General features: G+C 71.5%; 50 protein-coding genes, 3 tRNA genes and 1 pseudogene. 32 read left to right on the top strand and 22 right to left on the bottom strand.

Features of this window, described 5'->3' with window-relative positions:
- Nucleotides 1-179 precede the first annotated feature (179 nt).
- The 3 genes from CITRI_RS0110735 (at nt 180) to CITRI_RS0110725 (ending at nt 4,626) form a co-directional block, all read left to right on the top strand.
- Nucleotides 180-2,684, top strand: a complete 2,505-nt coding sequence (locus tag CITRI_RS0110735; RefSeq protein WP_010144803.1) for an FAD-dependent oxidoreductase — start codon at nt 180-182, stop codon at nt 2,682-2,684.
- Between the two features lie 98 nt (nt 2,685-2,782).
- Nucleotides 2,783-3,691 (top strand): bifunctional methylenetetrahydrofolate dehydrogenase/methenyltetrahydrofolate cyclohydrolase, encoded by a 909-nt coding sequence (locus tag CITRI_RS0110730; RefSeq protein ID WP_010144801.1) that lies wholly within the window; start codon nt 2,783-2,785, stop codon nt 3,689-3,691.
- 188 nt (nt 3,692-3,879) lie between these two features.
- Nucleotides 3,880-4,626 (top strand): GAF and ANTAR domain-containing protein, encoded by a 747-nt coding sequence (locus tag CITRI_RS0110725; protein ID WP_157998926.1) that lies wholly within the window; start codon nt 3,880-3,882, stop codon nt 4,624-4,626.
- 55 nt (nt 4,627-4,681) lie between these two features.
- On the opposite strand, the gene CITRI_RS0110720 is transcribed toward CITRI_RS0110725, so the two are convergent.
- The 3 genes from CITRI_RS0110720 to CITRI_RS0110710 all read right to left on the bottom strand — a co-directional run bounded on the left by CITRI_RS0110720 (nt 4,682) and on the right by CITRI_RS0110710 (nt 7,172).
- A complete protein-coding gene (locus CITRI_RS0110720; RefSeq protein WP_141566074.1) occupies nt 4,682-5,287 on the bottom strand; it encodes a flavodoxin domain-containing protein in 606 nt (201 codons plus the stop codon).
- Nucleotides 5,288-5,411: 124 nt separating this feature from the next.
- Nucleotides 5,412-7,049, bottom strand: coding sequence for a DUF2079 domain-containing protein (locus tag CITRI_RS0110715; protein WP_010144798.1), 1,638 nt, complete (start codon nt 7,047-7,049; stop codon nt 5,412-5,414).
- A gap of 50 nt (nt 7,050-7,099) precedes the next feature.
- Nucleotides 7,100-7,172: transfer RNA gene (locus tag CITRI_RS0110710), tRNA-Arg, on the bottom strand.
- A 210-nt stretch (nt 7,173-7,382) separates the two neighbouring features.
- Here CITRI_RS0110710 and ssb point away from each other — a divergent pair.
- Both ssb and ettA read left to right on the top strand, forming a co-directional pair.
- Nucleotides 7,383-7,928, top strand: a complete 546-nt coding sequence (ssb, locus tag CITRI_RS18470) for a single-stranded DNA-binding protein (protein WP_010144797.1) — start codon at nt 7,383-7,385, stop codon at nt 7,926-7,928.
- A 75-nt stretch (nt 7,929-8,003) separates the two neighbouring features.
- On the top strand, nt 8,004-9,686 hold the full coding sequence (gene ettA, locus CITRI_RS0110700; protein WP_010144796.1) for an energy-dependent translational throttle protein EttA: 1,683 nt from the start codon (nt 8,004-8,006) through the stop codon (nt 9,684-9,686).
- 78 nt (nt 9,687-9,764) lie between these two features.
- Here the strand turns inward: ettA and CITRI_RS0110695 are convergent, their stop codons facing one another.
- From CITRI_RS0110695 to CITRI_RS17405, 4 genes are all read right to left on the bottom strand, one after another.
- Nucleotides 9,765-10,808 carry a glutathione synthetase gene (locus tag CITRI_RS0110695; RefSeq protein WP_010144795.1) on the bottom strand — a complete coding sequence of 348 codons (1,044 nt, stop codon included), beginning with the start codon at nt 10,806-10,808 and terminating at the stop codon, nt 9,765-9,767.
- Nucleotides 10,809-10,869: 61 nt separating this feature from the next.
- The gene (locus tag CITRI_RS0110690; RefSeq protein ID WP_010144794.1) at nt 10,870-12,288 is read right to left on the bottom strand and encodes a flavohemoglobin expression-modulating QEGLA motif protein; all 1,419 of its coding nucleotides are present in this window, start codon (nt 12,286-12,288) and stop codon (nt 10,870-10,872) included.
- Nucleotides 12,285-13,124, bottom strand: coding sequence for an N-formylglutamate amidohydrolase (locus CITRI_RS0110685; RefSeq protein ID WP_010144793.1), 840 nt, complete (start codon nt 13,122-13,124; stop codon nt 12,285-12,287). The genes CITRI_RS0110690 and CITRI_RS0110685 overlap by 4 nt, the downstream gene beginning before the upstream one ends.
- Nucleotides 13,125-13,171: 47 nt before the next feature.
- Complete coding sequence (locus tag CITRI_RS17405; RefSeq protein WP_050813660.1) at nt 13,172-14,149, bottom strand: acyl-CoA thioesterase II; 978 nt, start codon at nt 14,147-14,149, stop codon at nt 13,172-13,174.
- Nucleotides 14,150-14,264: 115 nt separating this feature from the next.
- On the opposite strand from CITRI_RS17405, the gene CITRI_RS0110675 reads away from it, so the two are divergent.
- Complete coding sequence (locus CITRI_RS0110675) at nt 14,265-14,981, top strand: hypothetical protein (protein ID WP_010144791.1); 717 nt, start codon at nt 14,265-14,267, stop codon at nt 14,979-14,981.
- Between the two features lie 12 nt (nt 14,982-14,993).
- Here the strand turns inward: CITRI_RS0110675 and CITRI_RS19925 are convergent, their stop codons facing one another.
- On the bottom strand, nt 14,994-15,467 hold the full coding sequence (locus CITRI_RS19925; RefSeq protein WP_202798443.1) for a globin: 474 nt from the start codon (nt 15,465-15,467) through the stop codon (nt 14,994-14,996).
- Between the two features lie 195 nt (nt 15,468-15,662).
- Nucleotides 15,663-16,040 (bottom strand): annotated as a pseudogene (locus tag CITRI_RS19920) (OsmC family protein); the annotation flags it as partial.
- A 96-nt stretch (nt 16,041-16,136) separates the two neighbouring features.
- On the opposite strand from CITRI_RS19920, the gene CITRI_RS0110665 reads away from it, so the two are divergent.
- The 4 genes from CITRI_RS0110665 (at nt 16,137) to CITRI_RS0110650 (ending at nt 19,275) form a co-directional block, all read left to right on the top strand.
- Entirely contained in the window at nt 16,137-16,646 is a 510-nt protein-coding gene (locus CITRI_RS0110665; protein ID WP_010144789.1) for a molybdenum cofactor biosynthesis protein B, read from the top strand.
- Nucleotides 16,633-17,103: a molybdenum cofactor biosynthesis protein MoaE gene (locus CITRI_RS0110660; protein WP_010144787.1), complete on the top strand. Its 471-nt coding sequence runs from the start codon at nt 16,633-16,635 to the stop codon at nt 17,101-17,103. Before CITRI_RS0110665 ends, CITRI_RS0110660 begins: the two co-directional genes overlap by 14 nt.
- Complete coding sequence (gene moaA, locus CITRI_RS0110655; RefSeq protein ID WP_010144786.1) at nt 17,100-18,278, top strand: GTP 3',8-cyclase MoaA; 1,179 nt, start codon at nt 17,100-17,102, stop codon at nt 18,276-18,278. The genes CITRI_RS0110660 and moaA overlap by 4 nt, the downstream gene beginning before the upstream one ends.
- A gap of 115 nt (nt 18,279-18,393) precedes the next feature.
- Nucleotides 18,394-19,275, top strand: a complete 882-nt coding sequence (locus CITRI_RS0110650) for an SDR family oxidoreductase (protein ID WP_010144785.1) — start codon at nt 18,394-18,396, stop codon at nt 19,273-19,275.
- 1 nt (nt 19,276) lies between these two features.
- Here CITRI_RS0110650 and CITRI_RS0110645 read toward each other — a convergent pair whose 3' ends face one another.
- The 7 genes from CITRI_RS0110645 to CITRI_RS0110620 form a co-directional block, all read right to left on the bottom strand.
- Nucleotides 19,277-19,516, bottom strand: coding sequence for a MoaD/ThiS family protein (locus tag CITRI_RS0110645; RefSeq protein WP_010144784.1), 240 nt, complete (start codon nt 19,514-19,516; stop codon nt 19,277-19,279).
- On the bottom strand, nt 19,516-20,454 hold the full coding sequence (locus CITRI_RS17400) for an NTP transferase domain-containing protein (RefSeq protein ID WP_141566072.1): 939 nt from the start codon (nt 20,452-20,454) through the stop codon (nt 19,516-19,518). Before CITRI_RS17400 ends, CITRI_RS0110645 begins: the two co-directional genes overlap by 1 nt.
- Before the next feature lies 1 nt (nt 20,455).
- Nucleotides 20,456-21,001 (bottom strand): cyclic pyranopterin monophosphate synthase MoaC, encoded by a 546-nt coding sequence (gene moaC, locus CITRI_RS0110635; RefSeq protein ID WP_010144782.1) that lies wholly within the window; start codon nt 20,999-21,001, stop codon nt 20,456-20,458.
- The gene (locus CITRI_RS17395; RefSeq protein ID WP_010144781.1) at nt 21,001-21,309 is read right to left on the bottom strand and encodes a hypothetical protein; all 309 of its coding nucleotides are present in this window, start codon (nt 21,307-21,309) and stop codon (nt 21,001-21,003) included. The genes moaC and CITRI_RS17395 overlap by 1 nt, the downstream gene beginning before the upstream one ends.
- Nucleotides 21,306-22,406: a gephyrin-like molybdotransferase Glp gene (glp, locus tag CITRI_RS17390; protein ID WP_010144779.1), complete on the bottom strand. Its 1,101-nt coding sequence runs from the start codon at nt 22,404-22,406 to the stop codon at nt 21,306-21,308. The genes CITRI_RS17395 and glp overlap by 4 nt, the downstream gene beginning before the upstream one ends.
- Nucleotides 22,399-23,517, bottom strand: coding sequence for a HesA/MoeB/ThiF family protein (locus tag CITRI_RS17385; protein ID WP_010144778.1), 1,119 nt, complete (start codon nt 23,515-23,517; stop codon nt 22,399-22,401). The genes glp and CITRI_RS17385 overlap by 8 nt, the downstream gene beginning before the upstream one ends.
- A 221-nt stretch (nt 23,518-23,738) precedes the next feature.
- The gene (locus CITRI_RS0110620) at nt 23,739-24,092 is read right to left on the bottom strand and encodes a hypothetical protein (protein ID WP_010144777.1); all 354 of its coding nucleotides are present in this window, start codon (nt 24,090-24,092) and stop codon (nt 23,739-23,741) included.
- Between the two features lie 108 nt (nt 24,093-24,200).
- Here CITRI_RS0110620 and CITRI_RS0110615 point away from each other — a divergent pair, with 108 nt between their 5' ends.
- The 6 genes from CITRI_RS0110615 to CITRI_RS0110590 all read left to right on the top strand — a co-directional run bounded on the left by CITRI_RS0110615 (nt 24,201) and on the right by CITRI_RS0110590 (nt 29,951).
- Entirely contained in the window at nt 24,201-24,797 is a 597-nt protein-coding gene (locus CITRI_RS0110615) for a TetR/AcrR family transcriptional regulator (protein WP_010144776.1), read from the top strand.
- A gap of 135 nt (nt 24,798-24,932) precedes the next feature.
- On the top strand, nt 24,933-26,096 hold the full coding sequence (locus CITRI_RS0110610) for an ABC transporter permease (RefSeq protein WP_010144775.1): 1,164 nt from the start codon (nt 24,933-24,935) through the stop codon (nt 26,094-26,096).
- Complete coding sequence (locus tag CITRI_RS0110605) at nt 26,093-26,857, top strand: ABC transporter ATP-binding protein (RefSeq protein ID WP_010144774.1); 765 nt, start codon at nt 26,093-26,095, stop codon at nt 26,855-26,857. The genes CITRI_RS0110610 and CITRI_RS0110605 overlap by 4 nt, the downstream gene beginning before the upstream one ends.
- Nucleotides 26,854-27,687: a spermidine synthase gene (locus CITRI_RS0110600; protein ID WP_010144773.1), complete on the top strand. Its 834-nt coding sequence runs from the start codon at nt 26,854-26,856 to the stop codon at nt 27,685-27,687. The genes CITRI_RS0110605 and CITRI_RS0110600 overlap by 4 nt, the downstream gene beginning before the upstream one ends.
- Before the next feature lie 111 nt (nt 27,688-27,798).
- Nucleotides 27,799-28,680: a formate dehydrogenase accessory sulfurtransferase FdhD gene (fdhD, locus tag CITRI_RS0110595; protein ID WP_040386286.1), complete on the top strand. Its 882-nt coding sequence runs from the start codon at nt 27,799-27,801 to the stop codon at nt 28,678-28,680.
- A 38-nt stretch (nt 28,681-28,718) separates the two neighbouring features.
- The gene (locus CITRI_RS0110590; protein ID WP_029139236.1) at nt 28,719-29,951 is read left to right on the top strand and encodes a VCBS repeat-containing protein; all 1,233 of its coding nucleotides are present in this window, start codon (nt 28,719-28,721) and stop codon (nt 29,949-29,951) included.
- A 94-nt stretch (nt 29,952-30,045) separates the two neighbouring features.
- On the opposite strand, the gene pepN is transcribed toward CITRI_RS0110590, so the two are convergent.
- Nucleotides 30,046-32,625 (bottom strand): aminopeptidase N, encoded by a 2,580-nt coding sequence (gene pepN / locus CITRI_RS0110585; protein WP_010144770.1) that lies wholly within the window; start codon nt 32,623-32,625, stop codon nt 30,046-30,048.
- A gap of 135 nt (nt 32,626-32,760) precedes the next feature.
- On the opposite strand from pepN, the gene CITRI_RS0110580 reads away from it, so the two are divergent.
- Nucleotides 32,761-33,234 (top strand): ribose-5-phosphate isomerase, encoded by a 474-nt coding sequence (locus tag CITRI_RS0110580; protein ID WP_010144769.1) that lies wholly within the window; start codon nt 32,761-32,763, stop codon nt 33,232-33,234.
- 15 nt (nt 33,235-33,249) lie between these two features.
- Complete coding sequence (locus CITRI_RS0110575) at nt 33,250-34,152, top strand: Fpg/Nei family DNA glycosylase (RefSeq protein ID WP_010144768.1); 903 nt, start codon at nt 33,250-33,252, stop codon at nt 34,150-34,152.
- Nucleotides 34,153-34,173: 21 nt separating this feature from the next.
- Here CITRI_RS0110575 and CITRI_RS0110570 read toward each other — a convergent pair whose 3' ends face one another.
- The 3 genes from CITRI_RS0110570 to CITRI_RS0110560 all read right to left on the bottom strand — a co-directional run bounded on the left by CITRI_RS0110570 (nt 34,174) and on the right by CITRI_RS0110560 (nt 35,459).
- Complete coding sequence (locus tag CITRI_RS0110570) at nt 34,174-34,830, bottom strand: SRPBCC domain-containing protein (RefSeq protein ID WP_010144767.1); 657 nt, start codon at nt 34,828-34,830, stop codon at nt 34,174-34,176.
- Between the two features lies 1 nt (nt 34,831).
- Nucleotides 34,832-35,218, bottom strand: coding sequence for a helix-turn-helix transcriptional regulator (locus tag CITRI_RS17380; RefSeq protein WP_010144766.1), 387 nt, complete (start codon nt 35,216-35,218; stop codon nt 34,832-34,834).
- Nucleotides 35,219-35,385: 167 nt separating this feature from the next.
- Nucleotides 35,386-35,459 (bottom strand) — tRNA-Gly (locus CITRI_RS0110560).
- 177 nt (nt 35,460-35,636) lie between these two features.
- Between CITRI_RS0110560 and CITRI_RS0110555 the strand changes: the two genes are divergently transcribed.
- From CITRI_RS0110555 to CITRI_RS0110525, 7 genes are all read left to right on the top strand, one after another.
- A tRNA-Pro gene (locus CITRI_RS0110555) sits at nt 35,637-35,710 on the top strand.
- Nucleotides 35,711-35,810: 100 nt separating this feature from the next.
- Nucleotides 35,811-37,556 (top strand): trigger factor, encoded by a 1,746-nt coding sequence (tig, locus tag CITRI_RS0110550; protein WP_010144764.1) that lies wholly within the window; start codon nt 35,811-35,813, stop codon nt 37,554-37,556.
- Nucleotides 37,557-37,898: 342 nt separating this feature from the next.
- Complete coding sequence (locus tag CITRI_RS0110545) at nt 37,899-38,495, top strand: ATP-dependent Clp protease proteolytic subunit (RefSeq protein WP_040386285.1); 597 nt, start codon at nt 37,899-37,901, stop codon at nt 38,493-38,495.
- A 61-nt stretch (nt 38,496-38,556) separates the two neighbouring features.
- Nucleotides 38,557-39,228, top strand: coding sequence for an ATP-dependent Clp protease proteolytic subunit (locus tag CITRI_RS0110540; protein WP_010144762.1), 672 nt, complete (start codon nt 38,557-38,559; stop codon nt 39,226-39,228).
- A gap of 185 nt (nt 39,229-39,413) precedes the next feature.
- A complete protein-coding gene (clpX, locus tag CITRI_RS0110535) occupies nt 39,414-40,715 on the top strand; it encodes an ATP-dependent Clp protease ATP-binding subunit ClpX (protein ID WP_010144761.1) in 1,302 nt (433 codons plus the stop codon).
- Nucleotides 40,716-40,781: 66 nt separating this feature from the next.
- The gene (locus CITRI_RS0110530) at nt 40,782-41,438 is read left to right on the top strand and encodes a DsbA family protein (protein ID WP_010144759.1); all 657 of its coding nucleotides are present in this window, start codon (nt 40,782-40,784) and stop codon (nt 41,436-41,438) included.
- Nucleotides 41,439-41,449: 11 nt separating this feature from the next.
- Nucleotides 41,450-41,728, top strand: a complete 279-nt coding sequence (locus tag CITRI_RS0110525; protein ID WP_010144758.1) for a hypothetical protein — start codon at nt 41,450-41,452, stop codon at nt 41,726-41,728.
- Between the two features lie 117 nt (nt 41,729-41,845).
- Here CITRI_RS0110525 and valS read toward each other — a convergent pair whose 3' ends face one another.
- Complete coding sequence (valS, locus tag CITRI_RS0110520; RefSeq protein ID WP_029139234.1) at nt 41,846-44,506, bottom strand: valine--tRNA ligase; 2,661 nt, start codon at nt 44,504-44,506, stop codon at nt 41,846-41,848.
- A gap of 90 nt (nt 44,507-44,596) precedes the next feature.
- Here valS and CITRI_RS0110515 point away from each other — a divergent pair, with 90 nt between their 5' ends.
- The 6 genes from CITRI_RS0110515 to CITRI_RS0110490 all read left to right on the top strand — a co-directional run bounded on the left by CITRI_RS0110515 (nt 44,597) and on the right by CITRI_RS0110490 (nt 52,588).
- The gene (locus CITRI_RS0110515) at nt 44,597-45,394 is read left to right on the top strand and encodes an SDR family oxidoreductase (protein WP_010144756.1); all 798 of its coding nucleotides are present in this window, start codon (nt 44,597-44,599) and stop codon (nt 45,392-45,394) included.
- 367 nt (nt 45,395-45,761) lie between these two features.
- Nucleotides 45,762-49,229 (top strand): isoleucine--tRNA ligase, encoded by a 3,468-nt coding sequence (gene ileS / locus CITRI_RS0110510; protein ID WP_010144755.1) that lies wholly within the window; start codon nt 45,762-45,764, stop codon nt 49,227-49,229.
- Nucleotides 49,226-50,902: a Mur ligase family protein gene (locus tag CITRI_RS0110505; RefSeq protein ID WP_010144754.1), complete on the top strand. Its 1,677-nt coding sequence runs from the start codon at nt 49,226-49,228 to the stop codon at nt 50,900-50,902. Before ileS ends, CITRI_RS0110505 begins: the two co-directional genes overlap by 4 nt.
- Entirely contained in the window at nt 50,899-51,414 is a 516-nt protein-coding gene (locus CITRI_RS0110500; RefSeq protein WP_010144753.1) for a DUF4233 domain-containing protein, read from the top strand. The genes CITRI_RS0110505 and CITRI_RS0110500 overlap by 4 nt, the downstream gene beginning before the upstream one ends.
- A gap of 129 nt (nt 51,415-51,543) precedes the next feature.
- A complete protein-coding gene (ndk, locus tag CITRI_RS0110495) occupies nt 51,544-51,966 on the top strand; it encodes a nucleoside-diphosphate kinase (protein WP_010144751.1) in 423 nt (140 codons plus the stop codon).
- A 70-nt stretch (nt 51,967-52,036) separates the two neighbouring features.
- The gene (locus CITRI_RS0110490; RefSeq protein WP_010144750.1) at nt 52,037-52,588 is read left to right on the top strand and encodes a GyrI-like domain-containing protein; all 552 of its coding nucleotides are present in this window, start codon (nt 52,037-52,039) and stop codon (nt 52,586-52,588) included.
- Here the strand turns inward: CITRI_RS0110490 and CITRI_RS19425 are convergent.
- Nucleotides 52,585-53,307: a vitamin K epoxide reductase family protein gene (locus CITRI_RS19425; RefSeq protein WP_010144749.1), complete on the bottom strand. Its 723-nt coding sequence runs from the start codon at nt 53,305-53,307 to the stop codon at nt 52,585-52,587. The genes CITRI_RS0110490 and CITRI_RS19425 overlap by 4 nt on opposite strands.
- 467 nt (nt 53,308-53,774) lie before the next feature.
- On the opposite strand from CITRI_RS19425, the gene CITRI_RS17375 reads away from it, so the two are divergent.
- A partial coding sequence (locus CITRI_RS17375; RefSeq protein WP_010144748.1) for an Rne/Rng family ribonuclease occupies nt 53,775-56,688 on the top strand: 2,914 nt, incomplete at its 3' end.

The following is a 56,688-nucleotide window of genomic DNA, read 5'->3' as shown; positions in this document are numbered from 1 at the left end:
CCACATGCAACAGATATATGACGAATGCGGAAAAACTTAACCCACATCACACCTTCGCGCAAGAGGGCGATCCCTGCTGATTTTGCCCCTTGACGGAGCGTGAGGCGGGTCACTACGTTGCTCATATACGACTTGTGTACGACGTTCCCGGTCTGGGGACTGAAGGATTGGACACCATCATGGAATCTCCGCGCGTCGTCGTGATCGGGGCCGGCATCGTCGGGGCCAACCTGGCCGATGAACTCACCCAGCGGGGGTGGACGGATCTGACCGTCCTGGACCGCGGGCCGATCCCCTCCACGGGGGGGTCGACCTCGCATGCTCCCGGGCTGGTCTTCCAGTCCACCCCCTCGGAGCTGCTCTCGGAGCTGGCGGCCTATACGGGGAGCAAGCTCCTGGGCCTGGTCAAGGACGGGGCGGCGGCGTTCAACCCGGTGGGCGGGTTGGAGGTGGCCACGACCCCGGAGCGGTTGGCGGAGCTGCACCGGCGGAACAACTTCAATGCCTGCTGGGGTGTGGAGTCCCGGGTCGTGGATGCCGCGGAGGCCAAGCGCCTGCATCCGTTGGTGGATGAGAGCCTGCTGTTGGGTGGGTTGTACGTGCCCACGGACGGGCTGGCCTCGTCCCTGTTGGCGGTGGAGGTGTTGCGCCGGCGGGCGGAGTCCCGTGGGGCGGTGTTCCGGGAGAACACGCTGGTCACCGGGATCGAGGAGTCCTGCGGGCGGGTCACCGGGGTCCGGTGCGGGGATGAGGTCGTTGCCGCGGACATCGTGATCTGCGCCGGTGGTTTCTGGGGGCCGGAGCTGGGGGAGATGGCCGGGATGACCATTCCGCTGGTGCCGATGGCCCACCAGTATGTCCGGACCACGTCCCTGCCGTCCCTGCGGGGCGAGACGGAGCAGGCCGTGGGCACGGGCAACAACGCCCGGTTGCCGATCCTGCGCCTGCAGGAGGACAACCTGTACTTCCGTCAGCACGGGTCCCGGATCGGTATCGGCTCCTATGGGCACCGCCCGATCCCGGTGGGTTACGAGCAGATGCCGCAGGAGGTCGACGTGGCCAACGACCGGATGCCCTCCCGGCTCGAGTTCACCCCCCAGGACTTCGCTCCCGCCTGGGACGACAGCCGGCGGTTGCTGCCCGAGCTGGGACAGACCACCGTGGAGGATGCCTTCAACGGCATCTTCTCCTTCACCCCGGACGGCAACTCCCTGGTGGGCGAGGCCTCGAACGTGGCCGGCCTGTACGTGGCCGAGGCGGTCTGGGTCACCCACTCGGCCGGCGTGGCCCGTGCCCTGGCCCAGGTGCTCGTGGACGGGCACAGCGATGCCGACCTGCGGGAGATGGACCTGCACCGCTTCGAGAAGGTCCAGCTCGAGCGGGACTACATCCAGGAGACCTCCGCGCAGAGCTTCGTCGAGGTCTACCACATCAAGCACCCCCTGCAGCCCAAGGACTCCCCCCGCAACCTCCGGCTCTCCCCGTTCCACGCCCGGCAGCAGGAGCTGGGGGCGTTCTTCCTGGAGGCCGCCGGCTGGGAACGCCCGCAGTGGTACGAGGCGAACGCCTCCCTGTTGGAGAGCCTGCCCCAGGAGTGGGTGCCGCCGCAGCGCGACGCGTGGTCCGGTCAGTACTCCTCGCCCATCAGCGCGGCCGAGGCCTACGCCACCCGGACCAACGTGGCGATGTACGACATGACCGCCCTGCGCCGGGTGGACATCACCGGTGCCGGTGCGGAGTCCTTCCTGGACCTGCTGACCACCGGCAACATGCGCCGCAAGGTCGGGGCGGTGGCGTACACGCTGATGCTGGACGAGGCCGGGGGCATCCGCAGCGACATCACCGTGGCCCGGCTCGGGGACGAGCGGTTCATGGCCGGCATCAACGGCGGGATCGACGCGAACTACCTCACCGTCCAGGCCCGGAGGTTCACCGAAGCCCACCCGCAGTGCCCGGTCTCGGTCGAGGACATCACCGACGCGACCTGCTGCATCGGCCTGTGGGGCCCGAACGCGCGCACGGTGCTCCAGCCGCTGACCGACCAGGACCTCACCAACGACGGGCTGCGGTACTTCCAGGGCGTGGAGACCGAGATCGCCGGGATCCCGGTCCGCCTGCTCCGGCTCTCCTACGTGGGAGAGCTGGGCTGGGAGATCTACACCGACGCCAAGAACGGGGCACGGTTGTGGGACGCGCTCTGGGAGGCCGGCGCCGCCCACGGGATCATCGCCGCCGGACGCGGGGCCTTCAACAGCCTGCGCCTGGAGAAGGGATACCGGTCCTGGGGCACGGACATGCACACCGGGCACTACCCCGACCAGGCCGGCCTGGGCTTCGCCGTCAAGAAGGACAAGGTCGGCTACGTCGGCGCCCGCGCCCTGGCCGAGCGGGCCGGACTGGCCGGCTCCGGTCGGGGCCGGGTACTGCGCTGCCTCACCGTGGACGACGGCACCACCGTGCTGACCGGCCGGCACGAACCGGTCCTGGTGGACGGGATTCCCGCCGGCTTCGTCACCAGCGCCGACTACGGGTACACCGTGCACCAGCCCATCGCCCTGGCCTGGGTCCCCGAGCACCTGGAGGTCGGGGACCAGGTCACCGTGCGCACCTTCGACCGCGAGGTCACGGCCACCATCACCGAGGAACCCCTCGTGGACCCGGCCATGGAGAAGATCCGCTGCTGACCGGCCACCCCACCGCCGGCCAACGGGCCGGCACGTGGGCGGGCCCGGTACCACCGGGCCCGCCCACCACGACACACGACGTTCAAAGGACACACGCAATGACTGCCCGAGTACTGGACGGCCGCGCGACGGCCGCGGCGATGAAGACAGACCTGGCCGAACGAGTGGCCAGGCTGGCCGAACAGGGTGTCGTCCCCGGACTGGGCACGGTGCTCGTCGGCGAGGACCCGGGATCGCGGTCCTACGTGGCCGGCAAGCACCGGGACTGCGCCCAGGTCGGCGTGGCCTCCATCCGCCGGGACCTGCCCGAGACCATCACCGAAGAACAACTGCTCGCCGTGCTGGACGAGCTCAACGACGACCCGGACTGCACCGGGTACATCGTCCAGCTCCCGCTGCCGGCACACATCGACACCCAACGGGTACTGGAACGCATCGACCCCGCCAAGGACGCCGACGGACTGCACCCGGTCAACCTCGGCCGGCTCGTGGCCTCCGTCTCCGGGCAGCTGGAATCCCCCCTGCCCTGCACCCCGGCCGGCTGCGTGCAGCTACTACGACACCACGGCATCGACCTGGCCGGGCAACGGGTGCTCGTCATCGGCCGCGGCGTCACCATCGGCCGACCCGCCGGACTCGTGCTCACCCGCAAGGACGTCAACGCCACCGTCGTCCTGGCCCACACCGGGACGACCGACCTGAAGGCGGAAATCCGCGCCGCGGACATCATCATCGCCGCGGCCGGATCGGCCCACATGGTCCGCAAGGCCGACGTGAAACCCGGCGCCATCGTCCTGGACGTCGGAGTCTCCCAGGAGAAGGACCAGGACGGGCGAACCCGCATCGTCGGCGACGTGGAACCCGCCGTGGCCGACGTCGCCTCCTGGATCTCACCCAACCCCGGCGGCGTCGGACCCATGACCCGGGTCATGCTGGTCGCCAACGTCATCGAGGCCGCCGAACGCCAAGCCGCGCACAGGGTCCCCGCGACCGCCGCGAGGCCCTGAACAGACCGAACCCACCTGCACGGTGTCGTCTCGCCAGCCACCCGGTGGGACGGTCGAAGGAGTCTTGGCCGCGGGAGTCCTGCCGTGCGAATATCGTCCGGTCGGAGTCCCTCCAGGCGTGTCATGGGAGCGCCGCCTCCGCTGCTGTTGAACGCGGGGCTCGTACCCCCGGGATTCCCGGTGTCATGATGACTGAGCAGAGCGCCGCGACGCACCCCGCCGGGGAGGACGAATCCGGCCAAGCGCGCAGGGCGCGAGGACAGGTTCTGGCGACCGAGCACTTCGAGGGCTTCCTGCAGGCCCTGGTGAACGCCGCTGCCGAGGCCCTGGGTCCCGACGTCTTCGTCGGCGTCACGGTCGTGCGCGAGGGGCATCCGGCGACAGTGGCCAGCAGCGAGGACGACACCTACCGGTTCGACGAGATCCAGTACCGGTACGACGAGGGCCCGTGCCTGACCGCACTGCGCACCAACCAGGTCGTCCTCGTCGACAACCTCACCACCGAGCACCGGTTCGAGACCTACCGGGAGCGTGCCGTGTCCCTGGGCGCACTCTCGACGTTGTCACTGCCACTGCACGGCGGGGACTCCGCCGTGGGCGCGCTCAACCTGTACTCCAACCAGCCGTACGCCTTCGGCCAGCGTGAGTTGATGGAGGGCAAGCGTTTCGCTGCCGAGGCGTCCCGGGCGCTGGAACTGGCCGTCAGGTTGTTGCGTCACCCCGACCTGATGGAACACGGGCCACCGGCCCCGACCAGGCACACCGCGATCGACCAGGCCACGGGCGTGCTGATGAGTCGACATGCGTGCGGCCCCGAGGAGGCGTTCCAGGTGCTCCGCGAATCCAGCCGGCAACGGGGCGTCCCGGTGCGGGAACTCGCCGAGGAGGTCATCGCCGGCGCCGCGGCCAGCCCCGGACGCCCCCCGTCAGGGTGACCCTCGCGATGCGACAGGGATCCTCACCACCGGATGACCCGTGGCCTCGACGACCTCAGGAGCGGGCGGCGTGCCTCGGGGGAACGGTCGTCAGGCTCCCGGCGATGCCCTGCGCCCAGGCCTCGATGCGGGCCCAGTCACGGTAGTCGCCGAAGCGCGCGCCGAACACCCGGAACAGGGTTCTGACCCAGCGGGGGAATTGCCCGGGAGTGACCACTCCCGACACCAGCAGGTGTCCGCGGGGAGCTGCCTGGTCCCGGAGCGCCTGGGCCAGTCGCCGGTCCTGGCCGGCGCGGGCGCTCCGGCGGATCCAGCGGGGCAGGGCCGAGGTCATGCCCACGCTGAACAACCACACCGGACGCTCTCGCAGGGCGGGGGCATGGCGGGCGATGTACCCGGCGGCCGTCGGCAGCCACTCCTGCTGGTGGATGGCGCTGCCCAGCACCACGGCCGCATACCCCTCCGGGCTCGGGGCCTGCTGCAGCGGCAGCACCTCCACCGTCAGCCCCGCGTGTCCCAGCACCTCGGCGATGCGCTGGGCGATCTCGGCGGTGGAGCCGTGGGCGCTGGCATATCCGACCAGCACCCGCGGCGCTGCCTCCTCCGGTGCTCCCTGCCCGCCGGGGACGGTCCGACGGCGTGAGGGGTTTGCAGATTCCACGGTGGACGTCCTCGCTCTCGGGGGTGCGGGCTCGAACTCCGCGTCCCCGAGGGTAGGTCGGGGTCGCCAGGCACGGAAAGCCCTGATCAACGGCACGGCACGGCGCACCCGTTCCGCGCCGGTGCTACGGCACGTAGTCCGCGCACACCGGATCCACCGGCCGGTCGCGGTGCAGCACCCAGATGCCGTGGTCGTCCTCGCTGACCACCGCGTAGCCGAGCCGCCCGGCACGCTCCAGGGCCTGGTCCGGGGTCAGCGGGTCCCAGCCACCGAGCTCCTCGACCGTGGTGTCGATGATCATCCAGGTCGCCAGGTCATCGCCGATGTCCCCGTGCAGGCCCACGTAGGTGCGGTCCACCAGGTGCGGCACCGCGTTGTCCGCCGCCTCGACGCACACGTCGTCCGGGATCATCCCCACGGCCCGGTCCAGGGCCCGCGCCCACTCGGTCCGTTGCCAGGTGTCCCCGGTGACGGTGCGCTGGAACGGGAAGACCTGGGGGAAGAGCACGGTGCCGATCACCCCGCAGCCCAGCAGGACGGACACGAAGACGGTCGGCACCCGCCAGCCGCGTACACCCGCCCCCGCGGCCCGGGGCACCCGGTCGCTGCCGGCGCCCGAGGCGAGGGCGCCGTCGTCGTGACCGGACGGGGGCTCTGGGGGACCGGACGCGCGCACCCGCCGGGCGTGACGCCAGGCCCCGATGCGCGCCAGCGCCTCCAGCGCGGCCATGAGGAAGACCGGCGCCAGGATCGCGTCGTACTGGTAGACCGGGCTCCACACGTTGAGCCGGTCGTTGAACAACCGGGAGGCCAGGATCGGCATGCCGATCAGCGTGTAGGGGGACAACAGCGGCAGCAGCCACAACGCCACGAAGTGCAGCAGCCAGAGGGCGACCTTCAGCGGGTGGTCGAAGAGCACCGCGAACGCGTCGAGGGGCTGGGTGAGCATGAAGGCGATCGAGGACCCCATGTCCGGCCCCAGCGCGGTGAACTGCCAGTAGCCGAACTCGCCCTCCGGGGAGAAGCGGGGGATCACCACGGAGGTGGCGAAGACGTAGCCGGCCACGCCCAGCACGGCGGTGACGACGGCGGGCGCCCAGGCGCGCTTGATCGCCAGCACCATCGCGATGGCCAGCAGGGTGATGCCCATGTCCTCGCGCACGGACAGCAGGGTCAGGGCCAGCGCGGTGGCCAGCCAGTACCGGCGGCCGTCGATGGCCCAGACGACCCAGGCGATGACCGGCACGCCGACGGCGATCTCGTGGAAGTCCCAGTTGACCATGGCCTGGAACGGCCACCACAGCAGCATCGCGCCGGCGCCGGTGAGCGCGGTGGCGTGGGAGAACCGGCGGCGGGCGAACAGGTAGACGGGAATGGCCGTGGAGACCAGGAGCGCCGTCATGGCGATGTTCAGCACCCGCGGGTCGTCCCAGATCCAGTACAGCGGGGCCAGCAGCGCCAGGACGGGGTGGAAGTGGTCGCCGAGGATGTTGAAGTCCACCCCCTTGACCGGGACGATCGGCTCCCGGAACAGGGCGTACTGGCGCACCGCCTGGTCGAAGATGCCGAGGTCGTAGCCCTTGGCCTCGAAATTGCGGAAGCGCAGGAAGGAGTGGACGAGGTAGAGCACGGCCGCCACGGCCATCACGGCCCCGAGCTGCAGCCACTGGCCTGCGGTGGTGGTGGGTCCCACGGTGTCCGCACCGTCCCGGCGGTCCGGCTGGATGCCGATGACCCAGCGGGGGAGGCGGCGGGCGTTCATCGTCGGATCCTGCACAGTCCACCTCTCGCGCGGTCCACGCCGGTCACATGCGCCCCAGGAGGGAGTCGAACCCCCGACCAAGAGATTAGAAGGCTCCTGCTCTATCCACTGAGCTACTGGGGCTGGGCCCGGCCATTCTACCGGCCGCACCGAACTCCACAGGTCACGGGTCACCGGCGCGTTGTGCCCGGGCCCCGGTGGGACCCCTGTGCGGGACGCGGCCGGGGCGGTGTGCTGGGAAGGACCGGGCATGAGGCCCGGCCCGGCGGCGGAGACCTCTTGCCGACGCCGGCTCACTCGCCGGCCCCGGCCGGTCCACCGAAAGGCCCCTTCATGAGCGAACACATCACCGTCCGTGGCTTCGTGGCCACCGATCCGCAGGTCCGCATGGCCCAGGCCGGCTTCTCCGTCGGCAACTTCCGTCTCGCCGCCACCGACCGGCGCTTCGACCGGGAGGCCAACGCCTGGGTCGACGGGCAGACCAACTGGTTCACGATCAACATGTTCCGGGCGCTGGCCCTGAACGCGGGGGCCTCGCTGGCCAAGGGCATGCCGGTGATCGTCACCGGCCGGCTCAAGGTCCGCCCCTGGGAGGCCGGGGACCGGACCGGGACGGCCGTGGAGATCGAGGCCGACTCCATCGGCCACGACCTCACCCTCGGCACGGCCCGGTTCTCCCGGTCCGGCGGACGCACGGGGGAGGCCACCGCCGGCGGACCGGCTGCCGACGTCGGTGAGGCCCCGGTCGAGGGACCGTTCGGCGAGGACGATGAGCCCCGCGTCGACCGGTCGACCGGCGAGGTCCTGGAGGACGGGCCGGACGCGCCCGACGAGGCCTCGGAGGTGTCCGAGCAGGAGCGGGACCTGACGCTCGCCTGAGCGGCCCGGACTGCGCGGTGGCCGCCGCCTTCGGCCGATGCGGGAAATGCGGCGGCCACCGACTAGCCTTGAGGAATGGCGGAATTCATCTACACCATGGTCAAGGCCCGCAAGAAAGTGGGCGACAAGCTGATCCTGGACGACGTGACGATGTCCTTCTATCCGGGGGCGAAGATCGGCATGGTCGGCCCCAACGGTGCGGGCAAGTCCACGATCCTGAAGATCATGGCGGGGCTGGACCAGCCCTCCAACGGCGAGGCCAGGCTCTCTCCCGGTTACACGGTGGGCATCCTGCTGCAGGAGCCCCCGCTCAACGAGGAGAAGGACGTGCTCGGGAACGTGCAGGAGGGCGTCGGGGAGATCCTCGGCAAGATCCAGCGCTACAACGAGATCTCCGAGCAGATGGCCGATCCCGATGCCGACTTCGACTCCCTGATGGAGGAGATGGGCAAGCTCCAGGAGGAGATCGACGCGGCCGACGCCTGGGACATCGACTCCCAGCTCGACCAGGCCATGGACGCCCTGCAGCTGCCCGACCCCGACGCGGACGTCACCAAGCTCTCCGGTGGTGAGCGCCGTCGCGTGGCCCTGTGCAAGCTGCTGTTGCAGAAGCCGGACCTGCTGCTGCTCGACGAGCCCACCAACCACCTCGACGCCGAGTCCGTCCAGTGGCTCGAGGGGCACCTGTCCGCCTACCCGGGCGCCGTCATCGCCATCACCCACGACCGGTACTTCCTCGACCACGTGGCCGAGTGGATCGCCGAGGTCGACCGCGGCCGGCTGTACCCGTACGAGGGCAACTACTCGACCTACCTGGAGAAGAAGCGCGCCCGCCTGGAGGTCCAGGGCAAGAAGGACGCCAAGCTGGCCAAGCGGCTCAGCGAGGAACTGGACTGGGTCCGCTCCAACGCCAAGGGCCGCCAGGCCAAGTCGAAGGCCCGTCTGGCCCGGTACGAGGAGATGGCCGCCGAGGCCGAGAAGACCCGGAAGCTGGACTTCGAGGAGATCCAGATCCCGCCGGGCCCGCGCCTGGGCACCCAGGTCATCGAGGCGAAGAACCTGAAGAAGGGCTTCGGCGACCGCGTGCTGATCGACGGCCTGTCCTTCTCCCTGCCGCCCAACGGCATCGTCGGGATCATCGGGCCCAACGGCGTCGGCAAGACCACCCTGTTCAAGACCATCGTGGGCGTCGAGCCCCTCGACGACGGCGACCTGAAGGTCGGCGAGTCCGTCAAGATCTCCTACGTGGACCAGTCCCGCGGAGGCATCGACCCGGAGAAGTCCCTCTGGGAGGTCGTCTCCGACGGCCTGGACTACATCAAGGTCGGACAGGTCGAGATGCCCTCGCGGGCCTACGTCTCGGCGTTCGGCTTCAAGGGCCCGGACCAGCAGAAGAAGGCCGGGGTGCTCTCCGGCGGTGAGCGCAACCGCCTGAACCTGGCACTCACCCTCAAGGAGGGCGGCAACCTGCTGCTGCTCGACGAGCCCACCAACGACCTCGACGTCGAGACCCTGACCTCGCTCGAGAACGCCCTGCTGGAGTTCCCGGGCTGCGCGGTGGTCATCTCGCACGACCGCTGGTTCCTGGACCGGGTGGCCACCCACATGCTGGCCTACGAGGGCACCGAGGAGGACCCCGCGAACTGGTACTGGTTCGAGGGCAATTTCGAGTCCTACGAGGCGAACAAGGTCGAGCGGCTCGGCCCCGAGGCGGCGCGCCCGCACCGGGTCACGCACCGCAAGCTCACCCGCGACTGAACCGGTCCCGGCACCACGCCGGACGCCCGACGACGGCGGCCCCCACCACCGAGGTGGGGGCCGCCGTCGTGCGTGGTCTCAGATCGTGGCCAGCCGGGCGTTGCACAGGTCCTCGGTGTAGTGACTCCGGACCCTCAGCTTGCGTTCGAGGTCCTGGATGATGGCCGCGGCGAAGTCCTTGCCGTAGAGCCGCAGGCACGAGCCGAGGCCGCCCGGGGAGAACACGTTGATCTCCATAAGCTTGTCACCGACCATGTCCAGGCCGACCAGGAACAAGCCGTCCGCGATGAGCTTCGGACGGACCACCTCGGCCAGGTACAGCATCTCCTCGGTGACCCGCACGGCCTCCGCGGTGCCCCCGGCCGACATGTTCGACCGCACCTCTCCACTGGCGGTGCGACGGCGGAACGCCGCGTACTTCCCGCCGACCTGGAGGGGCGTGCCGTTCAGGAGCATCATCCGCACGTCCCCCTCCTTCGCCTCCGGCAGGTACTCCTGCGCCACGACGTACCCGTCCCGGGCGATGGCCTCCACGATCTGGTTCCGGTTCGGGGCCTCCTTGCGGTCCACCACGAACACGCCCTTTCCTCCGGAGCCCTGGAGCGGCTTGAGCACCGCCTTGCCGTCCATCTCGTCGATGAACTCCGAGATCATCTGCTGGTCCCGGGAGATCAGCGTCCTCGGGCGCACGACGTCGGGAAAGTGCTGGAAGTAGGCCTTGGACAGGGCACCGGCCAGGGTGAGCGGGTCATTGACCACCAGGACGCCGTTGGCGGCGAACAGCCGGCCGAAGGCCACGGCCGCCGTGGAGGCCCACGGACGGTCCTTCGCGTCATCGGCGGGGTCATTGCGCAGCATCACCACGTCGAAGTCCTGGATGGGGACCTGGCGAACGGACCGGGGCTTCTGCACGTCCGCCAGGTACCGGTCCAGCGAACGGTAGTTCCTCGCCGCGGTGCCGTGGGCCCGCACGGAGAGGGTGCCGTCCGGTGCGTACGAGAAGTCCCCGGTACCCGTCAGCAGCGCCTCGTGCCCCAGCTGCGTGGCGGCCATCGCCAGACGCGTCGTGGTGTACGTGGACTTCTCGGTGGCGACGTCGTTGACGACGAATCCGATGTTCATGGACCTCCGATCCACAGATACAGCGAGTGGGATCACCGTCGGCCGGGCCGGCCGACGGTGCTCAGCGGTTCACCAGGTCGGCCGGATCATCCAGGTCCGCCAGCCGGTCCAACCGCTCGATGCAATCCTTCTCGGTCAGCCAGCGCGGCTGGAGCCGGGGTGGTTGCAGGACACCGCGGTCCCTCAGGTCGGTCACCAGCGGCAGGTCCTGCAACGAGAACTTGCCCAGCAGCAGCAGGTCCAGGGTCCCACCGGCGCGCAGGTGCTCGATCAGGTCGAGCACGCCGCGCAGGTAGATGGCGTCCTTGGTCAGGCCACCGGACCGGAAGGCACGCATGGTCGTGGTGAAGGCCGAGGAGGCGGGGACGCCCTCCTCCACGAGCGCGTCGTGCGCGTCCCGGAAACTGGCACCGGTGACCATGCGGTGCACCGTGATGATCCGGGTGGCCAGTTGACGCAGGCGGAACGCGGTCAGTCCCCCGCTGGCCACCTCGGCCAGCACGGCCAGGCCCTCCTGGGTCTCGTCGTACCCGGACAACCCCGTGCCCATCACCTTGATGGGCTGGGTGGCCCCGTTGACCTGGGTGACCAGGTGGGTGCCGACCTCGTGCTGCATCAGGGCGTGCGCGCGGACCTCCTGGACCTTGGACTGCGGACCCAGGATCAGGGACTCCCCGGAGACCATCACGCCGGAGACGTCCTTGCGGATCTCGGCGTGCATCTCGATGTCGGCATCCTGCTCCCGGTAGTAGTCGATCTCCTCCTGGGCCAGCGTCAGCACCTCGTGCGCATCCAGGCTCTTCCCGGCACCCTCCGGCACGGTCACGGTGCTCATGAGGCGATCGGCGATCTGCCGCAACGCCGGGGTGATCGCGCCGTACAGTTCGATGCTCAGGGGCATGAAGTCCGCGGTGTCCCGCGCCTCGAGCATCTCGATCTGCAGGCCCAGCTCGCGGTGCTTCTCCCGCAGCAACGTGCCGAGGACGGGGTCGTCCACGTCCCGGATGGGCATGTCCTTGAGCACCTGACGCAGGACGTCCGGGTCGTCCTCCAGCGTCCGGTACTGGAACTCCGGCAGTTCGCCGGTGGCCAGGAACTCCGCCCGGGCCTGCTCCACGTTCATGGGCGTCACGTCCAGCAGGAACCGGAAGGACCGCGAGACCAGTGCCAGCTCGTGATCGATCGCCCGGTCGCGCAGCGAGGCCGTGATGCCGTCCCGGTCACCGGGAGGCCGCACGCCGTCCGTCCTGTCGCCGAGCGTGGTGGCGGTGATCTTCCGCGCGGCCTTCGCCGCTCCCGAGGTCACGCCCGACGTCCCGCTCGTCCTGGCATCCGAGGTGGGACCGGACGTGCTCCTGGTCTTGCGGCCGGTCTTGGAGGCAGTCTTGTTGCCGGAAGTGCTGCCGGACTTGGATGCGGCCTTGGTGCCGGACTTGTTCCCGGACTTGTTCCCGGTCTTGTTGTCGCTCTTCTTGCTCATGGCGTCGGCACCGAGACCTCCCGCAAGGCCGCCTCCACCGGGGCCACCGTGGCGGCCAGGGCGTCGGCCAGCTGGCCCAGGTGGGCCTCGTCCACCTCGCCGGTCCATTCGTCCATGAAGGTCTTCTTGAACTCCAGGGCGAGCACGCAGGCGGTGTCGGGGAACCGCCGGTGGACCCAGCGTCCCTCGTTCTGGCCCCAGAACCGCACGTTCTCCCGCACGTCCAGTCGTCGTCCGGTGGCCGGGATGACCGGTGCGGACAGAGCCTCCATGAAGGCATCGACCACGGGGATCCAGGGCTGCCGGTCCAGGGTGCCGGTGCCCACGTTGACGTCCGGGTTGCCCTCCTGTGGTGCGGGCTCGGCGTCGGGACCGTCGCGGCGATGGTTGTAGGTGTGCAGGTCGAAGACCACGAACGGGCCCCGGGCCGCCAGCCGGGCGACCCGGCGCTCGAGCTCGGCGAACCAGGCGTCGTGGACCTGCCGGCTCCGGCAGGCGACGTCCGGGGGCAGTTGCCCGTCCCGCCAGACCCGGAGCCCCCAGCACTGCTCCGGCACGACGTAGACGCAGGTGCTCCGGGGACGGTTGAGGTCGGTCTCGAACCTGGACCGGTGCATGACCATGCCCGAGCCGATCCCGGCGCCGATCCGGTCGGAATAGGGATCCTCCTCCCGGAACCGGACGGCCTCGTCGAGCACCATCAGATCCCGGACCTCCTCCCGCAGGTCATGGCCCGCGTGCACGGCCGTGTAGGCGACCTGGCTGTCCCAGGGGCCCACGACGGTGAGGATCCGGTCCGGTCCGGAGCCCGTGTCCATGTCGGCGTGCATGTGCATGCCCTCAAGGTAGACCACAAGGGGTACCCGGGGGCAGGGGTACCGGCTTATCGGGAGGGGCGCCAGGCGGTCTTCAGGAACAGGTTCTGGACGGCGCCCTGCACCCGGTACTTGGTGCCCGCGGGCACCCGGAGCATGCCCTCCTGGGCCACGGAGGCCACCAGCTCACCCTCGCGGGAGTAGATCCGGCCGTGGCTGAGGCCGCGGGCACCCTGGGCGGAGTGGCTGGTCTGGACGTAGAGCAGCCACTCGTCCACCCGGGCCGGCCGGTGCCACCACATCGCATGGTCCAGGGACGCCACACTCATGCCGGGGCGGACCCATGCCAGGCCGTGACGGCGCAGGACCGGCTCCAGCAGGGTGTAGTCCGAGACGTAGGCCAGCGCCGCGCGGTGCAGGTTCGCGTCACCCTCCAGGGTGGAGAACGTCTTCATCCACACCATGTTGGTGGCCACCTTCTCCCGGGCGGGGGTGGCCTCGATCGGGGCGTCCACGTGACGGATGTCGAAGGGCCGGGCCCAGGACCACTCCTGCGCCACCGGATGCTGGAAATGGCCCAGGCGCTGGGAGGTGCTCGGCAGCGATTCCGGGTCCGGGACCCCGGAGGGCATGGGGGACTGGTGCTCGATTCCCGTGGCCGGTTCCTGGAACGAGCAGATCAGGGACAGGATCGTCGCGCCGTCCTGCTCCGCCTGCACCCGGCGCACCGAGAACGAGCGTCCGTCGCGCAGGTCCTCCACCGCGAACGAGATCGGCTTGAGGGCATCGCCGGGGCGGATGAAGTACCCGTGCATCGAGTGGATCGCCCGGTCCGGGTCGACGGTGCGGATCGCGGCCATCAGGGCCTGGGCCATCACCTGGCCACCGAAGACCCGTCCCCGGGCCTGGGGCGGGGTGAGGCCGGTGAAGCGGATCCCGCCCGCCTCGTCGGGCCCGTCCTCGGTGAGCGTCAGGACCTGGCGCAACACGTCCGTGGGGTCCTCGGGGAACCTGCCCCGTTGCCTCCGCACCCTGTCAGCCACCATGGACCGTCCCTCCGACCGTGACGAGGAAGGGCTACCTGTTGGTAACCTGCCCGCCAGTCTATCCCTGTCACTCACCCCGGCCTCACCCCGCGCCGGCGATGGGAGAATGGGGGCCATGCCCGCCCCCGATACGCCCGCCCCCGGTACGCCCGCCCCCGGTCAGGAACTCGTCCTGGAGGACCTCGACGCCGTCGCCGACCTGGAGCGGTATGCCACCCGGGCCCGCACCATGGCGGACACCGGGATGCGCCTGCAGGTGGTCGGTCCGGTCCTGGCCGCATGGGTCTCGGTCCTGCAGCCCCGGGGACTGGGGGACCGCGTGCCGGTGGCGCTGGGCCTGCGGACCTTCCGCCTGGACCGGGTCGGCGCCGACGGCTGGGACGAGGTCTACCCGTTGTCCTCGGTCCTGGAGCGCCTGGCCCGGATGACCTCCACCTCGCGCACCGCCCTGACCCTGCCCCCGGTCACCGAGGCCGCCCCGTGGACGGCCGTGACGCCGCCGCGCTCGGGCTGGTCGTCGGTGGCCGCCGTCGCGGACGACGAGCTCCAGCAGGTCGCCCAGGACGGGATCCGCGAGCTCGGGGCCGCCCTGCCGCAGGACCCGGGGGCCTCGATGGTCGCCCAGGCCCGCGCGGCCGTGTGGGGGCGGCTGCTCGGGGGCACCTCCGTGGAGGCCGGGGACGGGTTCCTGCCGGCCGGGGCCGCGTTCGCCGCCCACGGGCTGGGCTTCCTCACCCCCGGGGGCACCACCACGGTCCACACCTCGGGCCCGTGGGTACGGCTGTCCAGCCCGGCCGGGTTCGTGCTGTGCCGCCAGCCGTTGGCCCTGTAGGGAACCGGCCCCTCAGGCGGAGTTCACCATGGAATGGGCGGCCCGCTCGAGGTAGTCCCACAGGGTCTGCTCGTGCAGCGGGGCCAGCTCCAGGGAGTCCACGGCAACCCGCATGTGCCGCAACCAGGCGTCCCGGGCCGCGAAGTCGATCGTGAAGGGCGCGTGGCGCATGCGCAGCCTGGGGTGGCCGCGCTGCTCGCCGTAGGTGCGCGGACCGCCCCAGTACTGCTCCAGGAACATCCGCAACCGCTCCTCGGCCGGGCCGAGGTCCTCCTCGGGGTACATCGCGCGGAACCCGGGGTCCTCGGCCACGCTCTCGTAGAACACGCGGGCCAGCTTCGCGAAGGTCTGGTGCCCGCCCACCTGGTCGTAGAACGAGGCGTTCTCCGGCTGCGCCCCTCCGGGGGCCGCCGCGGTGCCCGGTCCCGACGCCGGCCCGGCGGCCGCCGTGGGGGGAGCCGCCGCGGGAGGGGTGGGCGCCGGCATCATCCCGGGCCGGTTCTCCAGGCCGGTCACCCGGCTGGGTGCCTTGCCCCGACGCGGCGTGAGCACGGCGATGGGCGCTCCGAGCCGGCTGCCGAAGTCCGGCAGGTGGCGCATCTGCCGGACCTGCTGCGGGACGATCTCCACCGGGAAGTTCACCGAGCGGGCGATGAAGCACTGCTCATGGGCCCTCGCGTGCAGGGCCTCGGCCGCGTCTCGCTGGGACTCGTCGGCGAGCCAGATCTCGGGGGACAGGGTCGCGGAGGTGACCGAACCGCCGTCGGGCCCGAAGGTGAGCACGCAGTCGGCGCGGCAGGAGGCTCCGGTGACCACGATCCCCGCGGCGGTGGCCGCCTGCAGGTAGGACAGCAGGTGGCACTCCGCGAGCGCCGCCAGCAGCAGCTGCTCCGGGTTCCACCGCTCCTCGTCACCGTGGAAGGCGCGGGCGGCCGATCCGGACAATTCTCCGGGGCCCTCGGCCTGGATGACCAGGTCCCGGGCGTAGTCCTTGTATCCGGAGGTCCCGGTGCCCCGGTTCCCGGTCCATTCGGCGCGCAGTGAGAAGGTGTGTTCCACCCTTCCACGCTACCGCCCCCGGCCCGGACCGCCGGATTCCGGGCCCCGGTCCCGTCGCATTGACGACCTCCGTAGACTGGCGACCTGGGAGGCAGCATGCACACGATTCACCTCCTCACGGTCTCCGATCGGGTGTCGGCCGGGACCGCTGAGGACACGGCCGGCGCGGCGGTCCGCGCCCTGCTGTCCGAGGCGTTGCCGGACTGGCCGCTGGACCACCGGGTGGTTCCCGACGGCGACGTGCCGGTGGGCGAGGCCGTCGCCGCGGCCTGTTTCGGCGGGGCACGCGTGGTGCTCACCCTCGGCGGGACGGGGGTCGGCCCGCGGGACCGCACGCCCGAGGCCGTGACCCCGCTGATCACCCGGCACCTGCCCGGCATCCCGGAGCTGTTGCGCAGTGCGGGTCGCCAGCAGACGCCGGCCGCGGTGCTCTCGCGCGGCGTGGCCGGGGTCGTCGACCCGCCGCTGCCGGACGGGCACCGACCGGTCGTCGTCGTGACCCTGCCGGGGTCGCGCCGGGCGGCCGAGCAGGCCGTTCCGCTGCTCGCCCCGCTGTTGCCCCACCTGGTGGACCAGCTCGACGGAGGTGACCATGTCCGCTCCTGATCGCACCGTCGCGCCACCGGACACCGCGCCACCGGCCGTCGTCACGGACCGCCCCCTGGACGCGGCGGCGCTGGAGGCCTCGGTGGTGAACGCCCGGTGCGGTGCGGCCCTGACCTTCACCGGGATCGTCCGCGACCACGACCCGGAGGCCGAGGGCACCGTCACCTCCCTGGACTACAGCTCCCACCCGGACGCCGAGCGGATCCTGCGCGAGGTCCTTGCCCGCCACGCCCGGGGGCCGCAGGACCCGGCCGGTGAGGTCCGGATCGCCGCGGCGCACCGGACCGGCCACCTCGACGTCGGGGACCTCGCCCTGGTGGTCGCGGTCGCCTCCGCCCACCGCGCGGAGGCGTTCGAGACCTGCCGGGCCGTGGTCGAGGACATCAAGGCCGAGGTCCCCATCTGGAAGCGCCAGCACACCGCGTCCGGGGACGCCCACTGGGTGGGACTGCCATGACCGGGGTGCCCGTCGTCCTGACCACCCGCACCGTCACCGCGCCGGGCGCCGCACCGGCCGGGACGTCCGCTGCGGGCCAGGACCCCGCGGGCGGTCCCGAGGCGGTCCGGCTGCTGCCCACGCGGGGGGAGCTGGCCGACGTCGTGCGCCGGACGCAGACCGGCGGCGGGCACCTGACCGGCGCCCTCACGGACGGGTTCGGCCGGGCCCACCGGGACCTGCGGGTCTCGCTGACGGACAAGTGCTCCCTGCGCTGCACCTACTGCATGCCCGAGGACGCCGGGCCGTTCACGCCGAAGGACGAGCTGCTGGACGCCGGGCAGATCGAGCGGCTGGTCCGCGTCGCCGTGGACCACGGCATCACCGGGGTGCGGCTGACCGGCGGGGAGCCGCTGCTACGGGCGGACCTGGAGGACATCGTGGCCCGGCTGGCCGCGATCGCACTGCCGGGCGGCGGCACCCTGCCGATCGCCATGACCACCAACGGGATCTCCCTGGACCGGCGGCTGCCCGCCCTGCGGTCCGCCGGGCTGGCCCGCGTGAACATCTCGCTGGACACGCTGCGCCCGGACCGGTTCCGGGACCTGACCCGCCGCGACCGGCACGCCGACGTCCTCGCCGGCATCGCGGCGGCGCGGGACTCGGGGCTGCGCCCGCTCAAGCTCAACGCGGTGGCCATGCGGGGGGTCAACGACGACGAGCTGGCCGACCTGGTGGCCTTCGCGGTGTCCCAGGACGCCCAGATGCGCTTCATCGAGCAGATGCCGCTGGACGCCGGGCACACCTGGCGCCGGGACCACCTGGTCTCCGGCGAGGAGATCCTCGAGCGGCTGGCGGAGCGGTTCGAGCTGGCGGAGGTGCCCGGCCGCGGTTCCTCGCCCGCGGCGCTGTACACCGTGGACGGCGGCCCCCACACCGTGGGCGTGATCGCCTCGGTCTCGGCCCCGTTCTGCGGGGACTGCGACCGGCTGCGGTTCACGGCCGACGGCCAGCTGCGCAATTGCCTGTTCGCCCGCGAGGAGACCGACCTGCGCACGCTGCTGCGCGAGGGCGCCACGGACGCCGAGCTCGCCGCGGCCATGCACGTGTCCGTCGCGGCCAAGAAGGCCGGGCACGGGATCGACGACCCCGGGTTCGTCCAGCCCGGCCGCGGGATGAACGCGATCGGTGGGTGAACGGGTGGTCCCGGCGTGCGCGGCGTGATGGCCGCGATGTCGGTGACGTCGATGACGACCGGGGCATGACATCCAGCGTGGAGCGATGCGGGTCCGAGCGAAGAGGGAGCAGCCGATGGCCGGGAGCCTGAACGGGACCAGGGGGTACCGCCTGCGCGGCGCTCGCGTGCTCATCACCGGCGGCGGGTCCGGCCTGGGCCGCCTCATGGCCGTGGAGGCCGCCCGCCGCGGCGCAGAGGTGATCGTGTGGGACCTCTCGGCGCAGGCCGGTGCGGCCACCGTCGAACAGGTCCGTGCGGCCGGTGGCGCAGCCCGGTCCTGCGTGGTCGACGTGACCGACCGCGAGGCCGTCCACCGGGCCGCGGGACAGTCCGGGGCGGTGGACGTGGTGGTCAACAACGCCGGCGTGGTCTCGGGCGCCCGGCTGCTGGACATCCCGGACGAGGCCATCGAGCGGACCATGCAGGTCAACGTGCTGGCCCTGTACTGGGTCACCAGGGCGTTCCTCGGGGGGATGATCGAGCGCGGGCACGGCAGCGTCGTCACCATCGCGAGCGCCGCGGGCCTGGTGGGCGTGGCCCGGCAGACGGACTACTCCGCGTCCAAGTGGGCGGCGGTCGGCTTCATGGAGTCCCTGCGCAACGAGCTGCGCGCCGACGGGCACCGCATCAACACCCTCACCGTCTGCCCGTTCTACATCGGCACCGGCATGTTCGCCGGCGTGCAGACCCGGTTCCCGAGACTGCTGCCGATCCTGGACCCGGACGAGGTGACCGAGGCCGTGGTCGATGCCATCGAGTCCGGTCGGCAGCAGCTCGTCCTGCCTCCGCTCGTGCGCTCCCTGCCCGCCCTGCGCGCGCTGCCGACGCGCGTCTTCGACCGGGTCATGGACGCCCTCGGCGTGAACCGGACCATGGATCACTTCACCGGCCGGCAGGACGGTGCCCGCGCGGCCGTACCGGGGTCCGGACCGGACGGGGCCCCGGCGCCCTCCTGACTCAGCCCCCGGCGAAGGGCGGCAGCACGTCCACCAGGGAGTCCTCGCGGACCGGGTGGCCGTCATCCACGGCGCGGACCCCGTCCACCAGCAGGGAGCACCGGGCGATGACCCGCTCGGCGCTGATGCCGTGGTCCGCGGTCAGGGCGGTACGCAGTTCTCCCGCCGTGGCCGCGTCCAGCCGGAGTTCGGAGGCGCCGAGGATGTCCGCGGCCCCGGCGAACAGGCGCACGCGGGCCATCAGCGCGCCCCCGCCGGGCCGGCGTCGTACCGGGAGGCCAGGTCCTGGACCCGCGCGGCGAGTTCGCGGACCCGCTGCGCGGTGTCCTGGGCTGTGTCCTCGTCGGTGTCCCCGCCGGCGCCGGCCAGCTGGAGTCCCAGGGCCACGCCGATCAGGTAGGTGCTCATCGGGGCCCCCGGCCGCACGACGGCATCGGCCACGTCCCGGGCCGTGTCCAGCAGCGGGGAGGGGACGATCACGTCCTCGGGAAGGCCCAGCTCGGTCACGACGGCGGCCATCCAGTCCCGCAGCCCCGGCACCTCGTTGTCCCGGTCATCCGTCACGGCAGCTCCTCTCCGGGCCCGTACACGGGCCATGTCCTCGGGGGTATCCATATCGTCCCAGAGCCCGGGGGAGTCCGCGGGCTCCGGGACCTCGACCAGGTCGAGCGGTGCCAACCGCTCCCGCACCCGGGTGATGCCCGGCCGGGCGGTGGCACGCAGGGCGGCCACGTCCAGCAGGGCGGTCAGGTGCTGGCGGTGGCCGGTCGCGTCCACGGCCACCGCACCGTCCCGGCCCGGCCCGAGGGCGACATCCACCAGGGCGCGGCAGGCCCCGGCGGGCCGCGCCAGGTCGCACGGGACCAGCAGCATCCAGGAGGTGTCCACCGCACCCAGGGCGGCCTCCATCGCGGCCACCGGGCCGGAGCGGGGCGGGTCCTCGCGGAGGAACGCGGCCCCGGCCAGGGCGGACGTCACGGACGCGGTGGGTGCCGATCCACCGGCCGGACCGGCGGCCGGTGGATCGCCGACCACGACGATCCGCGTGGCCCCGGCTGCCCGGACTGCCGCAGCGGTGCGCTCGAGGAGGGTGACCCCGTCGAGTACCAGGGAGGCCTTGTCCGTGCCCATGCGCCGGGAGGCGCCCCCGGAGAGGATGACCGCCGTCAGGTCGCTCATCTCACGCGCGGTCTCCGCGCCGCCAGGTCCCTGAGCGGCCACCGGTCTTCTCCAGCAACCGGATCCCGGTCAGCTCGACCGATCGGTCCAGGCCCTTGACCATGTCCACCATGGCCAACCCGGCCACGGAGGCGGCGGTGAGCGCCTCCATCTCCACTCCGGTCCGGTCTGCCGTGCGGGTGGTGGCGATGATGCGGATGCGGTCCTGGCCGACCTCGAAGTCCACGGTGGCCCCGTGCACGCCGATCACGTGCGCCAGGGGCAACAGCTCGGCGCACCGCTTGGCGGCCTGGATGCCGGCGATCCGGGCCACCGCCCAGACGTCGCCCTTGGGCACGGTGCCCCCGGTGAGCGCGGCGAGGACCTCGGGGGAGACCAGTACCGTGGCCTCCGCGGTGGCGGCACGCACGGTGGGGGACTTCTCGGTCACGTCCACCATCCGGGCGGAACCGTCGCCGTCCAGGTGGGTGAAGCCGTCGGCTCCGGAGGCCCCGGGCGAACTGGTGGCCGCGGCGGTCTCGGGGGTGGAATGCTCAGCGGGTGTCATCAGGCCTCCAGGGCTCGGTAGAGGACGGTGTCCCCGGCGGACACCTCGGTCGTGGCGTCCGGGACGCGCACCAGGCCGGTGGCGCGGGCCATGCGGCCGGCCAGGTGGGAGCCGGAGCCCCGTTCGGTCGCCTGGGCCACCCGCACCGGTTCACCGGGCGCGGAGACCACGCGGACCGGCACGAACTGCTCGCGGCGCGGCGGGGAGCGCCACCCCTCGTCCGCGGTGACGGGCCGCCAGTCCGCCAACGGTTTCGCCCGGTCCTGCATGGCCAGCAGTCCGGGCTCGACGAACACCAGGTAGCTCACCCAGGCGCTGACCGGGTTCCCGGGCAGGGACCAGACGGGCCGGCCGTCCGGCAGGAGCCCGAACCCCTGTGGCTTGCCGGGCTGCACGGCGACCCGGTCGAAGCGGACCGCGCGGTCATCGACGGGGTCCAGGGGGTCCAGGGGGTCCGTGGGGGTCTCCGGGCCGCCGCCGGTCCCGCGGGGGAGGGCGAACCGTCCCCCGGGGAGGCGTGGACGGCAGGACGGCGCTCCAGCGGCACCCCGCCGGCCGCGTCCGGGGCCAGGACGAGACGGGCGACGTCATGGGCGCCCACGCTGGCCCCGCCGGTGACGATGACCGCGTCGCTGTCTGCCGCCGTGGACCCCAGCAGGTCCCGCAACCGGGCCGGGTCGTCGGAGACCTGTCCACGGTGGACCACCTCGCCACCGCTGGCGCGGACCAGGGCGGTGAGCAGGTGGGAGTTCGAGTCGGGGATCTGCCCCCGGCGCACCGGTTCACCCGGGGCGACCAGTTCACTGCCCGTGCTCACGACCACCACGCGCGGCCGGCGCCGCACCGTCACCGCGGCGATGCCCGCGGCGGCCACCGCGGAGAGCCGGTGCGGGGCCAGTTCCTGTCCCGCGGAGGCCACCCGGTGCCCGGCCCGGACGTCGTCACCCCGGGGACGGACGTGACGGCCGGCCGCGACCGGTGCGCCCAGCTCCACGTGGTCCGGCCGGGTGGTCCCCGCGGTCGGTGCGGCCGGGTCCCATCCCACGGTGTCCTCCAGGGGCACGACGGAGTCCGCGTCCGTGGGCAGCGGGGCCCCGGTCATGATCCTGGCGGCCTGGCCCGGCCCCAGCGGCGGGTCGAGGTCGGTTCCGGCGGGCAGCTCGGCGACGACGTCGAGCCGCACGGGGGCGTCCGTGGTGGCGGAGGTGGTGTCCGCGGACCGGACGGCGTACCCGTCCATGGCCGAGTTGTCCCAGGGCGGCAGGTCCAGGGCGGCGACGGCGTCCCGGGCCAGGGTGTGGCCGGCGGCGTCCTCGAGGTCGAGCGTGTCCTCCGCCAGGAGGGGGACCACGCGCAGGACGCGCGCCTGGTGGTCGGCGACCGGGATGTAGTGGAACTCAGGCACGGAACGCTCCCGGCAACCCGCCGTCGAGGTACCCGGCCACCGGCCAGCCGAGACCGGCCAGGTGCCGGGCGGCGGTGGCGCTGCGCGGGCCGGCGGCGCAGAACGGCAGCAGGGGCCGGTCGCGGGCGAGACCGGCCAGCGGGTGGTCCGGTGGCAGGGGCGCGTCCGGACCACGGTCCAGGCGCAGCACCCGGTCCAGGGGAAGCAGCACGGCGCCGCCGGGCCCGGGGCGTTCGGCGGACTCCTCGGGACGGCGGACGTCGATCCACAGGGCCTGCGGGGGTGTGTCCTCCGGGGCGATCGGTCCCGGTGCCGGCGCGGTGGCGGCCGGCGCGGCGGGGGTCGACGGGGCGCGGGTCGAGGGGACAGGGGGGCCGGCCAGCGGGATCTCGGCGGTGGTGCCGGCGAGGCCGTCCACCAGCAGCATCCGTCCCACCAGCGGCCGACCGGTGCCGAGGATGAGCTTGATCGTCTCCAGGGCCAGGAAGGAACCGGTGATCCCGACGACGGCGCCCAGCACCCCGGCCTCGGCGCAACCGGGCGAGGCATGGGTTGCCGCGTTGTCCGGGAACACGTCGGTCAGCACCACCGGGGCCAGTCCCGAACCGGCCGGCGGGACGGACCAGAACACGGTGACCTGGGCGTTCCACTGGAACAGGGCGCCGAAGACCACGGGCAGGCCCAGGGCGAGGGCGGCGCGGTGGACGACGAACCGGGTCTGGAAGGAATCGCTGCCGTCGATGATGACGTCGGCCGACCCCAGCAGTTCGCGGGCGTTGGCATCGGTGAGGCGCACGGCGTGGGGGACCACGGTGGTCTCGGGGGACAGGCGTGCGGCGGCCGCCACCGCCCCGTCGGTCTTCGGTGCCCCGAGGGTGTCCACCCCGTGCAGGGTCTGCCGGTTCAGGTTGCTGAGCTCCACGTGATCGTCGTCGATGACGTGCAGGGTGCCGATGCCGGCTGCGGCGAGGTACTGGATGACCGGCGAGCCCAGGCCGCCGGCACCGACCACCGCCACGGAGGCACCGGCCAGCAACTGTTGTCCGGAGTCCCCGACCTGCGGCAGGGTCCGCTGGCGCAGGGTGCGTTCGTACGGCTGTGCGCTGGACATGGTCCCACCCTAGTCCGGACGGGGCTGCACCGGCCTGCCGGGGTGGGGTGGTGGTCATTCCGGGATGCAGGCGTAGGAGTGCAGGCCGGGGAAGTAGGTGTTGACGATGGTGAAGTTGAACACCAGGGCGGCGAAGCCGATGATCGACAGCCGTGCCCAGGAAGCGGATGTCCTTGCGGATCAGGAACAGCAGGTAGACCGCGGCCACCAGCAGGACCCGGTCACCAGAACACGGCGATGGCGATGTTGACCAGGGTGAGCCCGCCGACGGCGTGGGCCATGCCGGTGGGGACGTCCTGCCCCCGGCGGACGCGGCGGCGACCCATCACGGCCGCCACCAGGACGGCGAGGAGCACCACGAGCTTGACGGCGATCTTCGCGTGGTTGACCGGCCCGGCGTCGTCGTTCATCTCGAGCAGGCCGACCAGCAGGACGCCGGTGACCAACTGCACCCACGCCCCGAGGTGTTGCCACGAGGACACGGTGGGCCGGCGGAACATGGCCAACCAGCCGCCGAGGAGGGCGGCGGCGCCGAGGATGTGCAGGAACAGGGAGGCGGAATGCAGAAAGTCCATGGTCAGCCAGCCTACAGAGATGCCGACGCGCTGTCGAAAAGAAGGGCGTGGCTCCGCGGCACGTTGGGGGGCGGGCCGTCGAGGGCGGCCGGAGTAGGGTGTGGACTCATGCCACGCATCAGCGAACCCACCGTTGCGGAGCATCGCGCCGCCCGGGAGCGAGCCCTGTTGGACGCCGCCCATGACCTGCTGACGGAAACGGGGGAGGCGCCCTCCCTGTCCCAGGTCGCCCAGCGCGCCGGGCTCGCCCGCACCAGCATCTACCAGTACTTCACGTCCAAGCAGGAGCTGCTGCAGGCCATGGTCCGTGACGTCTACCCTCGCTGGACCGAACGGATCTCCGGTGCCATGGACCAGGCCCCCACCGAGGCCGACCGGCTCATGGCCTATGCCGCGGCGAACGTCTCGCTCGTCGCGGAGGGGGCGCACGCGGTGGGCAGCGCCCTGGCGGCGCTGGCTCCCGGGGAGGAACTGGACGAACAGGCCGCGCGGATGCACCGGGAGGTCCAGCAACCCCTGGTGCAGACGCTGGAGCGACTGGACGTCGAGTCCCCGGCGCAGGTCGCCGAGCTGGTCAACGCCGTGGTCCACGGTGCCACGCTGCTGCTGGAGTCCGGTCAGGACCTCGAGGCGGCCCTGGGGCACCTTCAGGTGGTCCTGGGGCCCATGGTGCGCGAGCACGGCGGGCGGGGAACGATCGACTGACGAGCTCGAGGCGGGATGCCCGGGCGGGGCTTCCGCCGAGGCGGAGCCGGATTTCCGGTGGGGCCAGCCTTCATGACACACTGTCGATATCTTCTCGACACTCTGTCGCATAATTGACTGAAGGACTCCTTCCCCATGTTCCTCGCACTGCGTGAATTGGCCTTCGCCCGTGGCCGTTTCAGCCTGATGGGCCTGGTCATCGGCCTCATCGCCATCCTCATGGTGTTGCTCTCCGGTCTCTCCTCCGGACTCGTGAACGACGGCGTCTCGGGGCTGAAGTCCCTGCCCGTCTCCGCCTTCGCCTTCGATGAGGGCACCAAGACCGACAACGCCTTCTCCCGGTCCGTCGTGGACACGGACCAGCTCGCCGCCTGGCGCGGCCAGCCGGACGTGGCGGAGGCAGAACTCATGGGCACCTCGATCATGAACGCCGTCACCGACGACGGGCAGCAGGTCGACCTCACCATGTTCGGGGTGGAACCGGACGGGTTCCTGGCACCCGAGCCGGCTGACGGCGACGCCCTGGACAGGCCGGCCGGCATCGTGGTCTCGGAGAGCCTGCGGGGCGAGGGCATCGACGTCGGCACCGTCATCACCCTGGACCGGATCAACACCGAACTCGAGGTCGTCGGCTTCACCGAGGGCCAGGCGACCTTCGGTCACGTGGACATCGCCTACCTTCCCCTGGCCACCTGGCAGCTGATCGCCGCCGGCCAGGCCCCGGACGGGGAGGCTCCCACCGACGCGCACCTGGCCACCCTGGACTTCGACCAGGCCTCGGTCATCGCCCTGCAGGGGGCGGAGGGCTCGGAGCTGGCGGCCGGCTCTGCCGAGGCGTTCGCCGCCGGGGACACGGCGGCCACCACGACCACCCTGTCCCTGGAGGAGTCGTTCAACGCCTCTCCCGGGTACCAGGCCGAGACCATGACCCTGAGCATGATCCAGGTCTTCCTGTACGCCATCGGGGCCCTCGTGGTCGGCGCCTTCTTCACCGTCTGGACCATCCAGCGCGGGCACGAGCTCGCCGTGCTGAGGGCCATGGGCGCCTCGGCCGGATACCTGCTGCGTGACGGCCTGGCCCAGGCCTCCATCCTGCTGGTCTCCTTCACCGCCCTCGGTGTCGCGGCCGGCGTCGGGCTCGGCTCGCTGATGCCCGAGGGGATGCCGTTCGCCCTCGAGGCCCAGCCCATCGCCGTCGCCTCGGCGCTGACGATCCTGCTGGGGCTGGTGGGAGCCGCCGTGGCCGTGCTGCGCGTGACCCGCATCGAACCGATCTCTGCCCTGGGAGGCAACCGATGAGCACCACCGTCGACCACCACCGCGAGCCCGCACAGGACCGGTCCGCCCCGGGCCCGGCCGGGATCCTCGGCCTGCACCTGCGTGACGTCACCCTCGAGGTCGGCGACGGCGGGGAGAGGGTCCGCGCCCTCGACCGTGTCGACCTCAGCGTCACCCCCGGGGAGTTCGTGGCCGTCATCGGCCCGTCCGGGGCCGGCAAGTCCTCCCTGCTCGCCGTGGCGGGAGCACTGGCCACACCCACCTCCGGCGTCGTCGAGGTGCTCGGGCAGGACCTGGCCGGCCTGCGCGGACAGGGACAGCTGGCCGCGTTCCGGCGGCGCCACCTCGGCTTCGTCTTCCAGTCCGGCAACCTCGTCCCGGCCCTCACCGCAGCCGATCAGCTGCGGCTGGCCCGCCGGATCGCCCACCGCGGCGGCCGGTCCCGGTCCTTCGACCCGGCGCCGTTGCTCGAGGCGGTGGACATGGGGCACCGGGCGGGCCACCGCCCGGGACAGCTCTCCGGCGGGGAACGCCAGCGCGTGGGCATCGCCCGGGCCCTGGTGAACGAACCCAGCCTGCTGCTGGTGGACGAGCCGACCGCTGCGCTGGACCGCCGGCGCAGCCAGGACATCGTGGCCCTGCTGGCCCGCCAGTGCCACCAGCGCGGGATCGCCGGCGTGATGGTCACCCACGACCACGACGTCCTGGACCACTGCGACCGCGTGGTCGAGATGGTCGACGGCCGCCTGGTGGATCACCGGTCTGTCACACTGAGGCCATGACGCCCCCTGACGATCCCGGTCCCGCCGGCCGCAGTATCCAGCTGAGCGTGTCCGGCGAGCGGGCCCGGATCATCCCGGACGAGCACGACGACGGCAGGGTCCTGGAGATCGGCGGGCAGGTCCAGTCCCACGTGGACCTGGCCGACCCCACCCGGATCCGGTACGAGTACCTGCGCCGGATGGCCAACGTCCTCGACGCCGCGTGGCCGGCCACCCGGGCGATCCGCATCCTGCACCTGGGCGCCGGGGCGCTCACCCTGCCGCGCTACGTGCAGGCGGTCCGCCCCGGCTCCGTCCAGACCGTCGTGGACCTCGACCGCGAACTGCCCTCGTTCGTCGTCTCCGAACTCCCCCTGCCCGAGGGGACGGAACTGACGGTCGTGACGGGGGACGCCCGCACCGAGCTCGCCGGGCTGGACGATGCGCCGTTCGACGCGATCGTGCTGGACATCTACACCGGGGTGGACGCCGCCGCGCACCTCACGGGCGAGGAGTTCTACGGCGAACTGCTGGACCGCCTCGGCGGCCAGGGGGTGCTGCTGGTGAACATCGGCGACGATTCCGGCCTGCGGTTCCTGGCCCGGCAGGCCCGGGCGCTGGAGGCCGCGGCCGCCGACGCGGGACTCTCCGGGGCCTGGATGCTGGCCGACGCGACGCTGCTGGACCGGCTGGAGACCGGCAACGCGGTGCTGGCAGCGGGTGGTGCGCTCGCACGCACGGACCCCGAGGACCTGCGGTCGGCGCTGCTGTCCGCCGGGCCGCATCCGGCGGCGGTGCTGGACCCCGCCCGGACCGCGACGTTCGCGGACCGCGTCACCGGTCCCGCCTAGGTCCCGGGGGCTCGCCCCGCACGCCCGGAGGGCGCCTCCGGGTCCCGGTCCGCGACGGGCCGGGGTGGGTCCCGGTGGCGGCGCACCGCCGCCGGGATGGATCATGGGTGCATGAGCAGGAGTGAGTCGCGGGTCCGGGTGGTGCGCGTGAAGGACGGTCGGCGCGAGGCGCGGGCGGACGTGCTGGCCGCGGAGGAACCGCTGGAGATACGGGTGAACGGGCGCCGGCTGGCGGTGACCATGCGCACCCCCACCGAGGACTTCTCCCTGGCCGTGGGCTTCCTGCTCAGCGAGGGGCTGATCGGCCAGGCCTCCGAGGTGTCCTCGATCCGCTACTGCGGACGGGACTTCGGACCCGGGGCCGAGGAGACGGACAACACGGTGGACGTGGTGCTGGCCCCGCACGTGGCGGCACCCGCCCCGGCGCTGGAACGCCACGTGCTGATGACCAGCGCCTGCGGGCTGTGCGGCCGCACCAGCATCGACTCCGTGCGCACCACCACGCGCTATCCCGTGGCCGAGGACCCGATGACGGTGACGGAGCAGACGGTGCTGTCCCTGCCCGAGGTGCTCCGGGAGCGCCAGAAGGTCTTCGACCGCACCGGCGGACTGCACGCCGCCGGCCTGTTCGATGCCGCCACCGGCGAACTGGTGGCGGTCCGGGAGGACGTCGGCCGGCACAACGCGGTGGACAAGGTGCTCGGCTGGGCCCTGCTGCAGGACATGCTCCCGCTGTCCGGGCACGTGCTCATGGTCTCCGGCCGTGCCAGCTTCGAGCTCACCCAGAAGGCCCTGATGGCGGGCGTGCCGATGCTCGCCTCGGTCTCCGCGCCGTCCTCGCTCGCGGTGGACCTGGCCCGGGAGGCCGGCATGACCCTGGCGGGCTTCGTGCGCGGCGAGCGGTTCGTCATCTACGCCGGGGAGCAGCGCGTCCTCGCCGCCGGGGACCCGGGCGCAGCGGAGTCCTTCTCCGGAGCGCGCTCGCGGGCCTAGAATCCCCGCACCGTTCCAGCAACGTCCGGGGGTTCATGATGAGACGCTCGATCTCCAGCCGCGTGGTGGGCGGCACCTGTGCGGCGGTCCTGACGGTGGCGGCAGCGGTCCTCGCCGGGCCCGCCCACGCGGCCTCCCAGCCGATGTTCTCCTACGACCGGGGGTGGCGGGTGGACCAGCACGTGCGCGAGCTGGCCGACGTCAACGGGGACGGCCGCGCGGACGTGGTCGGCTTCGGCGGGGCGGGCGTCTACGTGGCCCACGGCCGTGCCAACGGGACGTTCAGCACACCGCGCCTGAAGATCCGCAGCTTCGGCACCGACCAGGGGTGGTCCAACGCGCGGCACGTGCGCACGGTCGCCGACGTCGACGGCGACGGGCGCGGTGACCTCGTGGGCTTCGGGAATGCCGGGGTCCATGTCTCCTACGCGCAGCCCGACGGGTCCTTCACCCGCGCGGCACTGAAGGTGCGCGACTTCGGGTACGCCCAGGGCTGGAGGGTGGGAGCGCATCCGCGTCTGCTGGCCGATCTCAACGGCAACGGCACTGCGGACATCGTGGGCTTCGGCCATTCCGGGGTGACCATCTCCCACGGGCTGGCCAACCGCACCTTCACCGGGACCGGCAAGCGCATCGACAGCTACGGTTACGACCGCGGCTGGCGGGTGGAGAAGCATGAGCGACTGCTCGCGGACATGGACGGCAACGGGACGTCGGACATCGTCGGCTTCGGTGACGCCGGGGTGTACGTCTCCTACTTCTCCGCGGCTGGCGATACCTTCACCCGGCCCGCCCTGGAGGTCCGGGACTTCGGGTACGCCCAGGGCTGGCGGATGGACCGCCACCCGCGGATGGTCGACGACATCAGCGGCCACGCGCTGCCGGACCTCATCGGGTTCGGGGACCAGGGGGTCTACGCGGCCTACTCCCGGCCCTACGACCCCGGGGAGCCGAAGTTCCAGCCACCGTCCCTGGAGCTGCGCAGCTTCGGCTACGCCCAGGGGTGGCGGGTGGACCGCCACCCACGGACGACGGCCGACGTCAACGGCGACGGGATCGGGGACGTAGTGGGTTTCGGCAGCGCCGGGACCTACGTGGCCTACGGGGACGACGACTTCCTGTTCGGTCCGCAGCGGCTGACCACCGAGTTCGGGTACGACGCCGGGTGGTCCCCCGACCGGTACCCGCGGCTCCTCGGCGACGTCAACGGTGACGGCCGGGACGACATCGTCGGCTTCGGCCACTCCGCCACCACGGTCCGCCTCTCCTGACCCACCGGCGCCGGTCAAGCACCGGCGCCGGTCAGGCACCGGCGCCGGAACGGCCCGGAGTGCCCGCACGGGGCGCCCCGGGGCCGTACGGTGGTCAGCCCCGCGCGGCGGCGTCGACCGTCCGCGCCGCGAGGGCGCGCACCGTCTCGTCCCGGGACTCGGCCACGGTCCGGGCCAGCGCCGGCTGCTCCGCCTGCGACCGCGCCACCAGTTCGTCCGCGGCGTCGATGGTGTCCTGGCAGACCTGCGCCCCCGGGAACAGCCCGACCGCCGCTGACTCGGCCATCTCGTGGGACCGCGAGGACCACAGTCCTTCCACGGTCGAGAAGAACCGGGGGGCGAACGGGGCCAGCAGGGCGGGGTCGTGCACGCGGTTGAACCCGAGGATCACGTTGCGCTGGGTCGTGTTGGACAGGGACCCGGAGACCACCTGCTCCCACGCGGCCTGCTTGGCCTCGGTGGTCCCGACGGCGGCGCGGGCCTGGGCCGCGGCCAGCGCACCGGTCGCGGTGGGGTCGGCGGCCTGGGCCGCGGTGATCTCGGCCTCCCCGGCGCGGCCACCGGCCGCGAGCCCGGTGAGCATCTCCCACTTCAGGTCGGTGTTCAGGTCGAGCCCGGCCAGTTCCTCCGCACCCGAGTGAAGGGCCGCGAGGGTGTCCAGCTGGGCGTCGGACCGGGCGTGCAGGGCGAACGCCTTGACGAACTGCAGCTGGTGGTCCGACCCCGGTTCCGCGGCCCGGGCCAGGTCCAGCAGACGGGTGGCGGCGGACTCGCGCATCGCCGGGGCGTGGGATGCGGCCGCGTACTGGGACAGGGCGGTGGCCAACTGGCGCAACAGGGTCTGCACCACCGAGGAGTCCCGCTCATGCCCGATGTTGGCCAGCACCAGGTCGGTGAACCAGCCGGCCGTGGCCTCGGCGTCCCGGGTGGCGTCCCAGGCAGCACCCCACAGCAGGGTGCGCGGCAGGGACTCGGCCACGTCCTTCAGCCGCGTGGAGGCGGTCTGCCAGGAGGCGGAGTCCAGCCGGATCTTGGCGTAGGCCAGGTCGTCGTCGTTGGGCAGGATCAGGTCCGGGCGCGGCCTGCCGACCGCCTCGGTCACCTCGGTCACCTCGCCGTCCACGTCCAGCTCGAAGCGGTCGGTGCGCACCAGGCGTCCCGAGTCGTCGGCGGAGTAGAACCCCACGGCCATCCGGTGCGGGCGCAGGATCGAGTCACCGGGCCGGCCGTCTCCCGGCGCCGACTGGCGCAGGCGCAGGGAGGTGATGGCACCGTCGTCGGACTCCTCGCCGTCCACCTCCACGGTGAGGGTGTTGACCCCGGAGGTCTCCAGCCACTGGTGGGTCCACTCGGACAGGTCCCGGCCGGAGGACGCCTCCAGCTCGCGCATCAGGTCCGGCAGCTCGGTGTTGGACCAGGCGTGCTTGCCGAAGTACTCACGCACCCCGGCCATGAAGTTCTCCTGGCCGACCCACGCCACCAGCTGGCGCAGCACGGAGGCGCCCTTGGCGTAGGTGATGCCGTCGAAGTTCACCAGCACGTCCTCCAGGTCCCGGATCTCGGCCTTGATGGGGTGGGTGGAGGAGAGCTGGTCCTGGCGGTAGGCCCAGTTCTTCTCCATCGAGGAGAACGTGGTCCAGGCCCCGGTGTAGCGCGTGTTCTCGGCGGCGGCCAGCGTGGACATGAACTCGGCGAAGGACTCGTTGAGCCACAGGTCGTTCCACCAGCGCATGGTCACCAGGTTCCCGAACCACATGTGGGCGAGCTCGTGCAGGACGGTGATCGCCCGGCGCTCGATCATCGCCTCGGTGACCGTGGAGCGGAAGACGTAGTTCTCCAGGAAGGTCACCGCCCCGGCGTTCTCCATGGCCCCGGCGTTGAACTCGGGCACGAACAGCTGGTCGTACTTCTCGAAGGGGTAGGGGGTGCCGAACTGGGCCTCGAAGAACTCGAAGCCCTGGCGGGTGAGCTCGAAGATGTTCCCGGCGTCCAGGTACTCGAAGAGGGAGGCACGGCAGTAGGCGCCCAGCGGGATGGTCCGGCCGTCCGCGCTGGTCAGCTCGGAGTGGGCGGACCGGTACGGTCCGGCGATCAGGGCGGTGATGTAGGAGGAGATCCGCGGGGTGGGGGAGAAGGACCAGGTGGCGGTTCCCTCCGTGGCCCGGACCGGCTCGGGCGTGGGGGAGTTCGAGACGACGCTCCAGTGGTCCGGGGCGGTCACCGTGAAGGCGAAGGCCGCCTTGAGGTCGGGCTGCTCGAAGACGGCGAACATGCGCCGGGAGTCCGGGACCTCGAACTGCGTGTACAGGTAGGTCTCGTCGTCCACCGGGTCCACGAAGCGGTGCAGGCCCTCGCCGGTGTTCATGTAGTCCGCCAGCCCGTCCACCACCAGCGTGTTGTGCTCGGCCAGCGGACCCACCGTGATGCGCGTGCCGTCGAAGGCGTCCGCGGCCAGCCCGGTGCCGTTCAGGGTGACGGTCGGCGCCTGGCTGGAGACGAAGTCGATGAACGTGCTGCCCCCCACCGCCTCGGGCGCCGCCGTGAAGGTGACCGTGGTCGTCGAGCGGAAGTGGTCGCCGTCGAGGGTGACGTCCAGGACAACGTCGTAGGACTCCACGGACAGGGCCTGGGCACGCTGCTGGGCCTCGGCACGGGTGATGTTCTGGCTGGACACGGGACCTCCGGTCGGGAACGGGTTTGTGAAAGGACTGCTGGCTATCGTGGTCATTGTGCCATCGGCCACCATCGTGAGGATAGGGCTAGGCTGATCGCTGGCCCGAACCACCCGTCCGTCCCCCAGGAGCAGTCCATGCGCGTCCACATCGCCACCGACCACGCCGGCCTCGAGCTCAGCGCCCACCTCATCCGTCACCTCGGGGAGCAGGGGTACGAGATGGTGGACCACGGGCCGCAGTCCTATGACCCGCAGGACGACTACCCGGCGTTCTGCATCCGCGCGGCCCAGGCCGTGGTGGTGGACCAGCGGTCCGGCGTCGAGGCGCTCGGGATCGTGCTCGGCGGCTCGGGCAACGGCGAGCAGATCGCGGCGAACAAGGTCCGTGGTGTCCGCGCAGCGCTCGCGTGGAACCTGGAGACCGCCCGGCTGGCCCGGGAGCACAATGACGCGAACGTGATCGCCGTCGGTGGCCGCCAGCACTCCCTGGAGGAGGCCACCGGGCTCATCGAGGCCTTCCTCGCCGAGCCGTTCTCCGGTGATGAGCGCCACGTGCGCCGCATCGGCAAGATCGCGCACTACGAGTCGACTGGCGAGGTGCAGGACTGACCGGGAGGCCTGCCCGTGCCTGAGGGCCATTCCATCCACCGCCTCGCCCGACAGTTCCGGGACGTCTTCGGCGGTGAACGGCTGCGGGTGAGCTCGCCGCAGGGACGCTTCTCCGACGGCGCGCGGCGACTCGACGGCGCCGTCCTCGTGGACGCCCGGGCCCACGGCAAGCACCTGTTCCTCGACTTCGACGTGGACCTGGTGATGCGCGTGCACCTGGGGCTCTACGGGGCCTGGAGCTTCGGCGGGGACGAGACCTTCCGGGGCGCCTCCTCGATCGGCGCGCCCCGGAGGATGGGGGAGACGGAGACCCCCGACGACGGCGGGGCCCGCGCGTACTCCGGTCCGCCGGAACCGGTGGGCCAGGTCCGGGCGCGGCTGGTGTCCGCCCATGGCTGGGCGGACCTGCGCGGGCCCAGTGCCTGCGAGGTGATCACCCCCGGCGAGGCCGAGGGCGTCGTCGCGCGACTGGGACCGGACCCCCTCGTGACCGGTACCGGCCCCGGGGCGTTCCTGGAGCGGCTGTCCCGCCGCTCCGTGGCCCTGGGCCAGTTGCTGATGGACCAGTCGGTCCTGGCCGGCGTCGGGAACATCTACCGGGCCGAGTCCCTCTTCCGCGCCCGGCTCGACCCCTGGCTGCCCGGACGGCGGGTGGGCGAGGAGGACGGCGTGCGGCTGTGGGATGACCTGGTGGACCTGATGGCCGACGGGGTCCGGGTCGGCCGGATCATCACCACGGAGCCGGCACACCGGGACGCGGTGGGCCCTGACGGCGGACCGGCGCCCCTGTGGCCCGACAACGCCTACTACGTGTACCAGCGCGAGGGACTGGACTGCCGGGTGTGCGGCGCCGAGGTCAGGGTGACGCAGATGCAGGCGCGGAACCTGTTCTGGTGCCCGCGCTGCCAGGCGTCCTGACCGGCACACCGCCTCGGCCGGTCATCCGCCCGCCCCGGTGTAGAACCCGTAGGTGGCATCGGCGTTCCTCGCGGCGTGCTCCGGATCGGCGCCGTCCGCCACGTGGGCCGCGGCCCAGCCGTCGGCGGAGCCGCGGTAGAACGACCTGCCCTCGTCCGTGAGGGCCCACGCCTCCGCCTCGCCGGGGGAGAGGGAACCCTCGGTGGCCCCCAGGTGCAGTGACAGCCCGAGCAGCCCGCCGTCCCAGCCGACGCCCGTGGCCCCGGGGCCGTAGGTCTCCCACATCCCCGCGGGCATGTCGGCCACGCGGGCCACGTGCTCGATCGCGCACCGGGTCCGCTCGCCCTCCGCCGTCAGTCGGACGGTCACCCAGGAGACGCCCCCGCCGAACTCCCACGTGATCCGGTAGGACGCCGTGCCTGCGGTCGGCGGGGTGCACTCGAGCACCTCTCCGCCGGCGTTGCCCTCCAGCTGATAGCGTCCGCCGGGCTCCAGCTCTCCGGTGACGGGCAGGAACCAGCGCCCGATGCGATCCGCGGTCGTCACGGCCTCCCAGACGTCGTCGATCGGCGCCGGGTAGGCCTGTTCCAGTGTCTGGACGTGGGAGGGTTCCCCCTCGCGGTCCTCGGTGTGGATGCCCCGCGTCACGGCTGCCAATTGGGACTGGACGTCGACCATGTCATCTCTCCTTGCTGGGTGGGTCCTCCCCGGGGTGTTCCCCGGGGTCACGCTCGGCCGCGAGCCGCCGGTCCCGTCTCCCGCGCGCCAGCTCGGTGCCCAGGGCGTCGAGCCGGGGCCGCCAGAACCGCTCGAAGGCGCTGAGCCACTGGCTCGCCTCCCGGGGGCCCTCGGGGCGCACGGCGTAGAGCCGGCGGGTCCCCTCGGGCCGGACCGAGGCGAAGCCGTGCTCCCGCAACACCCTCAGGTGCTGGGAGACCGCGGGTTGGCTGATGCCGAACTCCTCCTGGATCACGGCGCCGATCTCGCCCGCGCTCAGTTCCCCGTCGACGAGCATCTCGAGGATGCGCCGCCGGACCGGGTCGCCGAGGACGTCCAGTGCGTGCATGGTCCCAAGGTTTCACCCGCACTTATATAAGTCAATACTGATTCAGGGGGACGCCCGTTCCCTGGAGGAGGGCAGGGGCCTGGGGCTGTCCGGCGGGGCGCGCTTCGGGGACGGGCCCGGAACGCGCCAAGGGCCCCGACCTGTGCGGTCGGGGCCCTAGGCGGTCGTGGAGGGGATGACGGGAATCGAACCCGCGTAGCCAGTTTGGAAGACTGGGGCTCTACCATTGAGCTACATCCCCACGGCGCCGCATCCCGCCACATCGGCCGGGAACAGCGTGGTAGAGCGTACCAAGGATCGAGGCGACGCCGCAAAGCGGCAGGCGTACCGCCGTCGGGCCCCGGAGGTCGCCGGAATGCGGACCATGGCGTGGGAATGCGTACACTGGTCTCTGGCCAGAAACGGCCAGGGCCGTCTGCGGGGTGTAGCTCAGCTTGGTAGAGCGCGCGCTTTGGGAGCGTGAGGCCGCAGGTTCAAATCCTGTCACCCCGACGTCATGGCCCCCGGTGGGGCCTGATTCACCGGATGCCCGGCGGCCGGGCAACGAGAAGTGCCCATCAGACGAGACAAGCAATCCACACAGGAGTCCTAAGTGGTCAAGAGCACCGCAGAAAACCTCAGCCCGACCCGGGTCAAGCTGGACGTCGAGGTCCCCTTCGAGGACCTCAAGCCACGCCTGGACGATGCCTACAAGACCGTGGCGAACCAGATCCAGGTCCCCGGCTTCCGTAAGGGCAAGGTTCCGGCGCGCATCATCGACCAGCGCATCGGGCGTGGCTACGTGGTGGAGACCGCCGTCAACGAGGGCCTGAACGACTTCTACCAGCAGGCGCTGATCGAGACGGAGACCACCCCGATGGCCCGTCCCGAGGTCGAGGTCACCTCGATGCCCGGTGTCGACGGCGATGCCGAGGGCCCGCTGAAGTTCACCGTCGAGGTGGACATCCGCCCGGAGATCGAGCTGCCGGACTACAAGGGCCTGAAGGTCACCGTGGAGCCCGCCGCGGCCTCCGAGGAGGACGAGCAGAAGGCCCTGGACGAGCTGCGCTCCCGCTTCGGCACCCTGAAGGCCGTGGACCGCCCCGCCGCCCAGGACGACTTCGTCACCATCACCCTCACCGCCAGCATCGGCGACGAGCAGGTCGACCACGCCGAGGACCTGTCCTACCAGGTCGGCGCCGGCACCATGCTGGACGGCATGGACGAGGCCCTCGAGGGCCTCTCCGCCGGCGAGGACGCCGTCTTCGAGACCACGCTGGCCGGCGGCGAGCACTCCGGCGAGAAGGCCACCGTCAAGGTCGTCCTGGGCTCCGTCAAGGAGCGCGAGCTGCCCGAGGCCGATGACGACTTCGCCCAGCTGGCGTCCGAGTTCGACACCATCGACGAGCTGAAGGCCGACCTGAAGGCCAAGGCCGCCGAGGGCGCCGTCACCGGTCAGGGCATCGAGGCCCGGGACAAGGTCCTGGAGGAGCTGGTCAAGCTCGTCGAGGTCCCGGTGCCCGACTCCGTGGTCACCGAGCAGGTCGAGCAGCACTTCGCCCAGGGCGGCCACGCCGAGGGTGACGACCACGACACCGAGGAGCACCGCGCCGAGGTGGAGCAGAACGCCCGCGAGGCCTTCCGCAACGAGATCATCCTCGACAAGGTCGCGGACGCCGAGGAGATCGGCGTGGACCAGGGTGAGCTGATCGAGTACATCATCTCCACCTCCCAGCAGTACGGCATGGACCCGAACCAGTTCGCGCAGATGCTGGACCAGGCCGGCCAGGTCCCGATGATCATGGGCGAGGTCCGCCGTCGCAAGGCGCTGGCCAAGGTCCTGGAGTACGCCGAGGTCACCGACACCGAGGGCAATGCCGTGGACCTGACCGCGTTCGTGACCCCGGGTGGTGCCGAGGCCGTCGAGGCCGATGCCGCAGAGTCGGCGGATTCCGCTGACTCTGCCGACTCGGCTGACTCGGCGGATTCCGCCGACAGCGCGGACTCCGCCCCGTCGCCGGCCGAGGCCGCCGAGGAGGCCCCCGCCAAGAAGGCTCCCGCCAAGAAGGCCCCGGCCAAGAAGACCCCGGCGAAGTCCGCTGCCGCCACGGCAGATGACGCCGAGGCGGAGGAGTCCGAGGCCCCGGCCAAGAAGGCCCCCGCCAAGAAGGCCCCGGCGAAGAAGGCCCCGGCCAAGAAGGCTCCGGCCAAGTCCGCTGCCGCCCAGGCCGAGGACTCCGCCGAGGAGGCGGAGGCCCCGGCCAAGAAGGCTCCCGCCAAGAAGGCCCCGGCGAAGAAGGCCCCGGCCAAGTCCACCGCCGCCAAGGCCGAGGAGAAGGCCGAGCCCACGGAGGCCTGAGCCCCACGGGGCGTCGCCTGGACGGCAGGGTGACCCCCGGCAGGTGACCCCTGGCCGGGCCGGACTGCCCGCCATCACCCGGATGCCCGGGCCCACGGACCATCGGTCCAGGGGCCCGGGCATCCTGCGTACCGCCCCGCACGGCTCCGCTGCTCCGCCGGCCGTGCGGGGTGGCGTCGGGACTGCACGCCAACAGCGAACAGCCGGGTCAGAAGGACCCGGGTGGGGTGCGGGGCCAGTAGTCTCTGATCAAGACCCGTGCCACCGGTGTATCCGGTGGACACCTGAAGTCCATCAGAAGGAAGGCAGGGCGCCATGTCCGCATCGTCCACTGCTCCCCGTATGGCGTCGGTTGACCCGGCGGCCCGCGAGGACTACATCTACAACCGCCTGCTCAAGGAACGCATCATCTGGCTCGGTTCCGAGGTGATGGATGAGAACGCGAACGCCATCTGCTCCCAGATGCTCCTGCTGTCCGCCGAGGACCCGGAGAAGGACATCTACCTGTACATCAACTCCCCGGGTGGGTCCATCACCGCGGGCATGGCGATCTACGACACCATGAAGTACATCCCGAACGACGTGGTGACCGTGGCCACCGGCATGGCCGCCTCGATGGGCCAGTTCCTGCTGTCCTCCGGGACCAAGGGCAAGCGCTACGCCACCCCGCACGCCCGCATCCTGATGCACCAGCCCTCCGGCGGCATCGGCGGCACAGAGTCGGACATCCGCATCCAGGCCCAGCTGATCCTGCACATGAAGCAGGTCATGGCCGAGCTCACCGCGGAACAGACCGGCCAGACCGTGGACACGATCCTCAAGGACAACGAGCGGGACAAGTGGTTCACCGCCCAGGAGGGCCTGGAGTACGGGTTCTTCGACCACATCGCCGAACGTGCCGGTACCGTGTCCGGCGGCGGAGGCGTGGACAACTCCTGATCCCCCGGATCGAGACCGTCCGCCCGACTCCCACAGACCCTTCGCCCAGGAGAGACCAGAGATGAACCACCAGTTCCCCGTCGGAATGCCCTCCGGTGCCGGCCAGCCGGTCCCGAGCAACCGCTACATCCTGCCCCAGTTCGAGGAGCGCACGCCCTACGGCTTCAAGCGGCAGGACCCCTACGCCAAGCTGTTCGAGGACCGCATCGTGTTCCTCGGCGTCCAGGTGGACGACGCAGCCGCGGACGACATCATGGCCCAGTTGCTCGTGCTGGAGTCCATGGACTCCGAGCGGGACATCACCCTGTACATCAACTCGCCGGGTGGATCCTTCACCGCGATGACGGCGATCTACGACACCATGCAGTTCATCCGTCCCGAGGTCCAGACCGTGTGCCTGGGCCAGGCAGCCTCTGCCGCCGCGGTGCTGCTGGCCGCCGGCGCCCCCGGCAAGCGGCTGGCGCTGCCCAACGCCCGTGTGCTGATCCACCAGCCGTCCATGGGCGGGGACCGTGGCACGGCCACGGACCTGCAGATCCACGCCGAGGAACTGCTGCGCATCCGCACCTGGATGGAGGAGACGCTGGCCGCGCACACGGACAAGACCGCCGAGCAGGTGCGCCAGGACATCGACCGGGACAAGTTCCTCTCGGCCGCCGGGGCCAAGGAGTACGGCCTCGTGGACGAGGTGCTGGAGTCCCGTAAGATCACCAAGCCGCAGCTGAGCAGCTGACCGGCGGCAGTGCTCCGGTCCGGTTCCGCTGAGGTTCCCGACGGCGGCCCTCACCCTGTAGGCCACGCGGCCAGGGTGGGGGCCGCCGTTGCAATCCACCGGCTTAGCCCGTCCACCCCCTAAGCTGTAATGGCAGTACCTCGGGATCCGGTCAGGATCCCACCCCCTAACGAGGAGAACCCCGTATGGCCCGCATCGGCGAGAGCGCTGACCTGCTCAAGTGCTCATTCTGTGGAAAGAGCCAGAAGCAGGTCAGGAAACTGATCGCAGGCCCCGGTGTCTACATCTGCGATGAGTGCATCGAGCTGTGCAACGAGATCATCGAGGAGGAGCTCTCCGAGGTCGCCGAGACCGCCGAGGTCGAGCTGCCCAAGCCGCGGGAGATCTACGACTTCCTCGAGGAGTACGTGATCGGCCAGACCGAGGCCAAGAGGTCCCTCGCGGTCGCCGTCTACAACCACTACAAGCGCATCCGTACCGGCCAGCAGACCAAGGAGAACTCCCTGCTGGACCGTCACGGCGAGGACTCGGAGCTGGCCGACGTCGAGGTCGGCAAGTCCAACATCCTGCTCGTCGGCCCCACCGGCTCCGGCAAGACCTATCTCGCCCAGACCCTGGCGCGCAAGCTCAACGTCCCCTTCGCCGTCGCGGACGCGACCTCCCTGACCGAGGCCGGATACGTGGGCGAGGACGTGGAGAACATCCTGCTCAAGCTCATCCAGGCCGCGGACTACGACGTCAAGAAGGCCGAGCAGGGCATCATCTACATCGACGAGATCGACAAGATCTCGCGGAAGTCCGAGAACCCCTCCATCACCCGGGACGTCTCCGGTGAGGGCGTGCAGCAGGCCCTGCTGAAGATCCTCGAGGGCACCACGGCCGCCGTCCCCCCGCAGGGTGGCCGCAAGCACCCGCACCAGGAGTTCCTGCAGATCGACACGTCGAACGTGCTGTTCATCGTGGCCGGTGCGTTCGCCGGTCTGGACGACATCATCGCCTCCCGTGCCGGCAGCAAGGGCATCGGCTTCGGCGCCCCGCTGAACACCATCGGCAAGCGGGACGTGTCCTATGCGGACGTCCGTCCCGAGGACCTGCTGAAGTTCGGGCTGATCCCGGAGTTCATCGGTCGTCTGCCCGTCATCACCACGGTGGACAACCTCGACCACGCGCAGCTCATCAGCATCCTCACCGAGCCGAGGAACGCGCTGCTGAAGCAGTACCAGAAGATGTTCCTGATGGACGGCGTGGAACTGCAGTTCGACCAGGACGCCCTGGACGCCGTGGTGGACCAGGCGGAGGACCGGGGGACCGGTGCCCGCGGTCTGCGCTCCATCATGGAGGAGGTCCTCAAGCCCGTCATGTTCGACCTGCCCTCCCGCGAGGACATCGCCACGGTGGTCATCACCGGGGACGTGGTCCGCGAGGGCGCCGAGCCGACCCTCATCTCGCAGGAAGTCCAGCGCAAGCGCCGGAATAAGTCCGCCTGAGATACGGTTGCGCCTGACAGACCCACACCCATCGATCGCCGTGGTCTGACGGCGAAGAGGAGCACAGTGACTGACCTGAAGACCGAGCCGCGCACCGAGGAGCTCGACGAGGCCACCGCCGACGTCCAGACCGTCGACTTCTGGTTCGACTGCACCTGCCCCTACGCGTGGATCACCTCTCGCTGGATGCACGAGGTCGAGGCGGTCCGTCCGATCAGTGTCCGGTGGCGCATCATGTCCCTGTCCGTGCTCAACGAGGGGCGCGACCTGGACCCGGGGTACCTGGAGGCGATGGACAGGGCCTGGCTGCCGGCCCGCGCCGCCACCCAGGTCTGGGACCGCCACGGGGACGAGGCCCTCGGGAAGTTCTACACCGCCGTCGGCACCCGCGTGCACAACGAGGGGAACAAGGACTACGAGGCCGTCATCGCCGCGGCGCTGGAGGAATTGGGACTGGACGCCGGGATCCTCGACGCCGCGAGGACCGATGTCCTGGACGAGAAGATGCGCGAGTCCCACCAGGAGGGCATCGACCAGGTGGGTGACGAGGTCGGCACCCCGGTGGTCGCCTTCAACGGCACCGCCTTCTTCGGCCCCGTGATGACCCGCATCCCCCGCGGTGAGGAGGCCGGCCGGATGTTCGACGGCGCGGTGGCCCTGGCCGAGTTCCCGTACTTCTACGAGATCAAGCGTTCCCGCACGACCAAGCCGCAGTTCGACTGAGCACGTGCGCGATGGAGGGTGAGCGGCAGGACCCGCCGGACCTGGACCGGCTGGTCGCGGCCTATGCCGCGGCTCGGGAGCGCCGCATCACCCGTGAACGCGACGCGGTGAGGCGCAGCAGGTTCACGTTCGTGCTGGTCCTGGTCGCCGTCGTGACCAGCGTGATCATGACGGGATCGTTCTCCGCCGACGGGATGGACCTGAGGCTGACCCCCCTGCTGGCCGGGACCATTGCCGCGGTCGGGCTCGGCGTCTGGATCGCGTTGCGCCGGGGCCGCCCCACCGACTGAGCCGCCGTCCTCGGCCGCCGGGGCCCTCACGGCCAGCCCCGGCGCCCCGGACGCAGACAGCACGAGCCCGGACCTGATGGTCCGCGCTCGTGCTGTCTGTATCGTCTGCCCTGGCTGTCAGGCCTCCACGGCCGCAGCCAGCTGGACCTCGGAGACCGAGACGTCCGCGTCCTCCGCCGGGGTGCCGGCCATGAGGGTCAGGTCCTGGACGTTGCCGGCGGCCTTGAGGTCCGCCAGCCCGCCGCGCAGCGAGGTGAGGCGACTCTCCGGCGCGGTCACGACGGCGGAGAGCACCTCGGTGCGCTGCTTCACCTTGGCCTCGGACTTGGCCTTCCGAATGCCGCCGAGGGCCAGGGCGACCGTGGTGAGCACGTCAGCGGTGGCACCGGTGGCGGCCGCCTCGATGCCCGCGATCTCAGCGGGCAGTCCCGGCCAGGGGGCGCGGTGCACGGAACCGGTGCGCCACCAGCCCCAGACCTCGTCCGTGGCGAAGGGCTGGAACGGGGCGAGCAGTCGCAGCAGCGCATCCAGGGTGGTGGCCAGGGTGGCGCGCACGGAGGCCTGCTCGGCCTCGCCGTGGCCCCCGTAGGCGCGGTCCTTGATCAGCTCCACGTAGTCGTCCGTGAACTGCCAGAAGAAGGACTCGGTCAGGTTCAGCGCCCGCGCGTAGTCGTAGGCCTCGAAGGCACGGGTGGACTGGGCCACCGTGTCGTAGAGGCGGACCATCAGGGAGCGGTCCAGCGCGTTGGTGATGACCTCGGCGGACCCCGCACGGGAGACCACGTCCCGCTCGGTGGCGCCCAGGTTCAGGGCGAACTTGGAGGCGTTCAGCAGCTTGATGGCCAGCCGGCGCCCGATCTTCATCTGGGCGACCTCGTAGGCGGTGTCTGCACCGAGCTTGGCGGAGGCGGCCCAGTAGCGGACGGCGTCCGAGCCGAACTCGTCCAGCACGTCGGTGGGGACCACCACGTTGCCCTTGGACTTCGACATCTTCTTCCGGTCCGGGTCCAGGATCCAGCCGGACAGGGCGGTGTGGTGCCACGGCACGGAGTCGTTGAGGGCATCGGCGCGGACCACGGTCGAGAACAGCCAGGTCCGGATGATGTCGTGGCCCTGGGGGCGCAGGTCGAACGGGAAGACGTTGCCGAAGAACTCCTCGTCCCGTCCCCACTTGCCCACGATCTGCGGGGTCAGCGAGGAGGTCGCCCAGGTGTCGAGCACGTCCGGATCGCCGGTGAACCCTCCGGCCACCCCGCGCTGGGACTCCTCGTAACCGGGCGCCGGCTCGGCCACCGGGTCCACCGGCAGCTGGTCCTCGGACGGCAGGATCGGGTGGTCGTAGTCCGGCTCCCCATGCTCGTCCAGGGGGTACCAGACCGGGATCGGGACCCCGAAGAAGCGCTGGCGGGAGACCAGCCAGTCGCCGTTGAGGCCCTCCACCCAGTTCTCGTACCGGTGCCGCATGTGCTCCGGGTGCCAGTTCAGCGACCGGCCGCGGGCCACCAGCTTCTCGCGACGCTCGGCGTCACGACCGCCGTTGCGGATGTACCACTGGCGGGAGGAGATGACCTCGAGGGGCTTGTCGCCCTTCTCGTAGAAGTTCACGGCGTGCATGATCTTCTTCGGCTCGCCGTCCATCAGCCCGGCCTCGGTCAGCGCGGCGACGACGGTCTCCTTGGCGGAGAACACGGTCTTGCCGGCCAGGGCGGCGTAGTGCTCGCGGCCGGCCTCGGTGGTGATCCATTCCGGGGTCTCGGCGTGGAACCGGCCGTCACGGCCGACCACGGTGCGGGTGGGCAGCTGCAGCTCGCGCCACCAGGTGACGTCGGTGAGATCACCGAAGGTGCACACCATGGCGATGCCGGAGCCCTTGTCCGGCTGTGCCAGCGGGTGGGCCTTGACCTCCACGGGCACCTCGAACAGGGGAGAGGTCACGAAGGTGCCGAACAGCGGCTGGTACCGCTCGTCGTCGGGATGGGCCACGAGGGCGGTGCAGGCCGGCAGCAGCTCGGGCCGGGTGGTCTCGATGTAGACCTGCTCCCCGGACGCGGTGGTGAACGGGTACCGATGGTAGGCGCCGGGGACCTCGCGGTCCTCGAGCTCGGCCTGGGCCACGGCGGTGCGGAAGGTCACGTCCCACAGGGTGGGGGCCTCGGCCAGGTAGGCGTCGCCCGTGGCCAGGTTCTGCAGGAAGGCGCGCTGGGAGACGGACCGGGAGGTGTCGTCGATCGTGCGGTAGGTCAGGGACCAGTCCACGGACAGCCCGAGGCGGGTGAACAGCCCCTCGAAGACCTTCTCGTCCTCGACCGCGAGCTCCTCGCACAGCTCGATGAAGTTCCTGCGGGAGACGACGTCCCAGTCCCGCTGGTTCTTCGCCGGCTTCTCCGGCGGGCGGTAGCCCTCGATGTAGGGCTTCGTCGGGTCGCAGCGCACGCCGTAGTAGTTCTGCACGCGGCGCTCGGTGGGCAGTCCGTTGTCGTCCCAGCCCATCGGGTAGAACACGTTCTTGCCGGTCATCCGCTGGTAGCGGGCCAGCACGTCCGTCTGGGTGTAGGAGAACATGTGGCCCACGTGCAGCGAACCGGAGGCGGTCGGCGGGGGCGTGTCGATCGAGTAGACCTCACCCCGGACGGTGTCCTCGTCGAAGGCGTAGGTGCCCTCGGCGCGCCAGCGGGCCGAGAGCTTGTCCTCCAGGCCCTCCAGGGCGGGCTTGTCCGGAACGGTCACGGCGGGGGTCGGGGAAACGGGCGTGTCTGTGCCCGGGGTCTGTTCAGCCATGTCCTCGATTGTCCCATGTCGTCCGGTCCCATCCCGCACCCACCCCGGCGGCGGCACGTCGTGCGCCGGCAGGAGACCTACAGTGGTGCCATGACCGAGACGCAGGACACACCAGAGTCAGAGCACGCGGGGCGCCACGCCGCCGTCGTGACCGGGGCATCCTCCGGGATCGGCCGCGCCACCGCCCTGCGGCTGGCCGCCGAGGGGTGGACGGTGTTCGCCGTCGCCCGCCGCGCCGCCCGCCTGCAGGCACTCGCCGAGGAGGCCGCCGGTGCGCCGGGACGGATCGTGGCGCTGCCCGCGGACGTGACGTCCGCACGGGAGATGTCCTGGGTGCGCGACCAGGTCGCGGAGAACGGCGGGGCGGACACGGTGCTGTGCATCGCCGGCGGTGCACTGGGAACGGACCGCGTGTCCGAGGGCGGGCTGGACGACTGGGACTGGATGTACCGGGTCAACGTCCAGGGCACGCTGAACACCGTGCAGGCCCTCCTGCCGATGCTCCGGGAGACCGGGCGGGGCACCGTGCTGGTGCTGACCTCGACGGCGGCGCTGGCCAGCTACGAGGGCGGCGGCGGGTACAACGCGGCCAAGATGGCCGAACACGGTCTCGTCGGGGCACTGCGCCTGGAGGAGGCCGAGCACAACGTGCGCGTGGTGGAGGTGCTGCCCGGGATGGTGCACACCGAGGAATTCACCCGGAACCGGTTGCGCGGCGACCAGGCGGCCGCGGACAGCGTCTACGCGGGCGTGGAGAAGCCCCTGACCGCCGAGGACGTGGCGGACGTCTGCGCGTATGCCGTGTCCGTGCCGCACCACGTCAACCTGGACCAGGTCGTGATGCGACCGGTCGCCCAGGCCGCCCAGTTCAAGGTGATCCGCACGTGAGGACCCGGTGACCCATGCGCGCACGACCGTGGCGTAGAATCGGCGGCAAAGCACTGACCCGGCCATCACCGGTGAGCTTCCGGAAGAACAGGCGCGTGATGCCGCCGGCGGACCCGGGTCCGCCAGGCGCCAGACGGCCCCAGTAGAACCGGACGGGTAAGCCCGTCACAGCAGTCACGAGCGGTCGTCCTGGGCCCTCGGAGCCCCCACGGCCGGCGCCCGCCGGACCCGGGCCCACCGGAACGGGACGGCAAGCAGGGTGGTACCGCGCCGCCGTCGTCTTCGGGGAACACCCCGGGAGGCGGCCAGGCGTCCTTGCAGACACGCAGCAGCACGCAGCCCACGTCGAGACAAGGACGGCCACACCGTGTACCCCCTCGCCAGTTCCGACCCGCACGCGGAGTCCCAGAACACCACCCCGGCCTCGCCGCGCTTCCCCGAGATCGAGCGGCGCATCCTGCAGTACTGGGAGCAGGACGGGACCTTCCAGGCCTCCATCGACCACCGTCCCGCCCACGGCGAGGACGGCACGCCGAACGAGTTCGTCTTCTACGACGGCCCGCCCTTCGCCAACGGCCTGCCGCACTACGGGCACCTGCTGACCGGTTACGTCAAGGACCTCGTGGCCCGCTACCAGACCCAGCAGGGCCGCCGCGTGGAGCGCCGCTTCGGCTGGGACACCCACGGGCTGCCCGCCGAGCTGGAGGCGATGAAGCAGCTGGGGATGACGGACAAGGCCCAGATCGAGGGCATGGGCATCGACGCGTTCAACGACGCCTGCCGCGCCTCGGTGCTGAAGTACACCGAGGAGTGGAAGGACTACGTCAACCGTCAGGCCCGCTGGGTCGACTTCGAGAACGACTACAAGACCCTGAACCCCGAGTTCATGGAGTCCGTGCTCTGGGCCTTCAAGACCCTGCACGACAAGGGCCTGACGTACCGCGGCTTCCGCGTGCTGCCCTACTGCTGGAAGGACGAGACCCCGCTGTCCAACCACGAGCTGCGCATGGACGAGGACGTCTACAAGTCCCGCCAGGACCCCTCCGTCACGGTGGCCTTCCCGATCACCGGCCTGCCCGCGGACGCGGGGCTGGTGCCCGCCGGCGGGGCCGACGCCGGCCTGGCCGCAGAGCTCGCCGGCGTGCGCGTGCTGGCCTGGACCACCACGCCGTGGACGCTGCCGACCAACGAGGCGCTCGTGGTGGGGCCCGAGATCACCTACGCGGTGGTCCCGGCCGGCCCGGACGCCGCGGAGGACGTTGCCGGTCACCGGTACCTGCTGGCCCAGGACCTGCTCGGCGCGCACGCCCGGGAGCTGGGTTACGCCGACGCCGGTGCGATCACCGAGGCGGTGACGGTCACCTACCCCGGCACCCGGCTGGGCGGACTGCAGTACGAGCCGCTGTTCACCTACTTCGCGGACGTCGAGGCCTACGGCACCGGTCAGGCGTGGCGGCTGCTCGTGGATGACTACGTCTCCACCGACGACGGCACCGGCGTGGTCCACCAGGCCCCCGCCTACGGTGAGGACGACCAGCGGGTCTGCGAGGCCAACGGCATCCCGGTCATCCTCTCGGTGGACGAGGGCGCCCGGTTCCTGCCGCTGTTCGGGGACGAGGCCCGCGGTGACGGCGTGCTCAAGGACATCGCCGGCGTCCAGGCGTTCGAGGCGAACCGGACCATCATCCGGGCGCTGCGCGCGGCCGGGAAGCTGGTCAAGGAGGCCTCCTACGAGCACTCCTACCCGCACTGCTGGCGCTGCCGCACCCCGCTGATCTACCGCGCCATCACCTCCTGGTACGTCTCCGTCACCTCGTTCAAGGACCGGATGGTCGAGCTCAACGAGCAGATCACCTGGATCCCGGAGAACGTCAAGCACGGCCAGTTCGGCAAGTGGCTGGAGAACGCCCGGGACTGGTCCATCTCCCGCAACCGGTACTGGGGCTCGCCGATCCCGGTGTGGGAGTCCGACCACCCGGACTACCCGCGCCAGGAGGTCTACGGCTCGCTCGCCGAGCTCGAGGAGGCCTTCGGCCGGCTGCCGCGCAACGCCGCCGGCGAGGTGGACCTGCACCGGCCCTGGATCGACGACCTGACCCGCCCGCACCCCGACCCGGAGGCCGCCGCCGCCGGGGCGACGATGCGCCGCGTCGAGGACGTCCTGGACGTCTGGTTCGACTCCGGCTCGATGCCGTACGCCCAGGTGCACTACCCGTTCGAGAACCGCGAGTGGTTCGACGGTGGCCATAACCCCGCCGACTTCATCGTGGAGTACATCGGCCAGACCCGCGGCTGGTTCTACACCATGCACGTGCTGGCCACCGCCCTGTTCGACCGGCCCGCGTTCTCCAACGTCATCAGCCACGGGATCGTGCTCGGCTCGGACGGGCAGAAGATGTCCAAGTCCCTGAAGAACTACCCGGACGTCTCGGAGGTCCTGGACCGCGACGGCTCCGACGCGATGCGCTGGTTCCTCATGGCCTCCCCGATCCTGCGCGGCGGCAACCTGGTCGTCACGGAGGAGGGCATCCGCGAGGGCACCCGCCAGGTGCTGCTGCCCGCCTGGAACGTGTGGCACTTCTTCAGCCTCTACGCCAACTCCTCCGTGGACGGCGGCAAGCGGCCCGAGGGCTACCGTGCCCAGGCCCGGTACGAGTCCACCGACCCGCTGGACCAGTACATCCTGGCCGCCACGGCGCGCATGCTCAGTGAGGTCAAGTCCGGACTGGACGCCTACGAGGTCTCGGACGCCACGGAGGCGCTGCGCGTCTACATGGACACCATGACCAACTGGTACGTGCGCCGGTCCCGCCAGCGGTTCTTCGACGAGGACACCCAGGCCCTGGACGTCCTGTACACCTGCCTCGAGGCCTTCTGCCGGGCCGCGGCCCCGCTGATGCCGCTGGTCTCGGAGGAGATCTGGCGCGGGCTGACCGGTGGCCGTTCGGTACACCTGACCGACTACCCGGACCCGGCACCGTTCCTGTCCGGCTTCGCGTCGACGGAGGAGGCCGAGCGGCTGGTGGAGCGGATGGAGACGGTGCGCCGCATCGCCTCGGCCGGTTCATCCCTGCGCAAGGGGGCCAAGCGGCGGGTGCGCCTGCCGCTGCAGTCCCTGACCGTCGTCGTGCCCGACGCCGCCGGGCTCGCGGGCCCTTACGCGGACATCATCCGGGACGAGCTGAACCTGAAGTCCGTGGACCTGCAGGACGCGGGCGAGGTCTCCGCCGCGGACTACGGCATCAGCCAGTCCCTGGCGGTCAACGCCCGGGCCGCCGGACCGCGGCTGGGCAAGCAGGTCCAGGCCGTCATCAAGGCCGCGAAGTCCGGTGACTGGCGGCTCGAGGAGGACGGCACGGTGGTGGCCGGCGGTATCGAGCTGGCCGAGGGGGAGTACTCCCTGCAGACCACCGTGGGCGCCCCGGCCGGTGCGGACGGTGCCTCCGGCGGCGGGGGCGCGTCCGACGAGCGCGCCGTCGCCGTGGTGCCCGGTGGCTTCCTGGTCCTGGACACGTCCGTGTCCGCGGAGCTGGCCGCCGAGGGCACGGCACGGGACGTGGTCCGTGCCGTGCAGTCGGCCCGCAAGGACGCCGGACTGGAGGTCTCGGACCGGGTGCGGACCGTGATCACCGGACCGGCCGCCGTCGTGCAGGCCGTGGACGCACACCGGGACCTGGTCTCGGGCGAGACCCTGACCGTGGAGCTGGTGCTGGAGGACTCCGGTGCCGCGGACCCGCGCCAGGACCCGGCCGAGGACGCCACCAGGACCGTCCAGGTCGCGGTCGCCCCGGTCGCCGCCGTCGCCGGGGCCGTGACCACCGGGGGCGACGCGTGAGCGCCGCCGTTGCCGGCGGTGCGGCCGGTGGGGGACCCCGGACGGTCGAGGCCGTCTACCGGGACCTGCTCGCCCGGGCCCCGGAGAACAAGATGGAACCGCGCATGGCGCCGCTCTGGCGGGCCATGGAACTGCTCGGCGAGCCCCAGAAGGCCGCCCCGGTCATCCACCTGACCGGGACCAACGGCAAGACCTCCACCGCGCGGATCATCGAGTCCGTGCTGCGGGCGTACGGGTTGCGGACCGGGCGGTACACCTCGCCGCACCTGACGTCCGTGACCGAGCGGATCAGCATCGACGGCGCCCCGGTGCCGAACGAGACGTTCGTGCGGATCTGGAACGAGATCCTGCCGGTGGTCCAGGTCGTGGACTCCGAGCTGGAGGCGGCGGGGGAGAACCGGCTGACCTACTTCGAGTGCGTGACCATCCTGGGCTTCGCCGTGTTCGCGGACGAGCCGGTGGACGTGGTGGTGCTCGAGGTGGGCCTGGGCGGCATCACCGATGCCACCAACGTGGCCGACGGCGTGGTCTCCGTGGTGACGCCGATCTCCGCGGACCACACCGACCTGCTGGGGGACACCGACGCCGAGATCGCCCGGGAGAAGGCCGGGATCATCAAGCCCGGTGGCTTCCTCGTCTCGGCCGCCCAGGACCCGGACGCAGCGCAGGTGCTGCTGGACGCGGCGCGTGCCGTGGACGCCCCGTTCCGGTTCGAGGGGGTGGACTTCGGCGTGGAGTCCCGCTCGGTGGCGGTCGGCGGCCAGCAGGTCACCGTGCAGGGCATCGCCGGGCGCTACCCGGACCTGACCCTGCCGCTGCACGGAGAGCACCAGGCCGAGAACCTGGCGGTGGCCGTGGCGGCGCTGGAGGCCTTCTTCGGCGGCGAGCGGGAACTGGAGTCCGGGCTGCTGCAGGAGGGCGTGGGCGCCGTGTCCACGCCGGGCCGGATGGAGGTGGTGCGCACCGCGCCGACCCTCGTGGTCGATGCCGCCCACAATCCCGCCGGGATCGCCGCCACCGCCAAGGCCCTGCAGGAGGCCTTCGGCTTCGAGAAGCTGGTGCTGGTAGTGGGCATCCTGCAGGAGAAGGACGCGCTGGAGATGCTGACCGTGCTCTACCGGCAGTTCGGGGACCTGGTCGAGGACCTCTGCCTGACCCAGTCGGACTCGCCCCGAGCGATCCCTGCGGGAGAACTGGCCCAGACCGCGCTGGACGCGGGCTGGCCCGAGGACGACGTCCACGCCACCGAGTCCATCCCGGACGCCCTGGAGTGGGCCGTGGGCCGGGCGGAGGCCACCGAGGGCGCCGGTGCCGGAACCGGTGGAGGCGTGCTCGTGACCGGGTCCATCACCCTGGTGGCCGAGGTGCGCGAGCTGCTCGGCGCCCCGGCGGCCGAGGCGGCGATGCCCGGGGCCCCCGGGGTGGTCCCGGTGGCACCCGGGGTCGAGGTGTTCGCGGACATGGGCCTGGAACTCGGTGACGGCCTGGACGAGGACGAGGACGACGAGGACATCTTCGCCGACGACACCTACGGCCTCGCCGAGGCGGAGGCGGGCGACGGTTCCGCCCGCGCCGGGCGCCCGGCGCGGTCCGCGGGGCAGGATGACGACACCTTCGGCGTCGAGGAGGCCGGGCACGATGACGACTCGAGGGATCGGGGGAGGACGACGTGAGCGACCAGCAGTCCGGACAGGCCGGCCCGCCCGCTGACGGCGCCCCGGAGCAACCCGGCCGCGAGTCCTGGCGGCCCGCCCGCGAGACGAGGGCCCAACGGGAGTGGAAGCCCGGCCAGGTGAAGAAGGCCCGCTCCATCCGTGCCACCTTCACCTCGAGCGTGCTCGTCCTGGAGGCGCTGGTCCTGGTGCTCTTCGGACTGGCCCTGTTCGGCGTCCACCGGGGGGAGCCCCAGGCCGGCTGGATCCTGGGGGTCTCCCTGGTCCTCGCCGTCGTCGCGATCCTCACCTGTGCCCTGGTCCGCAAGCCGGTGGGCATCTGGATCGGCTGGGGCCTGCAGGTGGTCCTGCTGCTCGGGGTCTTCCTGGAGTACACGATGGTGATCATCGGGGTCGGCTTCGGCCTCGCGTGGTGGTACGCCGTCACCAAGGGCGGCCAGATCGACCGCGAGAACCGCCGGCGGGCCGAGGCGGAGGCCCGCTGGCGCGCCGAGCACCCGGATGCCGAGTGAACCTGCGGTCCGTGGCGGATGGATGCGCGAGGCCCTCTCGGGGGACCGTTAGGGTTGACCTGACGGCCAGCGGGCATCCTCCGACTGGCCCCCGCCCATGTCCATGACCGAATCCACCCAGGAGCGATTGTGACCACTCACCCCGAAGAGACCCTCGTCCTCATCAAGCCGGACGGCGTCGCCCGCAACCTCACCGGACAGATCCTGGCCCGCATCGAGGCCAAGGGCTACGTCATCGCCGACCTGAAGATGCAGGTCCCGACCCGCGAGATGCTGGTCCGGCACTACGAGGAGCACGAGGGCAAGCCGTTCTTCGAGCCGCTGGTCGAGTTCATGGGGTCCGGTCCGGTCGTGGCCGTGCGCGTCCAGGGCCACCGGGTCATCGAGGGCTTCCGCTCCCTGGCCGGGGCCACCGAGCCGACCACGGCCGCGCCGGGGACCATCCGCGGTGACCTCGGCCGCGACTGGGGCGAGTCCGTCCAGAAGAACCTGGTCCACGGCTCGGACTCCACGCTCTCCGCCGAGCGCGAGCTGGAGATCTGGTTCGCCTGACCGCGCGTCGGCGGGGCACGGCGCCGGAGGGGAGTGGCCGCACGGCCACCCTGATCCCTAGGATCGCTCCATGAGCACCCAGCCCGATGCCCCGTACTTCCTGGGCGGCCCGTACCGCGAACTCACGGTCCTCGACGCCCCGGAGGTCCCCACCGTGGTCAACGTGGCCAGGGACTATCCGATGGACCGGATGGCGGAGATCTTCGACTCCACGTTCAGCGCACTGGTCCCCGCGCTCGGCGAACAGGGGATCCAGCCGGTGGGTCCGCCCTTCGCCCTGCACACCCGAATGCCCACGGATACGGTGGACTTCGAGGTCGGTGTCCCCGTGGACCGCCCGCTCTCAGGCGCGAGGACCACGGGGCCCGGCCCGACCCTGTCGCCCTCGCGGCTGCCGGGGGGCCGGATCGCCGTCATCTCCCACCTTGGTCCCTACGACGGGCTCGGGGAGGCCTGGGCGCGCTTCATGCAGGCCGTGGCGGACTCCGGCCACCAGCCCGCCCTGCCCTTCTGGGAGGTCTACGTGACCGAGCCCAGCCCGGACGCCGATCCCTCGACGATGCGCACGGACCTGGTCACCCTGCTGGCCGTCCGGGAGGGCGCTGAGCGCCCTCCCGCCTAGAAGAAGGCGTTGGAGAACCGGAGCATGATCGAGGCCAGCACGCCCACGTAGAGCAGGGCGATGATCGGCCAGGACCACTCGGCGGCGAACGTCCGCACCCCGGCCGGTGCGGGGATCACGCCGTATTGCAGGTTGCGCGAGGTGAGCAGTACGAACATCGGGATCATCATGGCCCAGACCACCATGCAGTAGAGGCACAGGATGTTGATCTCGTAGACGGCCTGGCTCCACAGCCACACGCAGAACGCGAAGCCGAGCAGCACGCCGACGTTCATCCCGATCCAGTACCAGCGACGGAACCGGGCCCCGGCGAACAGGGCCATGGCGATGGTGATGATGATCGAGAACGCCACGAGGCCGATGAACTGGTTGGGGAAGCCGAACAGCTGGGACTGCCAGGTCTTCATGACCTCGCCGCAGGAGACCCACGGGTTGATGTCGCAGCTGGTGACGTGACTGGGATCGTTCCACAGCATCACCCGCTCGGCCACCAGCACGACCGTGCCGTACATCCCGATCAACCCGGTGACCAGCAGCATCCAGGCGGTCCCCAGCGGGCGGGCGTACCAGCTCGGCCGGCGGTCCTCGGCGGTCCCGGCGTCGTCGCCCCCGGTGGGCGCTCCGTCGTCCCCGGACCGGAGGCCGGGTTCCAGGCTCGCGTCGTGGCCGGGATCGTGGTCGGACCCGGGATGGGAGGTCTGTGGCGCGTGGGAGTTCACTCGACCATGGTATGACCCCTCGGTACGGCGCCGGGATCCGGTGCCCGGATTCCGCACCGTGATCCCGCTGATCTGGCCCGCCGTGTGAGAGAATGATCGGTGACCCACCGGTGGCCACACCATCGGCAGGGTCCATCGGACGGCCACCGGGCCGGCGGCACAGGACTGGGGCAGTGTAGGAAGACTGTCCGGCTGGAGGGACGCGGACCGCGCGTCCCCGGCCATACGAGAGCCGCTTCCGGCACGTGTCACTGCGCGTGAGACCGGGCAGGCGTCCGATGGTTCCGGCCTTGCGCGTCCGCATCCAGCGGAGACCAGGGACCCGGTTCACCTCAGACTTTTTGGAGTCCGTCGACGGCGGCACCCCGAGCACCGCACCGGCGGATCGGGGGCAACGCCACCGGGAACGGACCTGGCCGCCCTGTGGGCGCGAGTGTGGCGTGCCGGCAGGGCAGGAGGTGCTGTCCATGGCAGCCAACGATCGAGACCACGCAGAATCCACCGAAGCCCTCGAACCCGGTGGGACCGCCGAGAGCATCGAGAACCCCGAGAACACCGTGACCCCCGAGGTCACCCCGCAGGCCGGCGCCGCAGGGACGTCGTCGGCCGCCCAGCCGGCGCAGGACGCCGCGGGCGCCGCCGGAACCCTGGAGACCCCCACGGCGGATGCCGCCGAGCAGGAGACGCCCGTCACGGCCGCACCCGTCGACCCGGAGGCCCCGGCCGATTCCGCTCCTGCAGACGAGGCGGAGACGACGGCCGAGACCGACGCGCCGGACCCCCGGGCTGCGGCTGAGCAGGAAGCCTCGGAAGCCCCGGAAGCCCCGGCCTCCGAGGCCGCGACGGCCACCAAACGGCCGGAGGGCGAGGCCTCCGGCGACGGGGACGCCGAGGACGAGGACGCCGAGCCGGACCAGGCGGATCCCTTCGCCGTGCCCGCCGACCCGCTGGCACTGATCTTCCAGGCGCCGGACCTCTCGGCCCTCCCGCCGGTTCCGACTCGGCGCCGTGACCGCGATGACCGGGATGCCGACGAGGGCCTCAAGGATGCGGATGACCGTGAGGCCCGTGACTCCCGTGACTCCGGTGACGGCGGTGACGACCAGGGTGACGAAGAGGCCGAGGGGCGCTCGTCCGGTTCGCGCCGGTCCCGCCGCCGGCGCTCCCGGGGCCGCACTGGCGGCGGGGCCGCACAGGACTCCCGGGACGCAGAGGCCGGCGGCCGGGACGATGACACCTCCACCGCAGGGGACGGCGAGACGTCCGAGGACGAGCGCGGCGGTGACGGCAACGGGGACGGCTCGGGCACGCGCCGTCGTCGCCGGCGCCGCCGCGGAGACGTGGACATGGAGCTGGAGGGCGGCTCGGACGACGACCCGGAGAACACCGTCACCCGGGTCCGTGCCCCCCGTCAGTCCGCCGCCGCGGCGACCGGCCCGCAGGGCGTGACGAGCCTGAAGGGCTCCACCCGGCTGGAGGCCAAGCGCCAGCGCCGGCGCGAGTCCCGTTCCGGGGGGCGCCAGCGCCGCCACGTCATCACCGAGGCCGAGTTCCTGGCCCGCCGCGAGTCCGTGGACCGCAAGATGCTGGTCCGCCAGCGCGAGCAGCGGATCCAGATCGCGGTGATGGAGGACGGCGTGCTCGCGGAGCACTTCGTCTCCAACACCACGCAGGACTCGATGATCGGCAACGTCTACCTGGGCAAGGTGCAGAACGTGCTGCCGTCCATGGAGGCCGCGTTCGTGGACATCGGCCGGGGCCGCAACGCCGTGCTGTACGCCGGTGAGGTCAACTGGGATGCCGCCAACCTCGAGGGCAAGGCCCGCAAGATCGAGAACGCCCTGAAGTCCGGGGACTCCGTGCTGGTCCAGGTCACCAAGGACCCGGTGGGCCACAAGGGTGCGCGCCTGACCAGCCAGATCTCCCTGCCGGGGCGGTACCTCGTGTACGTGCCGGGTGGCTCGATGACGGGCATCTCCCGCAAGCTCCCCGACGTGGAGCGGTCTCGCCTGAAGAAGATCCTCAAGGACCACCTGCCGGAGAACGCCGGCGTGATCGTGCGCACCGCTGCCGAGGGCACCTCGGAGCAGGAGCTGATGAACGACATCAACCGCCTGCGCGCCCAGTGGGAGGGCATCGAGGCGAAGTCGAGGTCCACCAAGACCCTGGCCCCCGAGCTGCTGTACTCGGAGCCGGACCTGACCATCAAGGTGGTCCGGGACGTGTTCAACGAGGACTTCTCCGGGATGGTCGTCCAGGGCCCCGAGGTCTGGGACAACATCGAGGCCTATGTCACCTACGTGGCCCCGCACCTGCTGGACCGGCTCTCGCAGTGGAAGCCCGAGGACCACGGCGGCGAGGACCTGTTCGCGTCCCACCGGATCGACGAGCAGCTGCACAAGGCGCTCGAGCGCAAGGTCTTCCTGCCCTCGGGCGGTTCGCTGGTGATCGACCGCACCGAGGCGATGACCGTGGTGGACGTCAACACCGGCAAGTTCACCGGCTCCGGCGGCAACCTGGAGGAGACGGTCACCAAGAACAACCTCGAGGCCGCGGAGGAGATCGTCCGCCAGCTGCGCCTGCGGGACATCGGCGGCATCATCGTCATCGACTTCATCGACATGGTCCTCGAGTCCAACCGTGACCTCGTGCTGCGCCGGATGGTGGAGTGCCTCGGCCGGGACCGCACCAAGCACCAGGTCGCCGAGGTCACCTCGCTGGGCCTGGTCCAGATGACGCGCAAGCGCATGGGCACCGGCCTGGTGGAGATCTTCTCCGAGACCTGCGAGCAGTGCAACGGCCGCGGCATCATCATCCACGACGTCCCCGTGGAGCACCGCCGCGCCCACAACTCCCAGGGCGAGCCCCGTTCCGGTGGGGGCGGCGGAGGCGGGGCGGTGCCGCCGCGGACACCGGCGACGCCGGCCGCAAGTCCTCGCGCAGCGAGCGGCGGCGCCGCAGCCGTGAACGCCAGGCCGAGCGTGAGCGCGAGGAGCTGCAGGAGGCACCGGTCGAGCAGCAGCTCAGCCCGGAGGAGGAAGCCGAGCGCAAGGCCCGCGCCGAGGCCGCACGGGCCGCCCTGCGCAACATCGCCGCGGCCACCCAGCACGCCCACGATCCGGCCGGAACGGACCAGGCGGGAGAGGCCACCGGGTCTGCCGAGACCACGGGGGCGGCGGAGTCCGCGCAGCCCGCGACGTCGGCCGACGCCGCCCAGCCCGCGGCACCGGCCAGCGGTTCCGGCCGCCGCCGGTCCCGGCGTGCCGGCAGCGACCAGGGCCAGCCGGGCCGGCAGGGTGACCAGGCCCAGCAGTCCGAGGACGACCGCGCGGTCGCCGCGGGGCAGCCGGCCGACGCCGCGCCGGTCGCCGAGCAGGCCGA

The sequence above is a fragment of the Citricoccus sp. CH26A genome (assembly GCF_000224415.1).
Lineage (GTDB): Bacteria > Actinomycetota > Actinomycetes > Actinomycetales > Micrococcaceae > Citricoccus.
Note: the sequence above shows the minus strand (reverse complement) of the source record. Positions and strands in the feature narration are given on the sequence as shown.

Bases quoted from the DNA above. Each gene is read 5' to 3' on its own strand.
- CITRI_RS0110735 (WP_010144803.1), top strand. From the start codon at position 180: ATGGAATCTCCGCGCGTCGTCGTGATCGGGGCCGGCATCGTCGGGGCC.
- CITRI_RS0110730 (WP_010144801.1), top strand. From the start codon at position 2,783: ATGACTGCCCGAGTACTGGACGGCCGCGCGACGGCCGCGGCGATGAAG.
- CITRI_RS0110725 (WP_157998926.1), top strand. From the start codon at position 3,880: ATGACTGAGCAGAGCGCCGCGACGCACCCCGCCGGGGAGGACGAATCC.
- CITRI_RS0110715 (WP_010144798.1), bottom strand. From the start codon at position 7,049: ATGAACGCCCGCCGCCTCCCCCGCTGGGTCATCGGCATCCAGCCGGAC.
- ssb (WP_010144797.1), top strand. From the start codon at position 7,383: ATGAGCGAACACATCACCGTCCGTGGCTTCGTGGCCACCGATCCGCAG.
- ettA (WP_010144796.1), top strand. From the start codon at position 8,004: ATGGCGGAATTCATCTACACCATGGTCAAGGCCCGCAAGAAAGTGGGC.
- CITRI_RS0110695 (WP_010144795.1), bottom strand. From the start codon at position 10,808: ATGAACATCGGATTCGTCGTCAACGACGTCGCCACCGAGAAGTCCACG.
- CITRI_RS0110690 (WP_010144794.1), bottom strand. From the start codon at position 12,288: ATGAGCAAGAAGAGCGACAACAAGACCGGGAACAAGTCCGGGAACAAG.
- CITRI_RS0110685 (WP_010144793.1), bottom strand. From the start codon at position 13,124: ATGCACATGCACGCCGACATGGACACGGGCTCCGGACCGGACCGGATC.
- CITRI_RS17405 (WP_050813660.1), bottom strand. From the start codon at position 14,149: ATGGTGGCTGACAGGGTGCGGAGGCAACGGGGCAGGTTCCCCGAGGAC.
- CITRI_RS0110675 (WP_010144791.1), top strand. From the start codon at position 14,265: ATGCCCGCCCCCGATACGCCCGCCCCCGGTACGCCCGCCCCCGGTCAG.
- CITRI_RS19925 (WP_202798443.1), bottom strand. From the start codon at position 15,467: ATGCCGGCGCCCACCCCTCCCGCGGCGGCTCCCCCCACGGCGGCCGCC.
- CITRI_RS0110665 (WP_010144789.1), top strand. From the start codon at position 16,137: ATGCACACGATTCACCTCCTCACGGTCTCCGATCGGGTGTCGGCCGGG.
- CITRI_RS0110660 (WP_010144787.1), top strand. From the start codon at position 16,633: ATGTCCGCTCCTGATCGCACCGTCGCGCCACCGGACACCGCGCCACCG.
- moaA (WP_010144786.1), top strand. From the start codon at position 17,100: ATGACCGGGGTGCCCGTCGTCCTGACCACCCGCACCGTCACCGCGCCG.
- CITRI_RS0110650 (WP_010144785.1), top strand. From the start codon at position 18,394: ATGGCCGGGAGCCTGAACGGGACCAGGGGGTACCGCCTGCGCGGCGCT.
- CITRI_RS0110645 (WP_010144784.1), bottom strand. From the start codon at position 19,516: ATGGCCCGCGTGCGCCTGTTCGCCGGGGCCGCGGACATCCTCGGCGCC.
- CITRI_RS17400 (WP_141566072.1), bottom strand. From the start codon at position 20,454: ATGAGCGACCTGACGGCGGTCATCCTCTCCGGGGGCGCCTCCCGGCGC.
- moaC (WP_010144782.1), bottom strand. From the start codon at position 21,001: ATGACACCCGCTGAGCATTCCACCCCCGAGACCGCCGCGGCCACCAGT.
- CITRI_RS17385 (WP_010144778.1), bottom strand. From the start codon at position 23,517: ATGTCCAGCGCACAGCCGTACGAACGCACCCTGCGCCAGCGGACCCTG.
- CITRI_RS0110620 (WP_010144777.1), bottom strand. From the start codon at position 24,092: ATGGACTTTCTGCATTCCGCCTCCCTGTTCCTGCACATCCTCGGCGCC.
- CITRI_RS0110615 (WP_010144776.1), top strand. From the start codon at position 24,201: ATGCCACGCATCAGCGAACCCACCGTTGCGGAGCATCGCGCCGCCCGG.
- CITRI_RS0110610 (WP_010144775.1), top strand. From the start codon at position 24,933: ATGTTCCTCGCACTGCGTGAATTGGCCTTCGCCCGTGGCCGTTTCAGC.
- CITRI_RS0110605 (WP_010144774.1), top strand. From the start codon at position 26,093: ATGAGCACCACCGTCGACCACCACCGCGAGCCCGCACAGGACCGGTCC.
- CITRI_RS0110600 (WP_010144773.1), top strand. From the start codon at position 26,854: ATGACGCCCCCTGACGATCCCGGTCCCGCCGGCCGCAGTATCCAGCTG.
- fdhD (WP_040386286.1), top strand. From the start codon at position 27,799: ATGAGCAGGAGTGAGTCGCGGGTCCGGGTGGTGCGCGTGAAGGACGGT.
- CITRI_RS0110590 (WP_029139236.1), top strand. From the start codon at position 28,719: ATGAGACGCTCGATCTCCAGCCGCGTGGTGGGCGGCACCTGTGCGGCG.
- CITRI_RS0110580 (WP_010144769.1), top strand. From the start codon at position 32,761: ATGCGCGTCCACATCGCCACCGACCACGCCGGCCTCGAGCTCAGCGCC.
- CITRI_RS0110570 (WP_010144767.1), bottom strand. From the start codon at position 34,830: ATGGTCGACGTCCAGTCCCAATTGGCAGCCGTGACGCGGGGCATCCAC.
- CITRI_RS17380 (WP_010144766.1), bottom strand. From the start codon at position 35,218: ATGCACGCACTGGACGTCCTCGGCGACCCGGTCCGGCGGCGCATCCTC.
- CITRI_RS0110545 (WP_040386285.1), top strand. From the start codon at position 37,899: ATGGCGTCGGTTGACCCGGCGGCCCGCGAGGACTACATCTACAACCGC.
- CITRI_RS0110540 (WP_010144762.1), top strand. From the start codon at position 38,557: ATGAACCACCAGTTCCCCGTCGGAATGCCCTCCGGTGCCGGCCAGCCG.
- clpX (WP_010144761.1), top strand. From the start codon at position 39,414: ATGGCCCGCATCGGCGAGAGCGCTGACCTGCTCAAGTGCTCATTCTGT.
- CITRI_RS0110525 (WP_010144758.1), top strand. From the start codon at position 41,450: ATGGAGGGTGAGCGGCAGGACCCGCCGGACCTGGACCGGCTGGTCGCG.
- valS (WP_029139234.1), bottom strand. From the start codon at position 44,506: ATGGCTGAACAGACCCCGGGCACAGACACGCCCGTTTCCCCGACCCCC.
- CITRI_RS0110515 (WP_010144756.1), top strand. From the start codon at position 44,597: ATGACCGAGACGCAGGACACACCAGAGTCAGAGCACGCGGGGCGCCAC.
- CITRI_RS0110490 (WP_010144750.1), top strand. From the start codon at position 52,037: ATGAGCACCCAGCCCGATGCCCCGTACTTCCTGGGCGGCCCGTACCGC.